The 57,671-nt window shown below is 33.1% G+C and carries 57 protein-coding genes and 1 other annotated feature (2 of these 58 running past the window's edge); of the genes, 35 read left to right on the top strand and 22 right to left on the bottom strand.

Annotation, left to right across the window (positions count from 1 at the left end; genetic code table 11):
* Nucleotides 1-733 carry the beginning of a coiled-coil domain-containing protein gene (locus CS873_RS01165; protein ID WP_099974065.1) on the bottom strand. Its footprint begins 1,172 nt before the window's first position, so the window shows 733 of its 1,905 coding nt (coding positions 1-733); its start codon is at nt 731-733; the stop codon falls past the left edge of the window.
* 132 nt (nt 734-865) lie between these two features.
* Between CS873_RS01165 and CS873_RS01160 the strand changes: the two genes are divergently transcribed.
* A complete protein-coding gene (locus tag CS873_RS01160) occupies nt 866-2,050 on the top strand; it encodes an acetate/propionate family kinase (protein ID WP_099974064.1) in 1,185 nt (394 codons plus the stop codon).
* Here the strand turns inward: CS873_RS01160 and CS873_RS01155 are convergent.
* Nucleotides 2,047-2,961 (bottom strand): 1,4-dihydroxy-2-naphthoate polyprenyltransferase, encoded by a 915-nt coding sequence (locus tag CS873_RS01155; RefSeq protein ID WP_099974063.1) that lies wholly within the window; start codon nt 2,959-2,961, stop codon nt 2,047-2,049. The genes CS873_RS01160 and CS873_RS01155 overlap by 4 nt on opposite strands.
* 82 nt (nt 2,962-3,043) lie before the next feature.
* Between CS873_RS01155 and CS873_RS01150 the strand changes: the two genes are divergently transcribed.
* Nucleotides 3,044-4,015 (top strand): polyprenyl synthetase family protein, encoded by a 972-nt coding sequence (locus CS873_RS01150; RefSeq protein WP_099974062.1) that lies wholly within the window; start codon nt 3,044-3,046, stop codon nt 4,013-4,015.
* A gap of 27 nt (nt 4,016-4,042) precedes the next feature.
* Here the strand turns inward: CS873_RS01150 and cydC are convergent, their stop codons facing one another.
* The 6 genes from cydC to thiD form a co-directional block, all read right to left on the bottom strand.
* Nucleotides 4,043-5,782 (bottom strand): thiol reductant ABC exporter subunit CydC, encoded by a 1,740-nt coding sequence (gene cydC, locus CS873_RS01145; RefSeq protein ID WP_099974061.1) that lies wholly within the window; start codon nt 5,780-5,782, stop codon nt 4,043-4,045.
* Complete coding sequence (cydD, locus tag CS873_RS01140; RefSeq protein ID WP_099974060.1) at nt 5,779-7,512, bottom strand: thiol reductant ABC exporter subunit CydD; 1,734 nt, start codon at nt 7,510-7,512, stop codon at nt 5,779-5,781. The genes cydC and cydD overlap by 4 nt, the downstream gene beginning before the upstream one ends.
* 1 nt (nt 7,513) lies before the next feature.
* Entirely contained in the window at nt 7,514-8,527 is a 1,014-nt protein-coding gene (gene cydB, locus CS873_RS01135; RefSeq protein WP_099974059.1) for a cytochrome d ubiquinol oxidase subunit II, read from the bottom strand.
* Nucleotides 8,524-9,966: a cytochrome ubiquinol oxidase subunit I gene (locus tag CS873_RS01130; RefSeq protein ID WP_099974058.1), complete on the bottom strand. Its 1,443-nt coding sequence runs from the start codon at nt 9,964-9,966 to the stop codon at nt 8,524-8,526. Before CS873_RS01130 ends, cydB begins: the two co-directional genes overlap by 4 nt.
* 138 nt (nt 9,967-10,104) lie before the next feature.
* The gene (locus CS873_RS01125) at nt 10,105-10,848 is read right to left on the bottom strand and encodes a hypothetical protein (protein ID WP_099974057.1); all 744 of its coding nucleotides are present in this window, start codon (nt 10,846-10,848) and stop codon (nt 10,105-10,107) included.
* Nucleotides 10,849-10,877: 29 nt separating this feature from the next.
* Nucleotides 10,878-11,690 carry a bifunctional hydroxymethylpyrimidine kinase/phosphomethylpyrimidine kinase gene (gene thiD / locus CS873_RS01120; RefSeq protein ID WP_169922474.1) on the bottom strand — a complete coding sequence of 271 codons (813 nt, stop codon included), beginning with the start codon at nt 11,688-11,690 and terminating at the stop codon, nt 10,878-10,880.
* A 135-nt stretch (nt 11,691-11,825) separates the two neighbouring features.
* Here thiD and CS873_RS01115 point away from each other — a divergent pair, with 135 nt between their 5' ends.
* From CS873_RS01115 to CS873_RS01100, 4 genes are all read left to right on the top strand, one after another.
* Nucleotides 11,826-12,548, top strand: a complete 723-nt coding sequence (locus CS873_RS01115; protein WP_099974055.1) for a MerR family transcriptional regulator — start codon at nt 11,826-11,828, stop codon at nt 12,546-12,548.
* 124 nt (nt 12,549-12,672) lie between these two features.
* Nucleotides 12,673-16,092, top strand: coding sequence for a hypothetical protein (locus tag CS873_RS01110; protein ID WP_099974054.1), 3,420 nt, complete (start codon nt 12,673-12,675; stop codon nt 16,090-16,092).
* A 175-nt stretch (nt 16,093-16,267) separates the two neighbouring features.
* A complete protein-coding gene (gene proC, locus CS873_RS01105; protein WP_099974053.1) occupies nt 16,268-17,035 on the top strand; it encodes a pyrroline-5-carboxylate reductase in 768 nt (255 codons plus the stop codon).
* 2 nt (nt 17,036-17,037) lie between these two features.
* A complete protein-coding gene (locus CS873_RS01100; protein WP_099974052.1) occupies nt 17,038-17,631 on the top strand; it encodes an ECF transporter S component in 594 nt (197 codons plus the stop codon).
* A gap of 10 nt (nt 17,632-17,641) precedes the next feature.
* Here the strand turns inward: CS873_RS01100 and CS873_RS01095 are convergent, their stop codons facing one another.
* A complete protein-coding gene (locus tag CS873_RS01095; protein WP_099974051.1) occupies nt 17,642-18,181 on the bottom strand; it encodes a hypothetical protein in 540 nt (179 codons plus the stop codon).
* Nucleotides 18,181-18,849 (bottom strand): type 1 glutamine amidotransferase, encoded by a 669-nt coding sequence (locus CS873_RS01090; RefSeq protein ID WP_099974050.1) that lies wholly within the window; start codon nt 18,847-18,849, stop codon nt 18,181-18,183. Before CS873_RS01090 ends, CS873_RS01095 begins: the two co-directional genes overlap by 1 nt.
* A gap of 162 nt (nt 18,850-19,011) precedes the next feature.
* Here CS873_RS01090 and rsmG point away from each other — a divergent pair, with 162 nt between their 5' ends.
* The 6 genes from rsmG to CS873_RS01060 are packed head-to-tail and all read left to right on the top strand — an operon-like array spanning nt 19,012 to nt 23,514.
* Complete coding sequence (gene rsmG / locus CS873_RS01085; protein WP_099974049.1) at nt 19,012-19,737, top strand: 16S rRNA (guanine(527)-N(7))-methyltransferase RsmG; 726 nt, start codon at nt 19,012-19,014, stop codon at nt 19,735-19,737.
* A 23-nt stretch (nt 19,738-19,760) separates the two neighbouring features.
* Nucleotides 19,761-20,537, top strand: a complete 777-nt coding sequence (locus CS873_RS01080) for a ParA family protein (protein ID WP_099974048.1) — start codon at nt 19,761-19,763, stop codon at nt 20,535-20,537.
* Entirely contained in the window at nt 20,518-21,390 is an 873-nt protein-coding gene (locus tag CS873_RS01075) for a ParB/RepB/Spo0J family partition protein (protein ID WP_099974047.1), read from the top strand. The genes CS873_RS01080 and CS873_RS01075 overlap by 20 nt, the downstream gene beginning before the upstream one ends.
* Nucleotides 21,391-21,399: 9 nt before the next feature.
* The gene (locus CS873_RS01070; protein WP_099974046.1) at nt 21,400-21,627 is read left to right on the top strand and encodes a DUF951 domain-containing protein; all 228 of its coding nucleotides are present in this window, start codon (nt 21,400-21,402) and stop codon (nt 21,625-21,627) included.
* A gap of 16 nt (nt 21,628-21,643) precedes the next feature.
* Nucleotides 21,644-22,744 (top strand): redox-regulated ATPase YchF, encoded by a 1,101-nt coding sequence (gene ychF / locus CS873_RS01065; RefSeq protein WP_099974045.1) that lies wholly within the window; start codon nt 21,644-21,646, stop codon nt 22,742-22,744.
* A gap of 20 nt (nt 22,745-22,764) precedes the next feature.
* Nucleotides 22,765-23,514, top strand: coding sequence for a DUF1129 domain-containing protein (locus CS873_RS01060; protein ID WP_099974044.1), 750 nt, complete (start codon nt 22,765-22,767; stop codon nt 23,512-23,514).
* 35 nt (nt 23,515-23,549) lie between these two features.
* On the opposite strand, the gene CS873_RS01055 is transcribed toward CS873_RS01060, so the two are convergent.
* Nucleotides 23,550-23,750 carry a hypothetical protein gene (locus CS873_RS01055; RefSeq protein ID WP_099974043.1) on the bottom strand — a complete coding sequence of 67 codons (201 nt, stop codon included), beginning with the start codon at nt 23,748-23,750 and terminating at the stop codon, nt 23,550-23,552.
* Nucleotides 23,751-23,840: 90 nt separating this feature from the next.
* On the opposite strand from CS873_RS01055, the gene CS873_RS01050 reads away from it, so the two are divergent.
* From CS873_RS01050 to CS873_RS00995, 12 genes are all read left to right on the top strand, one after another.
* Nucleotides 23,841-24,527 (top strand): response regulator transcription factor, encoded by a 687-nt coding sequence (locus CS873_RS01050; protein ID WP_099974042.1) that lies wholly within the window; start codon nt 23,841-23,843, stop codon nt 24,525-24,527.
* Nucleotides 24,528-24,529: 2 nt separating this feature from the next.
* Nucleotides 24,530-25,648 carry a sensor histidine kinase gene (locus tag CS873_RS01045; protein ID WP_099974041.1) on the top strand — a complete coding sequence of 373 codons (1,119 nt, stop codon included), beginning with the start codon at nt 24,530-24,532 and terminating at the stop codon, nt 25,646-25,648.
* A 27-nt stretch (nt 25,649-25,675) separates the two neighbouring features.
* Complete coding sequence (locus CS873_RS01040) at nt 25,676-26,890, top strand: D-alanyl-D-alanine carboxypeptidase family protein (RefSeq protein WP_245823065.1); 1,215 nt, start codon at nt 25,676-25,678, stop codon at nt 26,888-26,890.
* A gap of 9 nt (nt 26,891-26,899) precedes the next feature.
* Entirely contained in the window at nt 26,900-28,429 is a 1,530-nt protein-coding gene (locus CS873_RS01035) for a UDP-N-acetylmuramoyl-L-alanyl-D-glutamate--2,6-diaminopimelate ligase (protein WP_099974039.1), read from the top strand.
* A 1-nt stretch (nt 28,430) separates the two neighbouring features.
* Nucleotides 28,431-29,168, top strand: coding sequence for an amino acid racemase (locus CS873_RS01030; protein WP_099974038.1), 738 nt, complete (start codon nt 28,431-28,433; stop codon nt 29,166-29,168).
* Nucleotides 29,169-29,238: 70 nt separating this feature from the next.
* Entirely contained in the window at nt 29,239-29,733 is a 495-nt protein-coding gene (locus CS873_RS01025; RefSeq protein WP_099974037.1) for a hypothetical protein, read from the top strand.
* A 125-nt stretch (nt 29,734-29,858) separates the two neighbouring features.
* Nucleotides 29,859-30,731: a metal ABC transporter solute-binding protein, Zn/Mn family gene (locus CS873_RS01020; RefSeq protein WP_099974036.1), complete on the top strand. Its 873-nt coding sequence runs from the start codon at nt 29,859-29,861 to the stop codon at nt 30,729-30,731.
* Between the two features lie 3 nt (nt 30,732-30,734).
* Nucleotides 30,735-31,394 carry a metal ABC transporter ATP-binding protein gene (locus tag CS873_RS01015; RefSeq protein WP_099974035.1) on the top strand — a complete coding sequence of 220 codons (660 nt, stop codon included), beginning with the start codon at nt 30,735-30,737 and terminating at the stop codon, nt 31,392-31,394.
* An 11-nt stretch (nt 31,395-31,405) separates the two neighbouring features.
* Entirely contained in the window at nt 31,406-32,203 is a 798-nt protein-coding gene (locus CS873_RS01010) for a metal ABC transporter permease (RefSeq protein WP_099974034.1), read from the top strand.
* A 12-nt stretch (nt 32,204-32,215) separates the two neighbouring features.
* A complete protein-coding gene (locus tag CS873_RS01005; protein WP_099974033.1) occupies nt 32,216-32,644 on the top strand; it encodes a GtrA family protein in 429 nt (142 codons plus the stop codon).
* A 108-nt stretch (nt 32,645-32,752) separates the two neighbouring features.
* The gene (locus CS873_RS01000; protein WP_099974032.1) at nt 32,753-33,607 is read left to right on the top strand and encodes an SDR family oxidoreductase; all 855 of its coding nucleotides are present in this window, start codon (nt 32,753-32,755) and stop codon (nt 33,605-33,607) included.
* A gap of 12 nt (nt 33,608-33,619) precedes the next feature.
* Nucleotides 33,620-34,048, top strand: coding sequence for an Rrf2 family transcriptional regulator (locus tag CS873_RS00995; protein WP_099974031.1), 429 nt, complete (start codon nt 33,620-33,622; stop codon nt 34,046-34,048).
* 40 nt (nt 34,049-34,088) lie between these two features.
* Here CS873_RS00995 and scrK read toward each other — a convergent pair whose 3' ends face one another.
* From scrK to CS873_RS00980, 3 genes are all read right to left on the bottom strand, one after another.
* Entirely contained in the window at nt 34,089-34,961 is an 873-nt protein-coding gene (gene scrK / locus CS873_RS00990) for a fructokinase ScrK (protein ID WP_099974030.1), read from the bottom strand.
* 79 nt (nt 34,962-35,040) lie between these two features.
* Entirely contained in the window at nt 35,041-36,642 is a 1,602-nt protein-coding gene (locus tag CS873_RS00985) for a putative polysaccharide biosynthesis protein (protein ID WP_099974029.1), read from the bottom strand.
* A 14-nt stretch (nt 36,643-36,656) separates the two neighbouring features.
* Nucleotides 36,657-37,031 (bottom strand): DUF1304 domain-containing protein, encoded by a 375-nt coding sequence (locus tag CS873_RS00980; RefSeq protein ID WP_099974028.1) that lies wholly within the window; start codon nt 37,029-37,031, stop codon nt 36,657-36,659.
* A 153-nt stretch (nt 37,032-37,184) separates the two neighbouring features.
* On the opposite strand from CS873_RS00980, the gene guaB reads away from it, so the two are divergent.
* Nucleotides 37,185-38,663 carry an IMP dehydrogenase gene (gene guaB / locus CS873_RS00975; protein ID WP_099974027.1) on the top strand — a complete coding sequence of 493 codons (1,479 nt, stop codon included), beginning with the start codon at nt 37,185-37,187 and terminating at the stop codon, nt 38,661-38,663.
* Nucleotides 38,664-38,702: 39 nt separating this feature from the next.
* Here the strand turns inward: guaB and CS873_RS00970 are convergent, their stop codons facing one another.
* Nucleotides 38,703-39,365 (bottom strand): YoaK family protein, encoded by a 663-nt coding sequence (locus CS873_RS00970; protein ID WP_099974026.1) that lies wholly within the window; start codon nt 39,363-39,365, stop codon nt 38,703-38,705.
* 116 nt (nt 39,366-39,481) lie between these two features.
* Here CS873_RS00970 and CS873_RS00965 point away from each other — a divergent pair, with 116 nt between their 5' ends.
* Together CS873_RS00965 and CS873_RS00960 are read left to right on the top strand one after the other, a co-directional pair.
* Nucleotides 39,482-40,192, top strand: coding sequence for a demethylmenaquinone methyltransferase (locus tag CS873_RS00965; protein ID WP_099974025.1), 711 nt, complete (start codon nt 39,482-39,484; stop codon nt 40,190-40,192).
* 54 nt (nt 40,193-40,246) lie between these two features.
* Complete coding sequence (locus CS873_RS00960; RefSeq protein WP_099974024.1) at nt 40,247-41,098, top strand: aldo/keto reductase; 852 nt, start codon at nt 40,247-40,249, stop codon at nt 41,096-41,098.
* Between the two features lie 28 nt (nt 41,099-41,126).
* Here the strand turns inward: CS873_RS00960 and CS873_RS00955 are convergent, their stop codons facing one another.
* A complete protein-coding gene (locus CS873_RS00955) occupies nt 41,127-42,494 on the bottom strand; it encodes an amino acid permease (RefSeq protein WP_099974023.1) in 1,368 nt (455 codons plus the stop codon).
* Nucleotides 42,495-42,656: 162 nt separating this feature from the next.
* Here CS873_RS00955 and CS873_RS00950 point away from each other — a divergent pair, with 162 nt between their 5' ends.
* On the top strand, nt 42,657-43,292 hold the full coding sequence (locus CS873_RS00950; RefSeq protein ID WP_099974022.1) for an HD domain-containing protein: 636 nt from the start codon (nt 42,657-42,659) through the stop codon (nt 43,290-43,292).
* Between the two features lie 4 nt (nt 43,293-43,296).
* Here the strand turns inward: CS873_RS00950 and CS873_RS00945 are convergent, their stop codons facing one another.
* Complete coding sequence (locus CS873_RS00945) at nt 43,297-44,088, bottom strand: hypothetical protein (RefSeq protein ID WP_099974021.1); 792 nt, start codon at nt 44,086-44,088, stop codon at nt 43,297-43,299.
* Between the two features lie 99 nt (nt 44,089-44,187).
* Here CS873_RS00945 and CS873_RS00940 point away from each other — a divergent pair, with 99 nt between their 5' ends.
* The 5 genes from CS873_RS00940 (at nt 44,188) to CS873_RS08170 (ending at nt 51,935) form a co-directional block, all read left to right on the top strand.
* Nucleotides 44,188-46,302, top strand: coding sequence for a M13 family metallopeptidase (locus CS873_RS00940; protein WP_169922430.1), 2,115 nt, complete (start codon nt 44,188-44,190; stop codon nt 46,300-46,302).
* A 105-nt stretch (nt 46,303-46,407) separates the two neighbouring features.
* The gene (locus CS873_RS00935) at nt 46,408-48,552 is read left to right on the top strand and encodes a M13-type metalloendopeptidase (RefSeq protein ID WP_169922429.1); all 2,145 of its coding nucleotides are present in this window, start codon (nt 46,408-46,410) and stop codon (nt 48,550-48,552) included.
* Between the two features lie 95 nt (nt 48,553-48,647).
* Nucleotides 48,648-50,198 carry a glutamine-hydrolyzing GMP synthase gene (guaA, locus tag CS873_RS00930; protein WP_099974018.1) on the top strand — a complete coding sequence of 517 codons (1,551 nt, stop codon included), beginning with the start codon at nt 48,648-48,650 and terminating at the stop codon, nt 50,196-50,198.
* Nucleotides 50,199-50,297: 99 nt separating this feature from the next.
* A complete protein-coding gene (locus CS873_RS00925; RefSeq protein WP_099974017.1) occupies nt 50,298-50,885 on the top strand; it encodes a TMEM175 family protein in 588 nt (195 codons plus the stop codon).
* A 759-nt stretch (nt 50,886-51,644) separates the two neighbouring features.
* The gene (locus CS873_RS08170; protein WP_179946634.1) at nt 51,645-51,935 is read left to right on the top strand and encodes a hypothetical protein; all 291 of its coding nucleotides are present in this window, start codon (nt 51,645-51,647) and stop codon (nt 51,933-51,935) included.
* Nucleotides 51,936-52,020: 85 nt separating this feature from the next.
* Here CS873_RS08170 and CS873_RS00910 read toward each other — a convergent pair whose 3' ends face one another.
* Together CS873_RS00910 and CS873_RS00905 are read right to left on the bottom strand one after the other, a co-directional pair.
* Complete coding sequence (locus CS873_RS00910) at nt 52,021-52,431, bottom strand: peptide deformylase (RefSeq protein WP_099975318.1); 411 nt, start codon at nt 52,429-52,431, stop codon at nt 52,021-52,023.
* Nucleotides 52,431-52,703 carry a zinc ribbon domain-containing protein gene (locus CS873_RS00905; RefSeq protein WP_099974015.1) on the bottom strand — a complete coding sequence of 91 codons (273 nt, stop codon included), beginning with the start codon at nt 52,701-52,703 and terminating at the stop codon, nt 52,431-52,433. Before CS873_RS00905 ends, CS873_RS00910 begins: the two co-directional genes overlap by 1 nt.
* A 174-nt stretch (nt 52,704-52,877) precedes the next feature.
* Here CS873_RS00905 and CS873_RS00900 point away from each other — a divergent pair, with 174 nt between their 5' ends.
* Together CS873_RS00900 and CS873_RS00895 are read left to right on the top strand one after the other, a co-directional pair.
* Nucleotides 52,878-53,600 carry a DUF975 family protein gene (locus CS873_RS00900; protein ID WP_169922428.1) on the top strand — a complete coding sequence of 241 codons (723 nt, stop codon included), beginning with the start codon at nt 52,878-52,880 and terminating at the stop codon, nt 53,598-53,600.
* 58 nt (nt 53,601-53,658) lie between these two features.
* Nucleotides 53,659-54,360: a DUF975 family protein gene (locus CS873_RS00895; protein ID WP_099974013.1), complete on the top strand. Its 702-nt coding sequence runs from the start codon at nt 53,659-53,661 to the stop codon at nt 54,358-54,360.
* Nucleotides 54,361-54,593: 233 nt separating this feature from the next.
* Here CS873_RS00895 and asnA read toward each other — a convergent pair whose 3' ends face one another.
* The 3 genes from asnA to CS873_RS00880 form a co-directional block, all read right to left on the bottom strand.
* On the bottom strand, nt 54,594-55,601 hold the full coding sequence (gene asnA / locus CS873_RS00890; RefSeq protein WP_099974012.1) for an aspartate--ammonia ligase: 1,008 nt from the start codon (nt 55,599-55,601) through the stop codon (nt 54,594-54,596).
* Nucleotides 55,602-55,655: 54 nt separating this feature from the next.
* Nucleotides 55,656-55,904, bottom strand: a binding site (T-box leader).
* Nucleotides 55,905-55,984: 80 nt separating this feature from the next.
* A complete protein-coding gene (locus CS873_RS00885) occupies nt 55,985-56,710 on the bottom strand; it encodes a matrixin family metalloprotease (RefSeq protein WP_099974011.1) in 726 nt (241 codons plus the stop codon).
* Nucleotides 56,711-56,795: 85 nt separating this feature from the next.
* Nucleotides 56,796-57,671, bottom strand: partial view of a C69 family dipeptidase gene (locus CS873_RS00880; RefSeq protein ID WP_099974010.1) — the 3' portion only. Its footprint extends 531 nt past the window's final position; only the last 876 of its 1,407 coding nucleotides appear in the window; its start codon lies beyond the right edge, outside the window; its stop codon occupies nt 56,796-56,798.

Raw genomic sequence — 57,671 nt, 5'->3', positions numbered from 1 at the left:
GTTCTTTAGAAACTTCTTCCAAATTTTGATTAAGTTGTGTTAGATTTTTTGATTTTTCATCAATCGATTTTTGTATATCTTTTCTAGCTTTATAAATAGTATCGATAGAATTTTTCTGTTCTTCCATTAGTTCCATCAATTTTTGTAAGTTTGCTTCTTCTTTAATTGAAGAAGAGAGATTCAATTCGTCTTGCTGATTTTGAGCTAAATTTTGATGTAGTTCAGAAAGTTCTACTTCAGCTTTCGAGATTGCAATTGATGCTTCATGTTGTTGGTCTTTTAGTTCAAATAGCCTTGCAGCAGTGTCTTCTTGATTTTTCTTTTCAAGATCAATTTTTTCTTGATGTTCTTCTTCACTGTAATTTTCTAATTCATTTAGATATTCTTGATCTTTTTTGGTATCTTTTTTTAAACGTTTTAGGTAACTTTCAAAAGTTTCTTTTTGTTCTACAAGTTTATCGTACTCACTAAATAAATTACTCTTTAAATCTTTCTTTAGGGAACTGTATTCTTGAGCAAGAGATCCCATTTTTTGAGTAATATTCATACGTTGTTCTTCAAGTGTAGAACCAGCAATTTTTTCTGGCTCAGCTTCTTGAGTTGTGTCATTTTTAACTTCGTTATCAGTTGTTTTGGCAGTAACATCTGAGTTAGTTGCTGTCTCTTTTTCTTTTGTAGGAGAAGTTTCCTCATCCTCTAAATCATAATTTAGAAAGCGATTAAATAATTTCACTAATAATTCCTCCAACAAACGTTTATAATAGTTACTAAAGAGTAGCATTTTTTTAAAATAGTGTCAAAATTATGTTGACATATCAATGTTTTAATGAATTGCTATAGATTAAGTAAAGGGAGAAGTTCAGATATGAAAGTAATGGTTATTAATGCAGGTAGCTCAACATTAAAATGGAAATTGTTTGCTATGCCTGAAAAGGAAGTTCAAGCATCGGGTATGATTGATCGTATGGGCTTTGAAACTTCAACTTTTAGTTTCAAATATAATGGCAAAAAAGTTACCCATGAAGAAAAAATTGAATCAAATAAAGCTGCTATCCAATCAATTCTTGATGATTTGATTGAAGTTGGTTTAATTAAAAAATATGATGATATTTCTGCCTTTGGTCACCGCGTTGTTGCTGGTGGTGAAGACTTTAAAAAATCTACAGTTATTACTAAAGATAACATTGATCGAGTTTTTGAACTCGCTGAATATGCACCTTTGCATAACAAAGTTGAAGCAACATTTATTCAATTGTTTGAAGAACTTGTACCAAGTGCTACACAAGTGGCAGTCTTTGACACATCATACTTCACTGATATTCCAGAAGTTAACTACTTGTACAGTTTAAAATATGAATACTATGAAAAATATAAGATTCGTAGATATGGCGCACACGGAACTAGCCACCGTTATATAACAAGAAGATTGAATGAAATCCTGGGTGGACTAGAAGACAAGAATGTCATCATCTTACATTTAGGAAGTGGTGCTTCTATAAGTGCAATACAAAATGGCAAACCAGTTGATATTTCAATGGGATTCACCCCATTAGCAGGAATTACTATGAGTAGTAGAACTGGTGATATCGATGCGTCAATTATTCCTTACCTAATGGAAAAACTGAATATAACTGATGTAAATGAGATAATCACTAAGTTCAATAAAGAGTCTGGTTTATTAGGAATTTCAGGTATATCACCAGATATGCGTGATATACGTGCACAAGAAGACACTAACCCTCGAGCTAAATTAGCAATAGATGTTTATGTAAATAGAATTGTTAAATATATTGGTTCATACGCTGCAGAAATGGGCGGATTAGACGCAATTGCATTTACCGCAGGTGTTGGAGAAAATTCACCAGAAACCCGTGGAAAGATTTTAGATAATCTACAACTTTTTGGAATTAAAGAAGATCATGATCGTAATTATGGTGAAGGAGACAACCGATTAATTACAACCGATAATTCTAAAGTTGCTGCATACGTAATTCCAACAGATGAGGAATTAATGATTGCTCATGATACATATACAATCGTTAATGGTTAAAAATTAAATATAACGCCTAAAAAGAAGGTCAAAACTTGTACGAGAGTTATTAAAAATAAACTCTTAATTGCAAGTGGAAAGGTCTTCTTTTTTATTGGATTTTTATTAAATTGCAGAGTGTTTTTAAAAACTATTGGTGTGATTAATAATGTTAGAAGCATCATTTTTGGAAGTAGTCCTATTATCACAGAACAAATCAACGCAATAAATCCTATTACGTAAAATGAGCTAAACATAAATTTGGCATTGTTTACACCTAAATAGTAAACAATCGTTTTTCTACCTAATTCAACATCTTCTTCTGCATCAGCGATATTGTTTGCCAAAAGAAGGTTGGAAATGGCAAAAACGGTCAATAGTGATGAAAGTAGAACATCTCCATAAAATTTACTGTTGAAGGTGATTGTACCAACATTATAAACGTTGATATATATGGCAATTAGGTAGATAACAAATCCCATTGTTATACCTGAGAAAAATTCTCCAAAAGGTCCACGATTGATTGGGAAAGGTCCACCTGCATAGAAAAATCCGACGGCAAACGAAAATAAGCCTAGATAAAGTATAATTAATCCAACTTTATATACGATAAAAAGACCCAGGATTGCTGCTGTTGCAGTAAAAATGAAGTCGATCCATCCTACTAGGTGAATATTTAAATTGTTTTTTCCAATGACGTTAGTATTCTTTTGAAAATCTTTTGCATGGCTTGCATTCTTGTAATCAAAATAATTATCATTAATATCTACCGCCATGTTGAATAATAGCATGGCAATAAAGAAAATAAATAAGTATAATAGATTTAATGAATGCCAATGGTAATAGGAATATAATGTTCCCATTATAAATGGAAAAATACTGGCTGTTTTTGCTTTAATTTCGACAAGTTCGAAAAATACAGATGGTTTCAATTAACTCAGTCCTTTTTGTTTGATAAACTATATTATATTATTTTAAAACTGTATATGTACAGTCGTTTAGTGGGGAATTTAGATGGCAAATGAAATTTGGAAAGATTATCCAAAAATTGCGGAAAAATTAGATAACACAACTTCATATATTCATAATCAAATAAGAATTTCTAATCCTGAAATTACAAAGATGATTATAGATTTAACTTCTGGTGGAAAGATGCTCCGTCCAGCATTCTTTATGCTGTTCACAAATTTTGGACCTGAAAAAGTATCTAACGAGCAGTTAGTACCTTTGTCGGCATCATTTGAGCTATTGCATGTTGCCACATTAATTCATGATGATGTCATTGATGATTCGCCAGTTCGTCGTAGTCGACCAACTATTCACACTAGATATGGTAAGCGTAACGCTATATATGCAGGTGACTATTTATTTACCTTGTACTTTGAGAGTATTTCTAAATACTTACCTTCAAAGCTAGATATTCTTAGTAATTCTCTTAGTATGAAGAAAATTCTAATTGGTGAACTAGACCAACTACTAATTAATAATAACATTAATGCAACACCTAAAATGTATTTCAAAGAAGTTGCCGGAAAAACTGCCGAATTATTTAGTTTGAGTACCAAGATGGGTGCGGTTGTATCTGGCGGTGATGATAAATTGGTTAATTTATCTAAAAATATTGGACATGATATAGGAATGGCATTTCAAGTTATAGATGATGTTTTAGATTTTGGAGATGAAAGTAGCACAGGAAAGCCAAACCACGAAGATCTGCGTAATGGTGTTTATTCTTTGCCTTATATAATTGGATTTAATGAAAAGAATCAGGAATTAATTGAACTATTATCTAATGAAAGTCTGACGGAAGAGCAAATTAATCAGGCAGCCAAGATAGTAGTTGAAAGTGGATATTTGGATAAAGCTAAGGATATTGCTAAGACCTTCACTTCACATGCCGAAAGACGTATCAAAAAATTACCGAGATCTAGTTATCGAAAACAATTAGAAAAAATAGTAAAAAAATTATTAGATCGAATAGATTAAAAAAACCTACCCAAAGGGTAGGTTTTTTTATATTCCAATATCCATATTGTATAAATCTTTGAAATGTTCATTTGAATTGTAGAGTTCTTTTGGTGAACCCTGCATTTCAATTTTTCTATCATCCATGAATATGACATGATCTGCGTAGTTTACACCTTGAAGATGGTGAGTTACCCAGATTATGGTTTTGTCTTTTAGAACTGTAAATATGGTATCTAGTAATTTATTTTCAGTAATTGGATCTAAACCTATGGAAGGTTCATCTAGGAGAACTATTGGTGCATCTTGCAAAAGAATACGGGCAAGTGCAATACGTTCTTGTTCACCACCAGAGAATCTTTCACCGTTTTCACCAACAATTGTGTCGTACTTGTCAGGTAATGATTCTATCAAATCTTTTAGACCAACTCTATCTAGAGCTTCTATTACATCAGAGTTTGATTTATTTTCATTTCCTAGACGAACGTTATTCAAAATTGTTGTGTTAAATAGAAACGGATTTTGATTTAGAACTGAGAAGATTTCAGTACGGTGATTTTGTAGTTTAGAAACATCAATTCCATTGACTTTAACGGAACCATCGTTGGCTACTAGATCACCTAAAATTAGCTGCAGGATAGTAGTTTTACCAATACCACTTGGTCCAAGTAAAGCTACCTTTTGACCTCGATTAATTTTTTGGGAGAAGTTCTCGATGATTACAGATGAAGTACCGTTATAAGTGAAGTTAACATTCTTTAATTCAATGTCTTTGAATTCCTTAGTATCAAAGTCTACTTGTTCAGGAAGCTCAACTTTTTCAGTTTTTAAACTATTCAAACGATTAATAGAACTCTTATATTCTGGCCACTCTTCAAATCCTTGACTAACGGGGATAATTGCATCTGAAAGAGGGAAAATAGCCAGAACAATTGCCGCTACAAAATTGGCTTGTGCTTGATAATTAGTAAATTTTATATTAGTAAAAATCAAAAAACAAACAGCGATAACTGCAAAGACAATTTGTAAAACAAAGTCACGATTACGACGGAACTTGCTAGACTTGCTTTGAAGTGATTCAAGTTCTTTTAGATTTTTTTGAGATAGATTTTTGAAGTCGTCATAACGGCCAGAAATAACCCAATCATCTACACCTAAGATATTGTCAGTTAATTCTGAGTATAGATTTGCTTTTATGGATTTTTGTTTTTCACGACGAGCACTTTCAATTAAAACAGAAAATACAGGTACTACAAAAATTTCAACAAGAATTAGTAAGAAGATAATCAATCCAAATATAGGAGAGAATACACCAATAGCAATTGATCCAAATAATGATAGCAGATATGCGACTACGGTTGGGAAAACTGTTACTAGGTATAAATCCTGTAAATGATTTATGTCTTCAGACAGTAACCCCATGATGTCTCCAGAACGGTGTTTTTCATTGAAGAATGATGCATCATTTTCCAAGGTTCTATATAGACGAGTTCTTAATTCTGAAGTTATCTTCAATACCCAGTTGTGACTTCTTAGTCTCTCAGCGTATTTAAAAACTGGACGTCCAATACCAAAAGCTCTAGTCAATAAAATAGGCACATATATAAGAAAAATATTTACAGGTTGTGTAGCTGCCTTGTCAATTGAGTAACCAGAAGTAAACATCAATGCTGCTGCACAAAATGAAGTACAAAATCCTAGGAAAATAGCTAATGAAAGTAATCCCTTATATTGTTTAATATATGGTTTTACCCAGGTGTCATTTTTGAATGTTTTAAAGAAACTCATAATTGATCACCTCGCATATTTTCTATCAGATTCATGTAAGGACCTTGTGATTTTTGAAGATCATCAGGGGTACCTTGCTCAACAATTTTACCGTTATCCATAACGATGACGTAATCCATATTTTTTAACCAGTGTAATCTGTGTGTAGCAAAAATTACTAAGTGATCTTTGAATAGTTCTTCCATTGGTGCTTTCAAATTGTATTCTGTTTCGATGTCCAAATGAGCAGTAGGTTCATCAAAAATCAATACATGGCGATCTTTAGCTAGAAAGGCTCTGGCTAGCATTATTCTTTGTTGTTGACCGCCAGATATACCTCGACCACCTTCTCCAATTATAGTTTCATATCCTTCTGATAAACTATCAATAAAAATATCGAGACCCGCTTGTTTAGCAGCAAGATTGACTTGATCATCGGAAGCTAATGGATTGTAGAATTTAATGTTGTCCTTAATACTTCCACTAAATAAATATGGTGATTGGGGTAGAAATGCTAACTGATCACGCCAAGATTGAACGTTTAAATTATCTAACTGTTGATCATTAATTGTCACGTTGGCATTTGTATTTGATCCCAAGAAACCACCCAAGTATCTAATTAGGGTAGTTTTACCTGATCCGGATTTACCAATTACAGCAATTTTTTTGTATCCTGATAGTTTTAGCTCTTTGATATCTAGACTGGAAGAAATTGCATCTTCTTCATACTTAAACTCGACATTTTTAATTTCTAAATTAGAATTTTCATCCCATGAAAAATTAGACAAAGTGTCTTTTGTTTTGTTATCAGGTATTGCTAGAGTTTCAAAAATAGAACCAAGTGCATTTTTACCATCTAGAGTAGCATGATAGTCACTAGAAAAATCACGTAGAGGCAAGAAATATTCAGGTGCAAGAATAAGTGTAACTAGAGCTGGAAAGAGTGGCATTGTGCCATTTATTAGAGCAAGACCTAGGAATACAGCCAAGATAGCAATACCTAGCGTTGTAAGCCAATCTAAAGCGAATGTAGATAAGATAGCAATACGAAGAGTATTGATCGTTCTACGACGATATTCATCACTTACAACGTGGATATTGTTTTCATATTTTTTACTCAAGCCTAGCATTTTTAATGTAGGTAAACCTCTTAAAGAATCTAAGAAGTGATTTGAGATTATTGTATATTGCTCATATTGTTCATCTGCCTTAGATTGAGCAGCTAACCCTAGAATAATCATAAATAGTATAACTAGAGGAACAATAATTGTTAGAGTAATTCCTGAAGAAATGCTCTGCATATATATATAGATTAAAAGTATGGGAGGAATGATAGACATGTTCAAGACCTTAGTAAAAATCAATTTGAAATAATTTTCAATTAGGTCAATTCCATCAAGAGAAGAGGTAACTAAATTACCGCTACCATTTCGTAGAATAATTTCTGAACCAGTATCGTAGATCTTATCCAGCAATTCTGAACGAATTTCTTCAGATGTATTGGCGGCATAATTATCGACGATACGACTGTTTAACAAGTTAAATAAATGTCTTGCTACAAAGGCAAGAAAAAATAAAGCCATTGGCATATAGATTGTGTCTAATGGCTTCATCTTCCATGAATTAACTAGTGCTTCTGCTAAATACTTACCTTGGAATAAAATAACAAATGCTTGCAGGAAAGTTAATCCTGCAAGCATTAGTAGAAGTTTTTTAGTTCCTGGTAAGCGTAATAAACGCTTATCAATCATATTAATATTTTACCTTATCTTCTTTTGGATTAATTCTCTTTGTAAATAAAGAATATGACCAAATGAAGTAAATTGCAACAATAGGTACAAGAATACATGCAACAATTGTCATAATTGTTAATGTATAGTGTGAGTTTGCTGCGTCTTTGATCAAGATGCTGTGTGCTGGGTTAGTAGCAATCATAACACGTGGGAATAGTCCGTTGAATAGAAGAACTATAACCATTGATAGTGATAAACCACTTCCAACAAAACTCCAACCTTCGTGATCCTTAAGAACACCCCAGTATCCAATTAATGAGAACACAACGATAAGAAGTGTAATGATTAATGATGAAATTGGTCTTTTATCAAAGAAGTCTGTTTGGAAGAATACTAAGATAGCAAAGACTACTTCACCAGCAAATAGAATTGGGTAAAGGACTTTGTTAAGACTTCTAGCGCGTTCGCGTAGAGGTCCTTCCATTCTTAGACGGATAAAGTTTAGACCATGTACAAGTGAAAGAAGAACACCTGCAACACCACCAACAACTGATAGCCAGTTAACAATATCAAAGAATTTAGGGAAAGCATCTCCGTTAGCATTCATAGGAATACCTTGAACCATACTTAGAAGCATCAAGCATAGCAAGAATGGTGCCATGAAACTTCCAATGAAGAAAGTCCACATCCAAATATTCTTACCAGCATTTGTTTCAGCATGCTTAACGAATTCAAATGAAACACCACGTAAGATCAAACCTACAAGAACTAGAAGTAAAACAATGTAGTAACCTGAGAACAATGAAGCATACCAAAGTGGTAGTGAAGCAAACATTGCACCACCGGCAGTAACTAACCAAGTTTCGTTACCATCCCAGTGTGGTCCTATAGTTGACATGATAGCAACTCTTTCGTCCATATCTTTACCGATTAGACGAGTTGCCATACCAACACCAAAGTCAAATCCCTCAAGGAATAAGAATATGGCGAATAGCAAACCTATGACGATAAACCAAAATGTACTTAATGTCATTTGTCAAACGCCTCCTTTGAGAATGGATCAACATTTTCAATTGAATCCTCAATTTCGTAGTATGGACCTTGGTTTAGAGTTCTCTTTGAGTACCAAACCATTGTTCCACCAAGAATTGTAAACAATAAGAAGTAAACAATATTACTGAATAATAGTGATCCTACAGTTGAAGTAGGAGAAACAGCTTGAGCAATAGTCATTAGACCGTAAACGATCCAAGGATAACGTCCAAATTCTGTTACGAACCAACCAGCTGTTATACCAATAAATGGAACCCAGATGCAGATTCCCATGATGATAAGGAACCATCTCTTGTTTTCGATTGTGTCTTTTTTCTTTCTTGACCAGATAAGACCAAGTAGTGAAACAAGACCGATGATACCATCAACAGCTGACATTATTCTGAAACTCCAGAACAATGTCTTAGCAGGTGCATAGTAATCCATATCTTTTCCAAACTTCTTGTCGTACTTAGCGTGGAATTCTTTATTAAGAGAATTCATACCTTGTACTGAACCAGATGTCTTGTGATATGTAAGAACACTCAACATAACAGGAATATCAACTTGGTTTGAAGCCTTGTGATCTTTTGCATCGATTGATTCGATGATTGTCCAAGGAGCTGGATCATCAGTATCATTGTAGATACCTTCAGTTGCAGCAAACTTCATTGGTTGATCTTTCAACATTTGTTGAGTTTGGAAATCACCAGCGATAAGAGTAAGGATTGAGAAAATAAGTCCAACCCATAGTCCAAAGCGAAGTGATGTTTTGAAGAAGTGGTTTTCACCTTTCTTCTTCTTTAATAGTCCCCAAGCACTCATACCAGCGATTACAACACCGGCTGCCATGATAGCAGAAATGATAACGTGAGGAAATACTCTCCACAATTGTGGATTTGTAACCACGTCACCAAAGTTAGTCAATTGGATACGACCAGTTGAACCGTTGATCTTGAATCCAGTTGGATGTTGCATAAAACTATTGGCAGCAAGAATCCAAATAGCAGATAGCATTGTACCGATAGAAGTCATCCAAATCATCACTGCATGCCAACCTGGTGTAAATTTATCCCAAGTAAACATCCAAATTCCGATAAAGACTGATTCGATGAAGAAAGCAAGAAGAGCTTCAATAGCAAGTGGTGCTCCAAATACATCCCCCATGAATCTTGAATATTCAGACCAATTCATACCGAATTGGAATTCTTGAATAATACCAGTAACGATACCAACAGCAAAACTAAGTAGGAAAATTTTTCCCCAGAATTTTGTCATGTCTAGATATACTTTGTCTTTTTTGACAACGTACATAGTTTCCATTACTGCTACAAGAAATCCCATTCCGATAGAAAAAGGAACGAAGAAAAAGTGGAAAACGGTTGTCATAGCAAATTGAAATCTTGCTAATGAAACAACGCTTAATCCAAGATTTAGCATAATAAATTCCTCCCATAACATAAAATAATACTTTCACATCATTTATCATATGATTAATTAATATATTTGGCAATAGAATTGTGATATTTCGTAATAAATAATTAAAAAAAGCTAAGCGTTTTCAGCTTAGCTATAATGCTATTTCTTCTTATTCATGCGTGAACGTCTACTTTGTCTTGATTCCATTGGGTTTGAATTACTCATATTATTTGATCTGTTTGGTGCATTAAAGTTACCTTGAGGTTCGTTTGGTCTAAACCTTTGATTGTTTTGTTGGTAATTCTGAGGTTGATTATATTGATCAAAGTTATTATTTTGATATTGATTGTAATCATTATTGTTATAAGGTTGGTTTTGATAACCATTGAAGTTCTGTTGTTGACCATATTGATTTTGAGGTTGTTGAAAATTTTGTGAGTTTTGATCAAAATTAGAATACTGCATATTAGGATTTTGATTGTTATTAAATGATTGTTGACGATTACTCTGTTGAGATTCAGGTTCATCAGTAGGTACAGGATTGTTAATCAAGTCGACAATACTAATTATCAGAACAATTGCTCCTATTGCGATAGAAAGCCATGACCAAATCAATAAGTATCTAGTGTCAGGAACTCCGCCGTTGAAAAATCCAATCAAGGCTCCCAAAATTAAAATAATGAAGCAGATAACATCTGGAACAATACTATAACTACGATTTGTGATTAAGTAGATAGCACCAGAAATTATATATGTAAAAGCGATTAGAATACCTGCTGCACTACCAATAGCACCGGCGCCAATAAGAGCAGCAATAAAGCCTTCAAATCCAGTTTTTAACATCAAAACAATTGCAAGGATTAGCAAAATAATACTTGCAGAAATTTTTGTGATTCTTACCATTTTGTACCTCCAAGATGTTGTAATAATTACTATATTATATCATTTTTTATAAAATGATTGATAGGACCGTATTTGTGACCTACATCAATTACGTTTTTAATAGCTTGATATGTAAATTTTTTAGCATATTCAATTGATTCTTTCAGATTTTTACCAAGAGCTACCTGAGCGACTATAGTTGATGAAAGTGTATCACCAGTACCATTGATATGTTCCGTATCGACAAATGGTTGTGAAAACCAGAAAGATGTCCCATCTTCTAGTAGAACATAATCTTCCACGTCAGTGGTTTCATTTTTCGAATGTTTTCCTTTTATTAAAACGTTTTTTGGTCCCAACTCTTGTAAAATCTTTGCTGCATTTATAATTTCGTCCTGACTATTTAACTCTAGGCCAGATAATTTTTGGGCTTCATAGTAGTTAGGTGTTATTAAATCTGCTAGTGGGAAAAGATCTTCTATTAAGGTTTTATAAGCTTCTTGTTCTAGTAGCATATCTCCGTGTTTTGTAATAATGACTGGATCTAAAACAAAGAATCCGAATTGCTGGTCTTCAATTTGGTTTGCTACTGTTTTAATTGTATTAGAGTCAGAAAGCATACCAGTTTTAAAAGCAGAAACTTTAAAATCATCTTTTATATCTTTAATCTGGCTTTCTATAAAACTTTTAGGCATCAACATTTGATCGTGAATACCATATGAATTTCCTGCAACAGCTGCAGTTAAAACAGACATGCCGTAAACATTATTTGCTTGAAAAGTTTTTAAATCAGCCTGTATACCGGCACTACCATCAGAATCTGATCCTCCGATGGTCAACACTTGAGTAAACTCATTCATAATTAAAACCTCGATTCCATTTGTATTATATTGCTCTTACATTTGATTTTATCAGTCTAGATAAAAAAGTAACAATTTTTTATATAAAATACTTGAAATTGACGTAGCGTAAAGAATTACAATCAATTTATTGAGGAGGTGAAAGATATCAAATATTCAATTAATGAACTAGCAAAATTAGCAGGTATAAGTACACGCACTCTAAGGTATTACGATCAAATAGACCTTTTGAAACCATCTGAAAAATCAGCAGCTGGTTACAGATACTACGACGAAAATCAGGTTGATAAACTACAAGAAATATTATTTTATAGAGAATTAAATTTTAAATTATCAGAAATAATAAAAATTCAATCAGATGGCCACTTGAATAGGTCGGAAATTTTAAATGAACAAAAAGATTTATTAATAGAAGAAAGAAACAAATATGATCAATTAATTCAGTTGATTGATCAAACTATTAACAGTGAAGAAGGAGGAACTAAAATGACTGATCAACAAAAATTTGAAGCATTTAAAAAAGGTGCTATAAAAGAGAACACTGAAAAATACGGATCGGAATTAACTGAGAAGTATTCTTCTGAAGAAATCGATGAATCCAATCGTAAATTTATGAATCTTTCAGAGGAAGATTATCGAAAGATGTCTGAAGTAGAAGAAGAAATGATAAAATATCTTATCGAATATGATAAAACAAAAACACCAGAACTTGCTGAGCAGATATATTTGAAACATCAGCAATGGTTAAAATTCACAATGCCAAATTACACTCCAGCTATCTACAGAGCTATTGTTGAGATGTATATCAATGATTCTAGATTTTCAGACTACTATATCAATAAAGTTCTAAAATTTTCTTAAATATATAATTCTATTTGTGAAAAAACTATTGTATTTTCCCATTTTTCCTATATTATTTTAGTTGATGTAAAAGATGTCCTTTTATATCTTGTATATTGAAAATTAAATAGAAAGGGGAAACGGTATGTCGTTATTGAAGAAAGCTGTCGTATTTCTATCAGCTCTATCACTAGTGTTACCATTCGGTTCTTACACTACTGCTAATTTAGTAGAAGCTGCTTCACAAACTAATGAAGTTGCAAATAGTGATACTCAGCCAACAACTGATACAAGCGTTCCGTTCAGAGATGCAAATGGCATCTTTAATTCTAAAGTAGAAAAAGAGGACGGAGGCCAAGCATTTGTTACGACTATTGCACCTTCAGAAGGGAATGTGATTCAAAAAGGTGATAAATTTACTGTAAAATTTGATCCAACTAACGTTGATATTCAAAACAGTAAGGCTATCTCAGAATCAGCAGACGTTCCTTTCACCGTTACAAAAGATGTTGAAAACAATTCATTTGTTTATACATTTACAAAAGATGTAACGGGCGATAGTTATACAACAGGAATTAATATTGCTACAAAAAATGTAGCTGTTAAATCAACTGTTGTGGCTGACTTCAATGGCTCTGATGTTACTGTTTCTGATAACGAGATTCAATCTTACGAACAAGCTGTTCCAGTAAGTAATCAATCTCAAGAAACAACATCAAGTCAATCTGCTAACCAGACATCAACATCAACTAGTCAATCTGTAACTTCTTATTCAGAAGCAACTACAGAAAGTTCTACAAGCACTCAAGCAAGTTCAGATTATGCTCCAACATACTCTGAAGCTGCTCAAGCTGTTTTAGACAACACTACTATTGAAGTATCTGGTCAAGCTACTACAAATACTGATGTAACAACAGATTCTGCTGCAACTGCCTCAAGCGTTGCTACAACAGATAACTCTGCTGCTACAACAGACAGTAGTGTAACGACTGAAGCTGCTACCGATTCAAATGCTGAAACAACACCTGTTGCTACAACACAAGAATCTGCTACAGCAACTTCAGACAGTGCAGCTGCTACAGTGGCTAATAATGCTACTACAGCAACTACACAAGCTGACGCCAATAGCGAGTATATTGACACACCAAACGGTAAGCCTACTGATGTAGAAGCTACACTTACTAATGCTGTCAAAGACCAAACTACTGATGATCCTAAGGGTGAAGAAACATCTTACCAAGATTCATCAGTATATGAGGAAACTCGTGATGCAGTTTATGCAAAACTTGACGACTCAGTGACCGAAAATGAAAGGTCAGAAATCCTTAAGACTATGCCTTGGATATGGTCAAACATGTCATCTGCCGAAAGTCAAAATTCTGTATTCAAATACAGAACACTACTTTCAACAGGTAGATACGCATATGTGACAGTTGATGCAACTGCCAAACCAGATAGCGAAAGCATCTTGGAAAAGAATATGCCAGCACTTGTTAAAGTATTCGGTGAAAACATCGAATCAGATGCTTTTGACAGCGCTGTAGACATGGACGTTATGCTTAACTCAAAACTATATCAAGATTACCTTAATGGTACTTATATAGTTCCGGGTCAAGAAGTCGATCCTACTAGTGTATGGAATATCATTAAAGATCACCTTCAAATCGTTCAAGTTGATTCACAAGAAGCTGCTGGTGAGGACTCAATCGTACTTAACGGAGTTACTTATAACTCAACAGCAACATTGAACGACTACATCTCTCAACAGATGGTACAACAAGCAGCCGAACAAGCTGGTGTAGCTGACTCTAAGGATTCTACACAAACTTCAAACGGTGCAACATTGTTCTACAACATCGAAAGAGATGTATACAATTTGATGGGTAAAGCATCAAGTAATGATAAGGCTGAAATCTTATCAAGCATTCCTGAAATTTTGAACAACGTATCTAAAAATACTGCATCTGATGATACAGTAGGTTCAGTACATTCATTTGTTCAAAAAACATCTGACGGAAATGTTTATAAGATTACTCTAGATACAACAGCTAATCCATTAAGTGATAATCCTTATGAGGTTAAATTACCTCAACTTGTTAAATCATTCGGTGATAAGTTCCGTGCTGGTGATTTTTCACAAATTATTGCTTTCCAACAAATGCAGGATTCACAAGTATATGCTGATTACCTAGCTGGTAAATATACTCCATCAGGTTTAGTAAATGCTTCAACAACTACTTCAACAGGTAAAACTTCTAAGAATATGCCTGGCTTGATTTTCATTACTTTACTAGCTATTCCATTGCTTGCAATCGGAATGGGTATTCTTTACGTACTTACAGCTCCAATTTGGATTTTAGGAACAGCGCTAGTACTAGCTGCTGCACTTGTTCTAAATATTATTCCAATTATCCTGAATGCCGTTATTACAATCTTCTCACCTATCCTATTACCAATCTTGTTCTTAGGAACAATTGCTATTGCAGGACTTGGTGGATTGATTAGTTTAATTCCAATTATTAATATCATCACATTACCATTAACAATTATTGGAACTATTCTTGGTATTGGCGCTACATTATTTGTATTAGTTGACTTACTACTATGGATCCCTCGCATTATTCTTGCAGGTCTATTCATTGGTATTCAAGCAATTAAGGCAGTTGTAGCTCTTGGAATTGCAGTTGCTATTGCAGTTGCATTAGTTGGTGTTGTCTTGACATTAGGTCTATTACCAGTGCTTCTTCCAATATTTGCACTTCTATTCCTAATCGTTGCAGCACTATTTGCAATAGGAATGATTCTTTTCCTAGGTATTGCTCTACCTCTACTACTATTGGTTCTTCCTGCAGCACTTCTAATTACAGGTACATCATTCGCAGTATTCTTCTTAGCAGCTATTCCATGGCTACTAGGTGGTAGTTTAGCAACACTTATCGGATTAGCAATTATTGTATTCCTATTCATTCCAGCATTAATCGTATTCCAAATTGTTGGTCTATACTTACTAATGCTTGGACTATTTGTCTTCGGACTACCAATACTATTAGTATTCGGTACATTAGCATTTATTCTTGGATTCGCAAACATGGCACTATTCTTCCCTAACTTGGTAGCAATTGTTCTTGAAATAATTGCATTCCTAAGTTCATTACTATTACTTCTATTTATCCCAGGACTATTTGTATTTATGTCATGGCCTATCTGGGTAGCTCTTGTTATCCTTGTCGGTGGACCAATTATGATTGTACTAAGTATTCTAGGATTAATTCCAGTTGTAGGTTGGGTATTCTCAATAGTTGCTGGTATCGGATTCATTATCTTCTTCGCAGCCATTATCATTGCTATGGTAACTCCAATTATCTTAGGTACATTGATGATGACTACAGCCGTTGCTGGTCTAGCTATCCTGCTAGCTGCAATGATTGTTCTAAGTCTATTAGAAGATAAAGAAACTGTAGTTGTACCAAGTCCACAAGAACTAACTCTAAGTTGGGTACGAAAATTACACAACATCGGATTCTGGTTACACTCAGACAGAGTTTATTACGAACAATACGTTTAATATAAATTCAAAAAAACCTTTAAATCTTCAGGCTCTTTAGTTTTGCAGATTAAAGTCTTAAAAGCATTCAACATTTATGTTGAGTGCTTTTTTTGTTGCCTAAAATTATAGAATGTTTTATTAATTTAATGCTTTAAGATAAAATGTATTATAAAGATATTCAGGAGGTCATCACATGATAGGATTAATTGGCGCAGGTAGTATAGGTGGAGCTGTTATCACTGGTATAGTAGGTAGCGGATATTCAGCTAAAGATATATATGTAAAAGGTGGTAAATCATCAAGAACCAAGGCTCTCCAAGAAAAATTAGGTTTTAACATAGTCGAGGATATAAAATCACTAGAAAATTGTGAAATTATTTTGATAGGTGTTGGAGAATCAGCCTTGGGTTCTGTTTTAAAAGAATTGGAATCAATATCAGAAAACAAAATTGTTATTGCATTTACAGGATCAACTTCTGTTTCTGAAATGAAAAAAGTAATAACAAAGGCAAAAGTTGCCCATGCAATTCCTAATACACCTGTTAAAATTGGTGCAGGGTTTACGGGAATAACTTTCTCTGATGATTTTACTGAAGACGAGAAAAAACAAGCATTTGAAGTACTAGGATATACCGGACAAGTGGTCGAAGTTCCAGAAGAACAAATTGGTATATTAGGTACTGTGGCTGGTTGTTCTCCAGCATTCTTAGATATATTTATAGAGGCATTGAGTGATGCTGGTGTTAAGCACGGTCTAAATAGAAAACTAGCATACGAGGCAGCCATAGGAATGGCAATTGGCGCAGGTAAACTAGCAATGCAATCAGACTCAAATGTATCTGCTTTGAAAGATGAAGTCACTTCTCCAGGTGGTTCAACAATTCGTGGAGTTGCTGCTCTTGAAGAATATGGTTTTCGTAACGCTATAATAAAAGCAGTCGATGCAGCAGAAGGTGAATAATTATGAATAGAAACAATGCTTACAGAATTTCTATATTAGGAATATTAAGTGCAATAATTTTTATACAGACTATGGTTCCATTTCTGGGATTTCTACCAACAGGTTTTGTTAATATAACGATAATTCATATAACGGTTATTGTTGCGGCTATTGTTTTAGGCCCAATTGATGGTGGTATAGTAGGACTGGTTTGGGGTATTGGAACAATTATCAGAGCCTGGACTAGTCCAACAAGTATTATAGATACGACAGTATTTACTAATCCCTTTGTAGCGATTATTCCTAGAATTTTAGTTGGTTTAATTGCAGGATATATATACTTAATTTTCAAAAATAATGGCAAGCATAAAATTTTTGGAATGGGCTTAGCTTCTGCAGTTGGATCTTTAACTAATACAGTTTTGGTTCTAGTTTTGATGAGATTAATGTATGAAAGTACTTTAGCTAGTGCATATGGAACACGGGTTTCGTCTCTTAATGCTGTATTGCTAGGTATAGTAGGTGTTAATGGAGTTCCTGAACTTATTGCCGCGGTGATAATAGCTCCCGCGATATCAGTTGCAATTTTGAAGAGTAATAAATTTTTAGACAAATAAAAAAACCAATCTATTTAATAGATTGGTTTTTTCTTCTATTCAATGATTTCTTAATATCAGGGTTAAAGAGTCTCAACCATAGAGAGTAAAAATAAGATGAGAATCCTGATAGAGCTAATATAAACCAAGATGAATCATTTCCAAAATGTTTAAATTTGAATAGGTCTAAAGTTATTTCTTCACTCAATGTTTCCAATATATTTAATCTGCCTACTTTAAACCAAATTAATATGAGTTCAGCGATGAAAATGACAATCCATCCTAAAAGATAAACATAACCACCTTTGATCTCTGTAGCTGGACGATTATATTTATCTTTATCAGGAAGAGTTATTGTTTCGGTATGTTTTGCTTGAATATAACTTACAATTGCTGAGATTACTAAGATGACAAGTAAATATAAATTATTGCTGACGCTGGGTTTGAAACTAAAGATAAACATGATTATTGAATAAACGGGAATAATAAGTAAGTATATTCTTTTAGTTTTTTCAAATTCAAACTGTTTCTTAATGAAGTAAACAATTAAAAGAAGTAATACGATATTCATTATTCAGAGACTCTTGTTTTGTGATTTTCAATAATTTTTTCTACAAACATATTGGCAATATTTTCATTTTTAAGAAGTGGACCATGTGAGTAACTACCAAAAGTATTTTTGTAGCGTAATCCTTCATTACCATCCTCAGGATTATTTCCATAACCTTGAACCATTTTTCCAAATGCTTCTACTGTTTCATTATCATCAAAGTAAGTTCTACCTGAATGATTTTCAAAAGCTCTGGCAATTCCCCATGGAGTTTCAAATTCGGTATCACCAATCATTCTACTGTCAGCTTTGAAAACTGTGTGTATAGGTAAAATGTTTAGACATTGGATAGTATCACCACCAATGGTTTCATAATAGGTACCTAAGAATTGGTATCCACCACAGATGCCAAGCATTGGACGTTCATCCTCTATGTAGTCTTTTATTGTTTCGCGATGACGCATGATATCTTTGGCAACAACAGTTTGTTCAAAATCTTGCCCACCTCCGAAGAATAAGAAGTCATAGTCAAAGGCATCGAAAACGTCAGTATCTATACTGATATTGTCAACTTGAGTATCGTAACCTTTTTCTTTTAGAAGATATGACAGAATTTTAACATCACCACTATCACCATATGTATTCATTAGATCTTCATATAAATAAGCAATTTTAATTGTTTCTGCCATGAGTATTCTCCGTTTTTTTAAATTAATAAATCAATTCTATCAGACTTTTAAAGTTAATGGTATTTAATAGGAATAACTTGTCTCATCTATTGAAAAAAAGGCATTTTTAATATACGATTGTATGGTGTGAAACATATATTGTTACACGACTGGAGGATGATTATGACACCTGAAGAATTTCGAAAAAAATTGTTAGAAGATGGTATCGAAATCAGCGACCACCAGCTAGAGCAATTCGAGATATATTTTAAAGAATTAGTAGAAACAAATAAGGTTATGAATCTTACTTCGATAACTGAAAAAGATCAGGTTTACTTAAAGCATTTTTATGATTCCATAATTTTAGGAATTGTAAGCCCTGATATATTGTCGGGTAGTATGACATTATGTGATGTTGGATCTGGTGCAGGTTTCCCATCAATTCCTTTAAAAATAATCAATCCACAGTTAAAGATTACGATTATCGATTCATTGAACAAGCGTATCAAATTTCTTGATAATTTAGTTAATAAGTTAGGTCTAGAAGATGTTAGTCTAGTCCATGCTAGAGCCGAAGAATTTGGTAAGAGTGATGCTAGAGAGTCATTTGATATTGTAACGGCGAGAGCTGTTGCAGCTTTGAATATTTTGGCAGAATTTTGTTTACCTTTGACAAAAGTAGGCGGTAAGTTTGTTGCGCTGAAAGCTGAAAAAGCCTCTCAAGAAATTGAGGAAGGAAAATATGCTGTCGATCAATTAGGTGGAGAAATATCCAACCAGATAGAAATAGCATTACCAAACAATGAAGGTATTCGAAACATTTTATTCATAGATAAAATTAAAGAAACACCGGCAAAGTATCCTAGAAAACCAGGAACACCTGTCAAGAAACCATTAACAGCAAATTAAGATCTGATTTAAGGGGAAAAAATATGGTATTAACAATTGCAATCGCCAATCAAAAAGGTGGCGTTGGAAAAACAACTACAACAATAAATTTAGGTGCATGTCTGGCAGATTTCGGTCAAAGAGTATTGATTATTGATGTCGATCCCCAAGGTAACGCAACTAGTGGTTTAGGCGTAAAAAAGGCAGAAGTTGAGAAGGATATCTACGATGTTTTAGTTAACGAATATCCACTTGAAGATGTCATCATCAAAACAAAGCACAAAAATTTAGATATTGTTCCTGCAACTATTCAATTAGCTGGTGCTGAGATGGAATTAACATCTATGATGGCACGAGAAACTCGTTTGAAGAGTGGATTAGAAAGAGTTGAAAATGATTATGATATTGTTTTAATTGATTGCCCACCATCATTAGGACAGTTATCTACCAATGCTTTCACTGCAAGTGACTCAATAATTATCCCAGTTCAAAGTGAATATTATGCATTGGAAGGTTTAAGCCAACTATTAAATACTATTCGTTTAGTTCAAAAACACTTCAATAAAGATTTAGCAATTGAAGGTGTCTTGATGACAATGTTGGATGCACGTACAAACTTGGGTGCCCAAGTTGTCGAGGAAGTTCAATCTTACTTCGAAGATAAAGTTTATAAAGTAATCGTACCTAGAAATACAAGATTAGCAGAGGCACCAAGTTATGGAATGCCTATTGTTGATTTTGACGATAAGTCAACAGGCGCCGAAGCATACAAAAAATTGGCTGAGGAGGTTATGAAAAATAATGGTATCAAGCAAAAATAATAAAGGTCTTGGAAAAGGTATTGATGCAATTTTTTCTGATTTTGAAGCAATTGATGAATCATCAGAAACTGTTCAAAATATAAAAATTGATCAAATTCGCCCTAATCCATATCAACCTCGTAAAACATTTGATGAAGACGCATTAAATGATCTTTCAAATTCAATTAAAGAAAATGGAATATTTCAACCAATTATTGTTCGTGAAAGTGTCAATGGTTATGAAATCATTGCTGGTGAAAGAAGATATCGTGCTAGTAAGATAGCAGGTCTAAAAGAAATACCTGCGATTGTTCGAGTATTATCTGAAACAGCAATGATGGAAATTGCTGTTTTGGAAAATCTTCAAAGAGAAGATCTAACTGCACTTGAAGAAGCTGAAGCATACCAAACACTGATGGATAAATTGAATTTAACACAAGACCAAGTTGCCACAAGACTAGGTAAGAGTAGACCATACATTGCTAATTATTTGCGTCTGTTAAATTTACCAGATAAAACACAAAAACTTGTTCAAAATGGTGTACTTTCAATGGGTCAAGCAAGAACATTATTGAGTTTAAAAGATCCTGAACAAATCGATGCTCTAGCTCAAAAAGCCGTAAAAGAAGATCTTACAGTTCGCCAGCTGGAACAATTAGCAAGTGATGCAAAAAGTAATAGCGTAAAAGTTCGTAAGAGAAGCATTACTAAATCACCATTTGTTCGCGAAACAGAATCAAAACTTGTTGAAAAATTTGATACATCTGTTGCAGTTAAGGAATCACGTAACGGTCGAGGAAAATTAGAAATTGATTTCAATAATATCGATGATTTAAACAGAATTTTAGATATTCTTGGTATTAAATTAGATTAGGAGAGTAGTATGTATGAATTAGGTGACTTAGTTCAGATGAAGAAACCTCATGCATGTCAAACTAATCGTTTTGAAATTATCCGCTTAGGTGCAGATATAAAGATAAAATGCATGGGTTGTGGACATATAGTTATGATTCCACGAAATGATTTTTCTAAAAAATCAAAAAAAGTTTTAGTAACTTCAAAAGAAGTTGATACATCAAAAGAAGAACATTATTTAATTATTAATAAATGAGAAATGAGGAATTACTATGGCTCTTACAGCTGGAATCGTTGGATTACCAAATGTTGGTAAATCAACACTTTTCAATGCTATTACAAAAGCAGGTGCGGAAATGGCAAATTATCCTTTTGCCACTATTGATCCAAATGTTGGAATGGTTGAAGTTCCAGATAAAAGATTAGCAAGGATTGATGAAATAATTCCTGCCAAAAAAATTATCCATACAACCTTTGAATTTACTGATATCGCCGGTATTGTTAAAGGTGCTTCAAAGGGTGAAGGTTTAGGAAACAAATTCCTAGAAAATATTCGCCAAGTAGACGCTATAGTACACGTTGTACGTGCTTTTGATGATGACAATATTACCAGTGTAACTGGTGTTGTTGATCCATTAGATGATATTGAAACAATCAATAATGAGCTTGTTCTGGCTGATTTGGAAAGCGTAACGAAGCGTTATGATCGTGTTGAAAAAGCAGCTCGTAGTAAAGATAAAACGGCTGTTGAAGAATTTGAAGTACTAAAGAAAATTAAACCTGTTCTTGAAGAAGGAAAACCAGCACGTAGTATTGATTTTTCAAAAGAAGAGATGCCTATCGTTAGGGGATTATTCTTATTAACAGCTAAGCCTATTCTTTATGTTGCTAATATTGCAGAAGAAGATATGGCAAATCCTGAATCATCAAAATATTTCAAAATTGTCGAAGATTATGCAAAATCTGAAAATGCACAAGCTATTGGAATTTCAGCTCGTACTGAAGAAGAAATTGCATCACTTGATGATGATGAACGTGAAGAATTTCTTGAAGCAGAAGGAGTTTCTGAATCTGGATTAGACAAGTTGATTCGTGCATCATACAAATTACTAGGTCTAAGAACATTCTTCACAGCTGGTGGTAAAGAAACACGTGCTTGGACATTCCACGAAGGTATGAAAGCTCCACAAGTTGCCGGAGTTATTCACTCTGATTTTGAGAGAGGATTCATCCGCGCTGAAGTAACTTCTTTTGATGATTTAGATAGTTATGGAAGTGAACAAGCTGTCAAAGAAGCTGGAAGACTTCGTGTTGAAGGAAAAGAATACGTTGTTGAAGATGGCGATATTATTGAGTTTAGATTTAACGTCTAGAATACTGAGAGGGAACTTTAATGTCTGATGATTTAAGAGAAAAGAACAAAAAAGCTACAAATAAACAAAAAGAAAAAGTCGAAAAACGTGAAAAAAGTGTAGAAACTGAGGAACAAATCTTAACTACTGACGTTTCAGATTTACGCAGTAAATTGACTAACAAAAACGAAGAGTATGTTTTCAAATTAAATAAAACTCTCGTTAATGATGGCTTTACTGAAGATGAAGCACAACAAGTTATCAATGAATTGATTCCAGAGATAGTTTCTAATCAAATTAAAGGTATCCCTGCTAATCAATTGTATGGTCCTGTATCGCAAAAAGTTAATGACATTGTTCATCCAACAAAACCAGTTAAGAAATCACCATTCTGGGCATTGGGTTTGGATACATCATTATTATTCTTAGCATTGTTTGCTATTATGTACGGAATAATGGGATTAATGACTAAACAAAGTGCAAAGCAAGGACAACAAATGGGTGTTGTTACATTGTTAATTCTTTCAGGTATGTGGGGTTACCTATTAACATGGGTTAACCAACAAATGAAGAAACCTAAGTCAGAGCGACCACGACTAATGGTTACAATAGGATATATGTTAGTTGGATTAGTAGTAATGTTTGGTGTATTGGCACTAACAAGTGTTGTTCCATCAATGTTTAATCCTGCGCTTAACGGAACATTCTATATAGTAATCGCTGTTGTTGCTTATGGAGGACGTTTCCTATTTAGAAGACAATTCGGAATTACAGAACGAGGATTCATCTAAAATAAAAAAGATTCTACCTTTAGGTAGAATCTTTTTTATTTAACTCTGAAAAATTGCACCACAGAATATAATGCAAAACCACCACAGAAGATGTTTAGTAGATTTGTAGTCCAAATCATACGAGTGCTGTTTGCAAATTCAGGTTTTTTTGCCATTTCGTAATGAACAAAAAATAGTACAATTATCGAAAAGATAAAAATTAATATGAATCTGATTCTCTTTTTTAGATATTCCATTACTTTCTCTTTCATGACTATTTTTAATCGGGATTAGTTTATTGTATAATATTAACATATTGTGAAATTAGTGACTATTGAGGATATAATATGAAAATTTTAGTAGTAGACGATGACAAAGAAATTGTAGAACTTCTAAGTATCTACATTAAGAATGAAGGATACGAACCAGTATCTGCAAATTCTGGACAAGAAGCATTGGAAAAACTTGCAGAATATAGTGATATTTCTTTGATGATCCTAGATATTATGATGCCTGAACTAGATGGTATTAGTGTTGTTAAAGAAGTAAGAAAAAATTCACAAATTCCAATCATTATTGTTTCAGCTAAGACAACTGATATGGATAAAATCCAAGGTTTGATTACTGGTGCCGATGACTATGTCACTAAACCGTTCAATCCTTTGGAAATCATGGCTCGTGTGCGTTCATTGTTAAGACGTAGTGAACAACAATCGTCTAAGAATGTTCCTGACAAGTTAGAGGTAGGACCCATTACTATATTCAAGGATTCTCATGAAGTAGTTACATCTTCGGGTGTTAAAGTCCAACTTACAGCACTTGAATTTGGAGTATTGTATTTATTGGCAAGTCACCCAAATCGAGTATATTCAGCAGATGAGATTTTTGAACGTGTTTGGAAACAAGAGTCAGTTGTTTCAGCCAAAACGGTTATGGTTCACGTATCACATTTGAGAGATAAAATAGAAGAGGCAACAGACGGCGAGAAAGTTATTGAAACTGTCTGGGGCGTTGGCTATAAAGTGGAGGTTTGATTTTGAAAGAACGAATCAAACTAACTTCAAGAGAAAAAGGTGTCTTGCTATTCCAAGGAATAGGCACCTTTCTTTTGTTTCAAATAATTAATTTACTACTTATAGGAATTTCATATTCATTTTTAATGCACAATGGTTTTAGTGGTGTAATAGATGCTATTGGCTATATATTTGGTCGCATCTTCAATTCGGTTGACACTATATTATGGTTTTATTTGATAGAGATTATCGAAATACTATTATCACTACACGTTGCTAAAAAAGCTTATAATCAATTCGAATTAAGTCGTGTGGCAGATACAGTACTTGAGATAACTTCAGGTAATACATCAAAGAGACTTGATTTTAAAGTGAACAGAAGCTTACAACCTGTTGTAGAAAATATCAATGAGTTAGTTTCTAGTTTAAATGAAAATATTCGTGAGCAAAAAGAATCTGAGAATAGCAAAGATGAATTGATTGCCAATATTAGTCATGATTTGCGTACACCTTTGACATCGATCATTGGATACTTAGGTCTAATTGAATCAGGAAATATTGCTGATCAAGAACAATTTTTCAAATATACACATGTTGCTTACAAAAAATCATTGGAAATGCAAAACTTAGTTAGTGCTCTTTTTGAATTTGGTAACTTGCAAAGTAAGATGAGCCAGTTAAATGAATCAGAATTTGATATGACACAAATGTTAGATCAATTATCGGCTGATTTTGAATTAGAGGCTAATAAGCGTGGCATTGAAATTGATGTATCAACTGAACCAGAAAGTATTATTATGCAAGGTGATACAAATAAGTTAGGCCGTGTATTTAACAATTTAATAACTAATGCTTTAAAATATGGCGAAGGTGCTACTCATTTATGGCTAAGCGCCAAACAGTTAGATGATGAAATCGTAGTTTCAATTTCCAACAATGGAACTCCAATTCCTGATGAATCTTTACCACAACTATTTAATCGATTTTATCGTGTTGAAGATTCTCGATCAAAAGAAACTGGTGGATCTGGTCTAGGATTAGCAATTTCTAAAAGTTTGGTAAAAATGCATGATGGTAACATTGAAGTGAAATCTGATGAACATATGACATCATTTATTATTCATTTTCCAATTACAAAATAAATTTTAGTGGGAGTTAAAATGTCAAAGATGATGAAAAAAATCGCAATTATTTTTACCCTCATGGTAATGATCTTTCCGATTATTAATGTAAAACCAGCTAAAGCAGCAGAAGAAATCTCTGAAGCGTCTGCTGCTATGGTTTTTGATCAAAAATCTGGGCAAATTTTATATTCTGAAAATCCCGATAAACAAGTAGCAATTGGCTCAATTACTAAGATACTTACACTATATTTGGTCACAAAAGCTATTGATGAAGGAAAAATAAAATATACTGATAAATTAACACCAACAAAGCAACAAGCTGATATGACTCAAAAAGATGAATTATCAAATGTTTCACTTAAAACTGATCAATCATATACAGTTAAAGATCTTTATGATGCTGCTTGGATTGTTTCATCTAACTCGGCAGCGATGATGTTAGCTCAAAAAGTTTCAGGTAATCAGGCTGATTTTGTAAAAGAAATGCGCAAAACTCTTAATGATTGGGGAATTAAAGATGCAGAAATCAATAATGTTTCTGGATTGAACAATTCTGCATTGAAAAATGGGATGTATCTTGGAAACAAAGATGGCGAGAATAAGATGACTACCAACGATCTAGCCATCATGACAAAACATGTTTTGTCAGAGTACCCTGAAATAACTAAGACTACATCTAAACAAAAATTCGCATTCTCAAATGGTAAAGATACTCATACCTATACTTCACTTAATCTATTGCTAAAAGGAAATCGTGACTATCAAGAAGGTTATGAATTTGACGGATTGAAAACAGGAACAACTACCCAAGCAGGTGATTCTTTTGTAGGTACACTTCCATTCAAAGGTCGTCGATTGGTAACAATTGTTATGGACGCTAAAGGAAATAGTGATAATCTAGACAAAAGATATCGTAGCACTCAAACATTGATGAGATACGTAAATGAAAACTATGTTTATAAAGATGTTCTGAATAAAGATCAAGAAGTAAAAGTATCTGCAAGTCAAAGCTATAAATTAAATCAGAATATTGGTTTATGGATTAAAAATGATGTTAATACTGCAGCACTAGAATATGGTGTTTCTAAAACGGCATTAGGTTTTAGAACAAATACCGACAAAAAGATATTACCTACAAATTTAGAATATGGTTTCTTGCCTGAAAAAAATGTTGCCAAAAAAGTAACAACTAAAAAAACTTCTACACCACATAAATCTTGGTGGGACAGTTTTCTAGACTTTTTTAAAAACCTATTTTAGGAGATAAAGATGAATTTAAATATTGAAGAAGCTCTTAATTTATTAAGTGAACATGATTTGATTGTTGAACAAAATATCTCTGATAAAAATCAAAATTTAAGCAACGTTAGTTACAATTCTTTGGAAGATCAAACTAACGGTGCTTTTTTTTGCAAGGGAACAACTTTTAAAAAAGAATATTTAGAGGGTGCTATCTCTAATGGTGCCAAACTTTATGTTGCTGAACAAAAATATAGTGACAAAATCGATTATATTATCGTTAAAGATGCTCAAAAATCTTTAGCTTTATTGAGTGCACTATTCTATGGCAATCCAGAGCGTAGCTTATCTATCACAGCTTTCACTGGGACCAAGGGTAAGACTACTACTTCATATTTTATCTACAATATTTTAAATCGTACTTATCCTAATAAAGTTGCACTATTTTCTACTGTTGATAGAATTGTGGGACCAAAACCAGAGGATAAATTTAAGTCTGATCTTACAACTCCAGAATCTCTCGAATTATTTAGAGATATGCGAACAGCCGTTGATAAGGGAATGACCCATCTCGTTATGGAAGTATCTTCTCAAGCATACAAACGTTACCGAGTTTATGGCTTGCAATTTGATATTGGGGGATTTTTGAATATTTCACCAGACCATATTGGTGAAAATGAACACCCTACTTTTGAAGATTATTTGAACTGCAAGAAGCAGCTTCTAATTAATTCAAAGGTAAATATTATCAATTCTGAAACTAACGAATTAGAAACAGTCAAAGAAGCAGCACTACAAACTAGTTCTGATGATAATGTTTATTTATATGGACGTAATGCTGATGAATCTGATGTTATTTTTGAAAGTAAGGAAGCCACATTAAGTGATTCAATTTTTGATGTAAAATCAGTTACAGAAAAGGCAAGTAAACTAGACTTAAATGGTGAATATAAATTAAGTTTAGTTGGTGACTTCAATGAATCTAACGCTACTGCTGCAATAATTGCAGCTAAAATTGAAGGTGCAAGAAACGAAGATATTTTTAAAGGGTTAGTAGAGACGCAGATCCCTGGCCGCATGGAACATATCAGTACAAAAGATCATGGGGATATTTTTGTTGATTACGCACACAATTATGCATCAATGAAAGCTTTGATGGATTTTTTGAAGACAGAGTATCCTGATTCAAAAATAACTGTAGTAGTTGGTTCACCTGGTAATAAGGGAATTTCAAGAAGGAGTGGTTTTGCTAAAGTTTTGACGGAACTGGCTGATCAAGCAATTTTGACAACAGATGATCCGGGATTCGAAGATCCTGCTGATATTTGTCGAGAAATTGATTCTCAGATTGATCATTCGCAAGTATCAGTTAAAACAATTCTTGATCGTAAAACTGCCATCAAGGAAGCAATTTCAAACAATAAGCCATCCAATATAGTTATTTTAGCCGCTAAAGGTAGCGATCCTTATCAAAAAATAAATGGTGTGGATACTCCTTATGAAGGTGATACGCAAATAGCCAAAGATTTTGTGGCTGAATTGGAGAACAGAGGTATTTAATATGGAACAATTCTTTACAATTATTGGTGGTATGGGAACTTTAGCCACAGAAAGTTTTATCAATCTTTTGAATGAACGGACTCCCATTAAAAAAGATCAAGATTACTTGAACTATATATTAGTAAATCATGCTACAGTCCCTGATAGAACAGAGCATATTATGGATCATAGTAAACCAAGTTTCTTACCTCCATTACTGGAAGACATCAAACAACAAAGTTTACTTAAACCTGAATTTTTTGTCATGGTATGTAATACTGCTCATTATTATTACAAGGAATTGCAAGAAGTTACAGATATTCCATTGATTCATATGCCTAATTTAGCTGTTTCTTCTATAAAGAAGAATTATCCATCAGCCAAAAAAATAGGTCTTATCGCAACTAAAGGAACTATTGCGGATCATATATATGAAGATGAACTTAAGCAAGCTGGCTATGATTATTCATTGGGTGATCAAGAAGTTCAAGATCAAGTTGAAAGTTTAATTTATGATGACATAAAAGAAAATGGACAGGTTGATTCTGAAAAATATTACGGAATTTTAAGAGTGATGAAAGAAAAATTTGATTGCGATGCTATTATTTTGGGATGTACAGAATTATCATTTGCCCAAGCAAAGGCACCAGATCACGAATACGCTGTTATCGATGCACAGAGTATAATTGCAGATAAAACAATAGAATTAGCCTTAAAGATTAGAAATAAAGAAGTTATAGATTTCGAAAGTATTTATTAAGGTTTCTTGTAAATTAGTTCATCTGTTTATAGATTATATATAATGGTTTTACAGAGAGGGGGTAGTGACTATGTTTAAGAAGCTATCATACATTGCAATTATTTTGTTGGGAGTAACAGTAGCTGGTTGTTCAACACAAAAAGATACAGAGTCTAATAACCACGCGACAGATGTTGCCACAGCAAAGAAATCAAATGATAACAAACCTAGTTCATCATCTGATAATTCAAAGAACAATAATGAGAGCAATGATACTGCAAAATCTGACGATGATTCTAAATCAACAGATTCTGCAAAAAACACTAACTCATCAACTACAACTAGTGCAAAGACACAATCTACTAGTTCAAACCAATCAATAACCACTTCTGATCAAGCTATTACCTACTTAGCAGATCAATTACAAAACACATATGATAGATCTACTTCTCAATATCTAGCAAACGGACAAACTACATTCAATGGTTTATCAGGTTACCAAATCAATATTTATTCAAAAAATTCAGATTCTCCATTAGGAAGTTATGTTGTTTCTTCTGACGGTAGATATATGCAAATCTGGTAGTAAACTTGCATTTTTAAATTGAGTCTGATAACATTTTTTAAGACTTATATATTAACTACCAACAAAGAGACTAGCATTTTTGCCTAGTCTCTTTATTTTTTTATATTAGTATTTGGAGGAATGGGATGAAAAAGTTAAGCTTAATTTTAGTTTTAACATTTATCATAATAATTAGTGGTTGTTCTGCAAAGAAAACGTCAAATCAAAAAATCATTACAACCACTGTTAATACTTATGTTGAACCAGTCAAAAGTATTGCTGGCGATAAGTATAAGGTAGAATCAATTATTAAATCAGTTAATGTTGACCCACATAGTTTTACAACTACAATCAATGATGCTAAGAATGTTTCAGATTCAACTTTAATTGTTGCAAATGGACTAGGTTATGATGATTGGATCAATAAGCTAATTGATTCTAATAATAAATCAGGCAACGAAATCAACTTGGCAAGTGGTGTTCTTAAGAAAAAGAATGGTCAAAATGAACACGTTTGGTTTGGTGTTAACAATGTTTTAAAATTAAGCGAAGCTGTTAAAAATCAACTTTCAAAACGTGATCCTAAAAATAAAGATTATTATCAGTCTAACTATGATAAATATTCAAAAAAATTAGGAAAATTAACAACTAGAGAAGCTGATTTAAAGGAAATCACAAAAGGTAAGAAAGCATATATTACAGAACCTCTTCCATATTATTTGTTGAGAGATTTAGGAATTTCAGTTGAGAATGAGCATTTTGCCAAAGCAATTGAAGATGATACTGATCCATCTGTAGAAGATATTCAAAATATGGAAGATGGACTTAGGAATGGCAAGGTTGATTTTTTAATTGTAAACAAGCAAGTAAGTAGTGGCATAGTTACAAAGATGACCAAAATTGCCAAGGAAAATAATATCCCTGTAATCTCATTTACCGAGACACTACCAAGTGATATAGGGTATTATGAATGGATGAACGGAAACTTAAATCAAATAGAAAAGGCAGTGCAAAAATAAGTCGTGATTGAAGTAAAGAATTTATCAAAAAAATTCGGTCAACAACTGGTCTTTGAAAATGTTAATTTTTCAATTAATGAAGGTGAATTTGTTAGTTTAGTTGGTCCTAATGGATCAGGTAAAACTACTTTAATTAAAATGTTGATGGGTTTAGAAAAGAAAACTAGTGGTGAAATCAAAATAAACAAATCTAGCGAGATTGGATATGTTCCGCAATTTCGTAATATTGATTTGGATTATCCTTTGGATATTAAAAATTTTGTTACATTAAACCAAAAATTTTCCTTTTTAAAATCTCAAAGAGACCAAAATAAAGCTAAGCTTAACAATATTCTCAATAAAACTCATCTAACTGATTTGCAGTCTCGTCCCTTGGGATTAGCTTCAGGTGGTGAGAAGCAAAAAGCTTATTTGGCACAAGCACTAATTAATGATCCTAAAATTTTGATATTAGATGAATCCACAGCCAGCATGGATGTGGATGTAAAGTATCAATTGATGGATCTTGTTAGTGAATTAAATAAAAAGGAAAATATCACAGTTCTTTTTATTACTCATGACTATGATTTAACAAAGAAGTACACAAATCGTGCGTTACTTTTTGAAAATCATCAGATAAATAGTGTTGATGTGAAATCTATATCAGAAGATATGTTTGAGTGAGGGTCGGATAAATGTTTGCTTACGAATTTATGAGAGATGCTTTTATTGCTAGTACTTTTATCGCAATAACTGCTGGTATAGTTGGAGTTTTTGTTGTCTCACGGAATATGTCATTTTTGACACATACGTTATCTGAGATTGGGTTTGCAGGTGCTAGTTTTGCTATCCTGATAGGAATTTCACCATTGATAGGGATGATTTTATTCACTTTAGTCAGCTCCATTGCAGTTGGAGGATTAAGTAGTGAGTCTTCTAGAAGAGAAGCTTCAATTAGTTCGATATCATCACTATTCATTGGATTAGGAATATTGTTCTTGTCTTTGTCTTCAGAATCTAGTTCTTATGCTACTAATATTCTATTTGGAAGTATTGTAGGTATTGATAACAGTGAAGTTACTCAGTTGATCTTATTAGCTGTATTTGTAATTTTAATTTTTATTATCTTTTATAGAAAATTATCATTCGATTCGTTTGATCATGTTGGTGCTAAGGCAAGTGGATTAAAAACCAAATCTCTCTCAGTCATTTTCTTAGTAACACTGGCTTTGAGTGTAAGTATAGGTGCCCAAGTTGTTGGTTCTTTATTGGTATTTGTCTTGTTAACTTTACCAGGAGCAACAGCAAAATACCTGGTACATTCAGTACCTAAATTAATAATGGTTTCAGTTGGATTATCTTTAGCAGGAGTGTGGTTGGGATTGTATCTAGCCTTTGTTACAAATTGGCCAGTAACATTCTTTATCAGTACTTTTGAAGTAATTGCCTATTTCCTTGGATTAGGATACAAAAACTGGAAATTAAGTCATTAGGAGATTTTATCTATGATAGAAAAATATTGGGAAAAATATAAAGATGCCATACCATATGTAGTATTTGGTGTATTAACAACACTTTTAAATATTGTATTATTCGGTTTTCTAGATAAATCCTTAGGTTGGAATTACCAGATAGCTAACGTTGTTGCATACTTTGCCTCGGTATTGTTTGCCTATATAACTAACAAACTATGGGTATTTAAGTCTCACGCGCCGTCTTTTACAGAGTTGCTTCGTGAAATCTTTTTATTTTTCTTGTTTAGAGCAGGTTCATGGGTCTTTGATCAAGGAACAATGACAATCGGTATTTCATTGTTACATGCTAACGCAATGATCACTAAGGTATTTGCTAACGTAATAGTAATTGCGTTGAATTATATCTTCAGTAAGTTCTTTATTTTTAGAACTAAAAAGAAATACGACAAGGAAGTATAATAGATACTTTCTTTTTTTTTGCCCAAAATACTTGCATAAAAAAATTAACGTGTTACTATAAATAGTACAAGTTACATTAAAAGTAACAAGTTGGAGGAAAATATAATTATGAAATATGCAATTACAACAGCAACAGGTAAATTTGGAAAGAATGCAGTTAAAGAATTATCTCAATTAGTAGATTTAGAAAATATTGTAGCAATCGTTAGAAATCCTGAAAAAGCTCAAAAGCTTTTGCCAGAAGGAATAGAAATACGCCAAGCAGATTATTCAAGCGAATCAGAGTTGAGTAAGGCTTTGTCTGGAGTAGATAGATTACTATTTATTTCATCACAACCTGGTGGAGAAGTTGCACGTATTGATCAACACAGAAATGTTGTGAATGCTGCAAAATCTGCGGGAGTTAAGTTTGTTGCTTACACTAGTTTCCCTAAGGCTGATGTAGCGAAGAATCCTTTAGCTTCAGATCACCGTGAGACAGAAAAACTTATTAAAGATGCAGGTTTCTCATATTCATTCTTAAGAAACAATTGGTACCTAGAAAACGAAATAGGAACTATCAACAAGGCTTTAAATGGTAATCCGTTTGTATATTCTGCCGGAGATGGTAAAGCTGGATGGACACTAGAAAGAAATTATTCAGAAGCTGCTGCAAAAGTCTTAGCATCAGATAATACTAAAGATATTTATGAATTTGCAGGAACTGCAATTACATATGGTGAAATGGCTAAAGCATTACAAGAAGTTTCTGGAGTCAATTTTGATATTGAACAAGTATCAGACGAACAGTATATTAATGGTCTGAAAGAAAGTGGTTTGGATGAAGGAACTGCTCTTCTTGTGACATCATTCCAAACAATGATTCGTGAAGGCGGACTAGATGGTAATGATGCTGACATCACAGAAGTTCTAGGTAGATCAATCGAACCGTTGTCAGAACAACTAAAAGAATTAATTAAATAAAGAGGAACTTAAATGAAATATCCACATAGATTAAGTGATGCGGTGCATATTCTTTCATATATAGAAATATTCAAGGATGAAAATCCTTCAAGTGCTATTATGGCAGCTAGTATGGAGTCAAATCCCAGTTTAGTTAGAAGGATCATGTCACAGCTTTCAAACGCCGATCTTCTAATTACTAGCCCAGGAAAAGTATCACCAAAATTGTCACGTCAACCTAGTGATATTTCTTTATTGGATATTTATCGCGCTGTTGATGAATCCGGAAGTTTGTTACATGTCGATGAAGATACAAATCCCAACTGTTTAGTTGGAGCAAATATCCAAGATGTTTTGGAATCAAAGTATGCTCAAGTTCAGGCAGCTTCTGAGCGAGAGATGAGTTTGATTAGTTTGGATGATATTATTTCAGGTATTCGTGTCAATAAAAGTAATGTATAAAAAAAGAATCTTACCTTTGGGTAAGATTCTTTTTTTATGTTTAACTTTCTAATTCTCTGATAGCTAGAGCAAAATCACCAACCGTAGCAGAACCATTATTTTGTACTGAAGGCATCACGATATATTTATCTAAATCGGGAACTTCAACGTATTCATGAAGTAATGTTTTAAATTGATCACGAACTTTTTCTAAAAATCCTTCGCTAACTACACCACCACCAAAGATGATTTTGTCAGGACGTAAAATCAAAGTAACTTGAATGGCAGCCTGTGCAACGTAGTATGCCATGATATCCCATGTTTTATCTGTTAGAGGGACATCTTTACCTTTTTTACCTAAACGTGCGTCAAAGGTAGGACCAGCTACTAATCCTTCTAAACAGTCGTCATGGAACGGACAAATTCCTTTGAAATTCAAATCTTCAGGATGACGTTTCAAGAAAGTGTGTCCCATTTCGGGATGTCCAACGTTACCGATGAATTCTCCATTTGAAATAGCTCCACCACCTACACCAGTACCAATAGTGTAGTAAACAAGAGAGTCTATTTTTTCATTTGTAAGAGTAGACATAACATATTCACCATATGCTGAACCATTAACATCAGTAGTCCAGAATATAGGTATATCCAATTGTTCCTTGATCATTCCCACAAAATTAGTGTCTGACCAGTGTGGTTTAGGTGTTGATGTAACATAACCATATTTAGATGAATTCTTTCTTAGCTCAATAGGTCCAAAAGATGCAATTGCTAGTGCTTCAATATCATATTGTTTGAAGAAATCAATTGCTTGTTGAATTGTTTCCTTGGGTGTTGTTGTGGGGAAGTTGACACTATCCTTGATGCGATAGTCTTCATCACCAACAGCACATACGAATTTTGTACCACCTGCTTCAATACTACCCACTAACATAAAAAAACCTCCAATAATTTGATGTTTTAAGAGTAACACTAGAAAATTGGAGGTACAAACCATTATTTAATTATTTTTATTAATATATTTCAATATTTCTAATATCTCTAAGAATTTTTAGTGAACCATCTCTTTTTACTAGTAGTCCATAGACTATAACACCAATAATTGCAGAAATAGCCAGCACAAATGTTGCAGGTATTCTGGTAGTATCATTGATGATCAGAGTTAGACCATAATCACATAGAAGCACTATCAAAAGCATTATAGTTCCATCAAAAATTATTAAACCAACCTTTTTTAATAGGTATGGGTCTATCAATTTAAATTGCTTGTTAATTATTCTAAATGAAAGAATAGTACCTACTACGAATGCAATTGTTGATGCTAGTACAGGTCCAAAGGCACCTAAGTAAATAGTTAGTGGTAATTGTAATAATATTTTAATTGCATAAGCTATAACTAGGTAAACCATTGATTGACGAACATGATCTGTTACTTGAAGCACATTCTCTAAAATCATAAATAAACAATAGAAGATGGCTTGAACAGATGACGCTGCAAGAATTTGAGCGGCAAAATTATTATGATAATTGAATACAGTCCATAATTGACTAGAAACAGCAATCATACCAACTGCTGCAGGGAAAATAATGAAAAAAGTGAAGATAATAATTTTTTGAATAAACTCTTTGGAAATTTCTTTATCTACTTTTTTAGCAACCATTGCTGATAAAGCAGGTATTACAGATGATGAAACTGATATAGCAAGTGAAACCAAAATCATAGTGATTTTATTTGCCTGAAATCCGAATATTGAATATAAGTAATCAATTTTATCTTGAGAAGCATGTAGTATGTGTTCATAAATTAGAGAAAAAGTAGTCTGATCGAATAGTTGAAGAACGACCATAATTGTATCAATTAGCAAGAAAGGCGCTGATGATTTTAACATCGAAGAAAACTTAATGTCGTCTATGCCGTCATCTTCTACTTTTCTCTCACGTTCTTCTTTAGTCATACTATGTCTAATTCGATATCTTATCCAAATCAGGAATACATAAGCAACTGTAGCTCCGATAAATGATGCTAGAGTTGACTGATTAACCGCTGATTTATAGTTACCGTGTTGAAGAACCATGATTGTGTAAGTTGCATATAACATATAGGCTATTCGAACAATCTGCTCAATGACTTGAGAAAAGGCTGACCAAGAGATAAAAGCATATCCTTGAATATATCCACGCATAATACCTAGTGCCGGAATTATTAATATTGCGATACTTAGATATTTAATTGGTGTAACAACACGCATATCACCCGCTGCAAGTATAATTGCAACGTATTTTGCGCCAAAAAACATTATTGCAGCAAGAACGATACCAATCGCTGTCATGTAGGCAGTGTATTTTTTTAAGAGTTTCTCACTCTTGTAAAAATTACCCACTGCATTATGTGCAGCAACTTCTTTTGATATTGCAGCAGGAATTCCTGCGGTAGCAATTATCAAAAATAAATTGTAAATATTATAGACTTTTCCATACATAGTGTTGGCTGCTGCAATCGCAACAGGTCCAATCCAAATGTTCCAAGGAATGATGTACACAACTGCTAAAATTCTTGAAAAAATTCCACTAATGGAAATCCACAGGGAACTTTTGAGTAATGAATCTTTTTTCATTTTAATAACCTATCCTAAAATTTAAGAAGAAAAATAACCATTATTAGAACAATGAATGCAGGTAATGCTTGAACTAAGAAAATTTTACGTGTAGCTGTAAATCCTCCAAAAATTCCAACGATGAATACAAAACACAATAGCATTGCTGCAATAACTTTAAATGTAAGTCCTGTAAAAATGAAAATAGTAGCAATTATCATTGCTCCAAGGGCAAAGTTATAAATTCCTTGGTTAGAAAGTGCCACACGAGCTGCATCTTGATTCAAAAATTCTTCGTCCATATCAAAAGCGCTGGCTTGTCTCTTTGGACTTGCAAAAATTTCCAAACCTGCAAAAAGTATGTGCTCTATACCAATAAGTGCGATTAAGATAAAAATTGTTAAATTCATAATGCCCTCCTAGAAATTATTAGTTTATATTATACCTTTTTAAAATCAATAATTGGAAAAAGAACGTAATTATTTAAAGATAGGTTATAAATTGACCTAGTCCAAAAAAACCTATATCATAAGGTAAATTTTAATTAAGATGGGAGATAGGGTATGTCAGCGTGGGAAACAAAATTTGATCGTAAAGGTTTTACTTTTGATGATGTCTTATTAGTTCCGGCGGAAAGTCATGTTCTGCCAAATGATGTGGATCTTTCAGTGCAGTTAGCTAAGAATATTCTTTTGAAAACTCCAATTATTAGTGCAGGTATGGATACAGTTACTGAAGCTAATATGGCTATAGCTATGGCTCGACAAGGTGGACTAGGTGTTATTCATAAGAATATGTCTATTGAAAAACAAGCTGAAGAAGTTCAGAAAGTTAAGCGTTCTGAAAATGGTGTTATAGTAGATCCTGTATTTTTGGCAGCAGATTCTATTGTTGCAGAAGCAGATGAGCTTATGCACAAATATCATATTAGTGGTGTTCCGATTGTTTCAAATATCGAAGATCAAAAACTAGTAGGAATTATAACAAATCGCGATTTGAGATTTGTAGATGATTACTCAGTATCTATCGATTCAGTTATGACACACGAAACACTAGTTACAGCACCAGTTGGTACAAGTATTGAGGAAGCAAATGCTATTCTTCAACAGAATCGTATTGAAAAATTACCATTAATTTCTGAAGATGGAAAACTTGGTGGTTTGATAACTATTAAGGATATTGAAAAAGTTCAAGAATTTCCTAATGCTGCAAAAGATACATATGGTAGATTGCTAGTAGCTGCGGCGGTTGGTGTAACAAGTGACACATTTGACCGAGCTAAGGCATTGTTAGATGCAGGAGCAGATGCAATTGTTATTGATACGGCTCATGGACATTCAGCAGGTGTTCTTAGGAAGATAGCTGAAATTCGTGATACATTTCCTGACGCTACTCTAATTGCTGGTAACGTAGCAACTTCTGAGGGTACTCGTGCATTGTATGATGCTGGTGTTGATGTTGTAAAAGTAGGTATAGGACCAGGATCTATTTGCACAACCAGAATTGTTGCCGGTGTTGGTGTACCTCAACTTACAGCAATTTATGATGCAGCAAGTGTTGCAAGAGAGTATGGCAAAACAATCATTGCTGATGGTGGTATCAAGTTTTCAGGAGATATTGTCAAAGCAATGGCAGCCGGTGGAAATGCTGTAATGTTAGGATCAATGCTAGCTGGAACTGACGAATCACCCGGAGAATTTGAAGTATTCCAAGGAAGAAGATTCAAATCTTACCGTGGAATGGGTAGTTTAGCCGCTATGTCTGAAGGTTCATCGGATAGATACTTCCAAAGCGGTGTCAACGAAGCTAAAAAGCTTGTTCCTGAAGGAATTGAAGGTCGAGTTGCAGCAAAAGGTGCTGTTGGCGATGTAATTTATCAATTACTTGGTGGTGTTAGATCAGGAATGGGATATGTTGGAGCCGGTGATTTAATTTCACTACAAGATGCACAATTTATCCAAATTTCAAATGCAGGTTTAACTGAGTCACATCCCCATGATGTAACTATAACTAAAGAAGCTCCGAACTATTCTAGAGAATAATAAAAAGACTATCTATACCTAGTAGATAGTCTTTTTTGTTTATACAGATGCTCTTTCTTTCAACAGCATGAAGAGGGCAGAACACAAGATAACAACATCAAAGAAAATAGCATAATTACCAACATAATGAACCAATACAGCATTGATGATTATTCCTATAAAAAAGGAACTAATTACCCTAAGTGTTCGCCAACTTCGACGAATAAACTTGGGATCTTTTTCGACAAAACCCTTAACGAAGAATTGACCAACGTTTTTAATATTTCCGGTCATCATTAGAGTATTTAGTGGCATATCATGCAGTTTATTAAAAGTAACAAATTGTACTGCTGCTGTGAAAGATACGATTAAACTAGTAACAATAATGGGTACAAAATTAGTTATAATACCGACAATTAGCAAAGCTACTATTTCAAATATCATTACATTTGATTGATGACGAACTTTTTTATTGTGAATTTTTAACTGAAGAAGTGTAGTAATAGCTGCACCTAAACAGAAAATTAAAATCGGCCACAAATGGTTAAAAGCATCCCCAAATTTGAGCTGTGCTAGATTGATACCTAGTAAAATTAGGTTACCTGTTTGCATAGTGGCAAAGACACCGTTATGAGTTAAGTAAGTGTATGTATCAATTCCCCCTGCAGTAATCGCTAATATCTGGGCAAATAGAGTTCTTTCGTAAATTGGAAATTTAGACATTATAAATACCTCGTAAATAATATTACGCCAAATAAACAAATTTTCCAAAATAACTTAGACGTTTAACTAAGAACAGACTATAATTTGTATAAGTAAAATTATAGGTGGTTATAAAAATGGCTATTACTAATAAAACACCAACTTCAGATGTACGAGATATCTTTAATGAAGTAGCGAAAAATTACGATCGTATGAACAATGTTATAACATTAGGAATGCAGAAAAAATGGCGCAAAAAATCCATGCTTCCAATAGATTTAACAGAAGGTCAAATTGCACTCGATGTTTGTTGTGGTACTGGTGACTGGACAATTGAATTGGCAAAATTAGTAGGTCCATCAGGTCATGTCTATGGTGTGGATATTAGTTCTGAAATGATTGAAATTGCACGTAGGAAAATCATCAAGCAGGGATTGGAAGACAGAATAACTCTAATTGAGGGTGATGCAATGAATTTGCCTGTAGAAGAAAATTATTTTGATGTTGCCACGATAGGATTTGGTTTGAGAAATGTTCCAGATGCTCAAGCTGTGCTCCAAGAAATGAAAAAAGCTGTTCATGAAAATGGAAAAGTTGTCTGTTTGGAGACTTCTAAGCCAGACAACTTAATAGTAAAACCTCTTTGGAAAATGTATTTTGCTATGGTACCAATTTTCTCTAAGTTACTAGTTAATAACTATGATAATTATGCCTATTTAAAGAATACAGCTGAAGAATTTTTATCAGCTGATCAGTTAAGTAATTTATTTTCTGAGATTAATTTTAAAAATGTAGAATATCAAAAACTATTTTTTGGTGCTGCGGCTGTTCATACTGGGACGAAATAATTGACTATAATAAATTTAGTGCTAGTATTTCCAATTATCTTGGAGGATTAATCTATGAAAAATGTAAAGTTAAACAATGGTGTTGAAATTCCAATTCTAGGTTTTGGAACATATCAAATAACTGATCCTAAAGAAGCAGAGGAGTCAGTTGCCAGTGCTCTAAAAGTGGGTTACAGACATATTGATACTGCTCAAGGATACCAAAATGAAGAAGCAGTTGGAAAAGCTATAAATAATTCCGGAATTGACCGTTCTGAAATTTTTGTAACTACAAAAGTTTGGGTTCAAAACAGTAGTTATCAAGGTGTAAAAGATTCAATGGAATTGTCTTTTAAAAAGTTGAATTTAGATTATATTGATATGGTTTTATTACACCAACCATATAACGATTCTTACGGTGCATGGCGTGCTTTAGAAGAATTGCAAGAAGAAGGAAAAATTCGTGCAATTGGAGTATCCAACTTTTCAATTGATAAAACAGTTGATCTAGCAGAATTCAATAAAGTTACTCCACAAATGAATCAAATCCAAATCAATCCTTTTTATCAAAGAAAGGAAGCAATTGAAGCTTTTAAGGCAGAAGGAATCATGTTAGAAGCATGGGCACCATTTGCAGAAGGAAAGAATAATATCTTTAGTAATGAAGTATTGCAGTCTATTGGCGACAAGTACAATAAGTCAATTGCGCAAGTCATTGAACGTTGGTTAGTTGAGCAAGATATTGTTGTTTTAGCTAAATCAACACATGAAGATAGAATGAAAGAGAACTTTGATATATTTGATTTTGAATTAGATGATGATGATAAACAAAAAATATCTAGCATCAAACAAGAAAGTTTATTCTTCTCACATAATAATACTGATATTATCAAGCGTATGGCAAGTTATCATATAGATAATATATAAAAAAACCTACCCATAAGGGTAGGCTTTTTTAATTTGCACGTCTTTCTTTTACAAAGAAAATGATTGTCATAACAATTAAGAAGACAACACCAACTAGTAATGAGACGATTGTTTCAGGATTTAGGAACATGAAAATTAGAATGATTGCCAATGCAACAATTGCTAAGTAGTTTGCAACTGGGAAGAATGGCATTTTAAAGGGATGTCCCTTTAATTGATCAGGGTGCAATTTTCTGAATTTTAAATCAGAAACTAAAATAACAAACCATGGAACCATACCAGGTAAGACACTGGAACTGTAGACAATAACAAAGACGTTACCTGATGTGTGAGAAATAAGTGGTAATAAATAATTCAAAATTAAACCGATTAAAATACCAACTGAAATAGCTATAACTGATACATATGGAACTTTATTTTTTGAAAGATTTGTAAATACTTTTGGCAAACGATGTTCTTCACCAAGAGTGAACAGCATTCTACTTGAACTAAAGATACCAGAGTTACAGCCAGACATAGCAGCTGTTAACATAACAAAGTTAATAATTTCAGCGGCAAATGTGATACCAACTTTTGCGAATGTTTCGACAAAAGGTGATCCCATTGTATCTAATTGATCCCATGGATAAATAGATACGATAACAAAAATAGCACCTATATAGAATATTAAAATTCTACCAACAATTGATTTGATAGCTTTGATAATGTTTGCTTGTGGATTTTCGGCCTCACCGGCTGTAATACCGATAACTTCGATACCTTGATATGAAGCAACAACGATAGATAAAGCAAAGATAAATCCTTTGACACCACCAGTGAAGAAACCACCATGTGTCCATAGGTTACTGATACCGACAGGATGTCCACCGTTACCAAAACCAAATACAATAACTAGTAAACCTAGAACAATCATTAGAATAATTGTTACAACTTTTATTAAAGCAAACCAAAATTCTAGTTCCCCATAGGCTTTAACTGTAACTAAGTTAGCGATACAAAGTGTTACAACAACAACTACACCAGCAATCCAGTGCGGAAGATTTGGCCACCAAAAGGCTAGATACGTACCAACTGCGATAACCTCACTGATACCAACAACTAAGTATTGAAAAACATTACTCCATGCAGTCAAATAACCTGCAAGAGGGTGAATATATTCTGTGGCAAACTTAGCAAATGAACCAGTTGATGGATCAACGTATAGCATTTCCCCTAATGCTCTCATAACTAAGTATAGTATTGCTCCTGCTAAGGCGTAAGCAAGCAATACTGATGGACCAGTCCATTTAATAGTTGAAGCTGATCCCATGAATAGTCCAACACCAATTGTTCCGCCAAGTGCAATCATCTGCATTTGACGGGATGTCAGGCTTCTATTTAATTCTTTTTCGTCCATTTTGAAGCCCCCCTAATACTATGTTCACAAAAAGTGAACACCTGTATTTCTTATTTACTACATAATACCGTATTTATATAAAATGTATAGTAGTAATTACTATTGTATAAATAAATTGATTAAATATTAAATGATAGAATATACCTAATGAGGTAATAACTGATGGATATCGAAAACAAGTTAGTTCAATTTATAAAAAGATATATGAGTGAAGATCCAACTGGTCATGATGTTTATCATTCTAAAAGAGTCGCAAAAATGGCTAAAGAATTAGTAAATTCCGATAAATTAACATTGTCTGAAGAAGAAGCGAAAATACTTCTTTCAGCTAGTTATTTGCATGATGTGATCGATGATAAATTAACTGAAAGCAAAGATATTCGTCTTAAAGAAGTTGAAAAATTCTTAGTCGATAATCATGTGGACATAGATGCGGTTATGGATATTATATTAAACATGTCTTATTCTGATAATCTCAAAAATAAGAAGAAATTATCTACAATTGGTCAATACGTTCAAGACGCTGATCGCTTAGATGCGCTGGGTGCTATTGGAATTGCTAGAGCATTTGCTTATGGTGGACACAAAGGAAATTTGATTTATAATCCAGAAATTAATATAAAAAAAGACTTCGATAAAGAAACTTATCGAAGTCAGAAAAGTACTAGCGTTAATCATTTTTATGAAAAACTATTCAAACTAAAAGATTTGATGAACACAAATAGTGGTAAAAAAATTGCTGCTAAACGTACAGCATTCATGGAAGATTTTATAGCTGAGTTTAAAGAAGAGTGGTAAGAAGTTATTTGCGGGCAAACTTGTCATAGGGCTTTTTGTCATAGTAAGCCATGCTACGAGCTGCCAAGTACTTTGTATATTTTGTTTCATTAATACGTTTATTATCGTATTTTTGACGTTCCCAACCATAATAGACTCTTTTTAGTTTGAATTTATTTACATATTTCTTGGGAATCTTAATTTCTTGTAGTTGATAGTCCACTAGTTTTAAATCTTGTTGTTCTCTTTGAGATTTTTCAAATTGTTTTTGCTGCTTTTTGCTGGTTGAATCAATATTTGGGCGTCTATTCTGATAAGCTTTGATGTTTTGTTTTTGAATTTTTTGCATTTCATCAAAGCTGTAATTTCCCTTTGTATATTCTTGGTAGACATAATCGTTAGTATCTTTTATAGTCTGCCATTCATCTTCCCAATCTAGATATTTCTCACGGTATTGCTTAAAGGCAATATCGTTTTTTTGTTTCATTTCCTGATAAAGGTTGTCACGCTTTTGCAGAACGTCGTCACGAACAATATTGTACGTAGAAACCTTGGCAGAAAAAACAATCAAATCGCCATTAAATAATTCCTTATCAATATACTGGAACATTCCTTTTGTGACATTGATCCACACATGGTTAGCTACTAAATCCCTGTTTGAAAAATCATCGTTCAAGATGTGAATATCAGTGAGCAAGATAACAGGACTAGTATTACCGGTATTTTTATTATGTTTGTGTGTTAGTTTATTAAAAATTCCACTACAGAGAATTTTTTGACCAACAAATTTTGAAAGTTTTCTTCTAGAATCAGACATTAATAATCTCCTGATTTTTATTTAAAAATTTAATTGTTTTAGAGCTATGTGTAGCATAGAATAAAGTTATTCATGGGATTAATGCAAAGGGGAATAATTATGAAACATAAAAATTCTATTTTAATTTGTGGAGGGGTTCTTGCGGCAATTTTGGGGTTATCTGTGACCTTGAATACTGCCTACGCTGATGAAACAACTGATAATTCAACGATTTCAACGGAGAATGTTCAAAACAACACTCTAGTAGACAATGATACTATTGAAACTAGAAGTTTCAATCAGGTAACTTATCCAGGTGGAGATTGGAATGTTGATCCTACTGATGCAATACCTAACAGTAATTACTATTATTATGTTAATGCTCAGTGGCAAGAAGATAATCAGGCGTCTGATGATAAACCGGTAACTGGAATTAATCAAGATACTCAGATGGATGTGAGCGACCAACTTGATGCAGACATTCAGGAAATTCAAAGTGGCCAAATTACCGATGTATCAGACGGAATGAAACATGCAGTGGAATTTTATACTTATCTTCAAAATACATATGGTGTTGATGATCCTAATGCATATAAGGCAATGATGTCGCAGCTTAATCAAATTAACGACTTAAAGGACATAGATGATTTTAACAATAATTTGAGTGAACTTTATAAATCTGGGCTTAATTTACCATTTAGTTTAAGATCTGATGTTGGTGTTGAGGACAGTTCACAATACATTTTACACTTTGCAGCAGGATATCCGGTTTTCCCTCAACAAATACGTAACTGGGGTAATAAATCCAATATAGGGATGTCTATATATGCTCAAATGTCTAATAAGCTTTTAGGTTTAATTGGCTATGATTCAATCACTGCAAATAACATAGTGGCTAAAGCCATGAAGTATGATGAGCTACTAGCAAAGAATACCAATCAGGATATTTTTCAAAATGATTTAGCTGCTCAACCCGTACCAGATTATACAGTTAATTCAGATGATTTTATCAATAACTTTGATAGTTTAGATATAAACAAATTAATAACAGAAACATATGGTTCTACTGGTTCAAGAGTTTCTATCGATGATTTGGAAGGTTACAGACATATAAATGATTTAATAAATCCAAATACATTTGATGAAATGAAATCATGGATGGTTGTTAATAATCTAGTTCAAAATGCTGAGTTATTAGGATCAAAGGCACAACAAATTTATCATAATAACAATTTATATTCTGAATTTGATGCGCAAGATCCAGAAGATTTCGCAAATGAAAATTTGTATAACTACTATGGATCTATTTTAAGTAATTATTATGGATCTAAATACACATCAGATCAAACTATTGCTGGTGCTACTAAAATGGTTACCGATATTAACCAGGCATTTGCTCATAGGTTAGAAAGTAATACTTGGCTTAGTCAATCAACCAAAAACAATGCAATTGCTAAACTTAATAAAATGGCAATCAAGATTGGATATCCAACTCAAGTGACTGATAGTTACTCAGATGTTAATTTTGATCAATATATTCCACTTATAACGATTATTGATAATTTAAATCAAATCGATATTGAAAACAGTATCGAAAGTTTTAGTAAACCAGTTGATAGATCTATTTGGACAATGGGGGGCTATGAAGTAAACGCCCAGTACGATCCATCAAGAAATGAGATAACAATACCTTCAGCACAAATTTCTAAAGCATTTTACGATGTTGATGGAAACTCTAGTGAAAATTACGGTTCACTGGGAGCAACTATTGGTCATGAAATTTCTCATGCATTTGATAATATCGGGGCATTATATGATGCAGATGGAAACTTAAACAATTGGTGGACAGATAATGATTTCGCTAATTTCCAAGATATTGTCCAAAAAATGTCTATTGAATACAATAATATCCCTTATAATTCTACTGTATTAGATGGATATAAATCAGTTGGTGAAAACATGGCAGATAATAGCGGATTAGTGATTGCTTTAGATGTCGCAAAAAAACAACCTGATTTTAATATCAATAAATTCTTCGAGTCATGGGCAAAATCATGGCAGTACAGTGCACTTCCTATAATTGATCAAATGTATGCAATTATGGATGAACATATCCCAGGACCTGTTCGTGTTAATGTAACTTTACAGAATATGGATGATTTCTATAAAACATATGATATTAAAAAAGGTGACGCTATGTGGCTTGATCCTGAAAAAAGAATTACTATTTGGTAAAAGGTTGCTCATTGAGCAGCCTTTTTTATTAATATATTTGTTTTTACGTATAGCGAGGAATAAAATATAAATTATAACTTTAATAAATTAATGGGGGTATTAATTATGAAGCACAAGGGGAGTATATTCATTTGTGGTACAGCATTAGCAATTATATTGGGGCTGTCTGTAGAGATACAAACAGTAAATGCTGATACTGTTATACAAGATCCAAAGGTAGAAGTTGTAAGTAATGACAACAATGTAGCTGTCTCAGATGATCAAACAACAACTGATCAAGACACAACTAGTCAAGTTACATCAGATGATCAATATGCCGGTGGTGACTGGAGTGTTGATTCATCAACCGCAACACCACAAGAAAATTTTTATTACAACGTCAACGGTCAATGGTTAAGTTCTGCTCAAATACCTGAAGGCCAAGCATCTACTGGTGCCATGGATGAAATTCAAGATAACATTGATAAAGAGATGATGTCATCTTTGGAAAATATGGCCAATGGTAACCAAAAAGTTACAAGTTCACAAATCCAACAAGCTGTCGATTTTTACAAATTGGCAACAACTGGAAATAAGGACACAGATAAAAATTATAGTGACATTAATGCTGACTTACAAAAAGTTGCTGCTTTGAATAATTATGACGATTTAAATAATGCATTACTTGAATTAAGCAACGACAATATTAGTTTGCCTTTCAATTATAGTCTTGAGGCAAATTATAATAATTCCAACCAAGTTGTTCTAAACTTTTCTCCAGCAGCAAATATTTTGCCGGATTCTTCATATTATGATCCAGACAATGACGATGGAATTATCATGCTTTCTAGATATTCTGAATCAGCAACTAATCTACTTAAATTATTAGGATATAGCAGCGATGAAGCTGCTACTATGGTTGATCAAGCAATGGATTTTGATCGCCAAATTTATAGTAATTTAATTATAAATAACATGGAAAATGTAGATGATACAACTGATGTAAAACCCTATAATTATGTTTCAAATAGTGATTTTGTAGATAATTTTACTAATTTAAAAGTTGGAGATTTTTTAAATTCATTATTCACAAATAAAAGTAATGTTATAGATGTTTCTGATACTAGTTACTACAATAAATTCAACAATCTTGTTAGTCTTAAGAATTTTGACAATTTAAAATCTTGGATGATAGTTACAACAGCTATGAGTGAAGGTTCATATCTAGGAGAAGATGCACTTCAAGCAGTAGCTCCTTTTGAAGAAAAAGTTAGTGGTCTTGATGAACTTCCTAGTATGCAAAAATTAGCATATGATTGGACTGGTGATCAGTTTAAACAAGTTTTAACTCAGTATTATGGAAAAAATTATTTTGGTGAAGCAGCTAGAACAGACGCCACAAAATTAATAGATAATATCTTGTATGTCTATAAAGACCGTTTACAAAACAATACTTGGTTAAGTGATGCAACTAAGAAAAATGCTATTACAAAATTGAATAACATTAAACTTAAAGTTGCTTATCCTGATGATGTTGATGACATCTATAGTAAGGTTGAAATTTCTCAAGATGAATCTTTATACAATGTTATCAAGGATTTAAATAAAGCAAGTCAGGAAAGTATGATTTCCGACTACAATAGAGCATTCGACAAGTCAAAATGGACCATGCCTAGTTTTCAAGTAAATGCACAGTATGATCCACAAAATAACGATGTAACTATTCCAGCAGCTATATTACAGAGTCCATTTTACTCATCATCTCAATCAAGCAGTTCTAATTATGGTGCCATTGGTGCCGTTATCGGACATGAAATAACACATGCTTTTGATAATAGTGGGGCAATGTTCGATGCTAATGGAAACTATAATAATTGGTGGACAGAAGAAGATCAGTCTAAGTTCCAAGACCTAGTTGATGATATGGCAAATGAATATGATGGTATTCCTTATGCAGATGGAACAGTTGATGGATATCAAACTGTTGGCGAAAACATTGCAGACAATGGTGGTCTTAATGTCGCATTTGCAGCAGCTCAAAAGGAAAGTGATTTTAGTGCTAAAGAGTTCTTTGAATCATGGGAGAAGGCTTGGAGATATAAGACAACTAATGATCATGCAAATATACTATTAACTGTTGATCCTCATGCACCTGCACCAATTAGAGGAAATGTTGCTGTACAAAATTTTGATGATTTCTACAAAACATTTGATATCAAACCAGGAGATGCAATGTGGCTTGATGAAGCAGATCGCGTCAATATTTGGTAAAAAGACCCTTTGAGGTCTTTTTTTGTATAAATGATGACAAAAAGTCTTATTTCATATACAATTATTAGAACAATTCTTTCAAGGGGGACAATGATTTGAGCAAAAACTGGCCAGAAGCAGATAGCATTATTGTTTTGGATTATGGTAGTCAATATAATCAACTGATTACTCGCCGTATTCGTGATATTGGGGTATATTCTGAGTTATTACCAAACACTATTACAGCAGCAGAAATTAAAGAAATTAATCCTAAAGGTATTATCCTTTCAGGTGGTCCAATGAGTGTCTATGACAAAGATGCATTCACACTAGATCAAGAGATCTATGATTTGGGTATACCTATGCTAGGTATTTGTTATGGAATGCAACTTATGTCATATAACCTTGGTGGTAAGGTAGAATCAGCTGATAATCGTGAATACGGAAAAGCTGATATTGAGGTTCTAAAACAAGATTCACCACTTTTCAAAGACTTACCAAAAGATCAAGTTGTTTGGATGTCACATGGTGATTTAGTTCGTGAAGCACCTGAGGGATTCGATGTTATAGCTACTAGCAAGAATGCTCCTATCAGTGCCATTGGAAACAATGAACGTAAAATGTACGGTGTGCAATTCCATACAGAAGTTCGCAATACAGAATACGGAATGGATATTCTAAAGCACTTTGCATTTGATATCTGTGAAGCAGAATCAAATTGGACTATGGAAGATTTTATCAACCAACAAATTGAAGAAATTCGTTCAACTGTTGGTGATAAAAAAGTTCTTCTGGGATTATCTGGTGGAGTAGACTCATCTGTTGTGGGTGTACTGTTAAATAAAGCCATCGGTGATCAATTGACATGTATCTTTGTTGATCATGGTCTTTTAAGAAAGAACGAAGCAGATGAAGTAATGGCTAGTCTAGAAGGTAAATTTGGACTAAACATTATTAAAGTAGACGCTCAAAAACGCTTCTTAGATAAATTAGCAGGCGTTACAGACCCTGAAAAGAAACGTAAAATTATTGGTAATGAATTCATTCAAGTGTTTGATGATGAAGCATCAAAACTAAATGGAATGGAATTCCTAGCTCAAGGAACTTTATATACAGATATTATCGAATCTGGAACAAGCACAGCTCAAACAATTAAGTCTCATCATAATGTAGGTGGACTTCCTGAAGATATGCAATTCAAACTAATCGAACCTCTAAACACATTGTTTAAAGATGAAGTTCGTGCGCTTGGCGAAGAAATGGGGATGCCTCATAATCTAGTATGGAGACAACCATTCCCAGGACCTGGATTAGGAATTCGTGTTATCGGTGAAGTTACCGAAGAAAAACTTAAAGTAGTACGTGATAGTGACTTAGTTCTACGTGAGGAAATCAAAAAAGCTGGACTAGATCAAGAAATCTGGCAATATTTCACAGTTCTACCTGGAATTCGCTCAGTAGGTGTTATGGGTGACGGAAGAACATACGATTATACAATCGGTATTCGTGCAGTTAATTCAATTGATGGAATGACTGCTGACTTTGCTCAAATACCGTGGGATGTTTTACAAGCTATCTCAGTAAGAATGGTCAATGAAGTCGATCATATCAACCGTGTAGTGTATGACATTACAAGTAAGCCACCTTCAACAATTGAGTGGGAATAGACATAAAAATAAGCTATCTTATATTAAAATAAGATAGCTTATTTATTTTATTTTTGAGAAAGTACATAATTAGGCTAATATAATTATGGAGTTAAAATTATGAATAAAAGTAGAGTTGAAGCATTTGTTGATGCCATAATTGCGATAGTATTAACCGTACTTATCTTGGAGATAAAAGTACCTGAAGAACCAAGTTTAAAACTTTTATTTGGGGAATGGCAGATGGCGTTCTCATACTTAATGACATTTATTTTAGTTATGTTCAGTTGGTATGTTCAACATGAGATGTTTATTGCAATAAAATGGATAAACGTTGGCGGTTTTATCGGAGTATGTACCTGGTTATTTTGTTTATCATTTTTACCAATTGCCACATCATTTGTGGGTCACTTTCCAGAATACTGGGGGGCAGAATTAGTATATGTTGTAACATGTTTAATTTGGTTATTTTCAGCAAGATTTATGTCATATATGCTGCGACGGGATAATAAAGATGTTAAAGAATTAGATGATTTTTCAGAACGTCAGGCTGGAAAATTTATGCTAATAAGTAATCTTGTATGGACATTATTTGCAATTGTAGGTTTATTCTTTATTCCATACGTAGGATTATTAACACCTCTAATGACTGTATTGATTCAAGTGTTATCTAATATTATTGTCAAAAGAAGAAGAGCAACTAAATAGTTGAAAATATCGTACGTTATTTAGCTTTGTGTTGTATTACAATACAGGTAAGAAGTCTTCAACAATTGAGTTGAAATAATAAAAGTGACGCTATTTGAATTATGGAATAAAATTAATTATTGAAGGAAGTCATCCACATAAATGTGTGATGACTTTTTATTTATTAATCACAATGAAAAATCGGGGCTTTCGTCTTGAAGTGATATAGCTGGCAAATTGATATAAGTGTTTTGAATTATTTTTTAGTTAGTGTTTTCGAAAAGAATGTTAATAAAGTTGCAGACATTTCATATCTGACTCAACCAAATTTTTTACCTCAAATAAATGTTCTTGAGGATGCACTTAATGCAACTTTTTATCAACGATTATTAACATTTTTACTAAAAAGTCTAGATAATAATGACATCGACAATTGGTTTAGTCAGGGCCCAATGGCTTGTAAAATAATCTGGTTCATTTGATAATCCAGACTATGGTGTACACTTAAGGAGTAGCAATACTGGAATTTAAGTACCAACTTATACATTAAAAAGCTAACTATTTAAAAAATTGCTAGTGAACTCGTACAGTTAGTTCAGTATTGTTCTGTTGCTGTAAAAATTCATTCTGAAAGGGATTCGAATAGATGTAAAGTTAAGCACTAATGTTTTATTGGTAGCAACTTTTTGATTTTAGTCTAACTGGTTTTCTCTTTAGAGATGGACATTCTCTTCCATGGTGAGGAGAAGAAAATTATTAATTACTTATGGAGGTTAGCTTATGAAAGCTGTTGTTATATCTGAACCTGGTGATTCTAATGTGTTAAAAATTGTAGATCGTCCAATACCCACTGCTGATAATGAAAATTCAGTAATAAAAATACATGCATTTGGAATTCATGGGTATGAAGCTCTGACACGTGAAGGGTTATCACCGGATGTTGTATTTCCTAGAGTGATTGTAGTTGAGATTACTGCTGTGCTAGCAATAGATATTGCAACAGTGGCAGCAGTAATAATTGTAATTATTTTGTTATTTTTAATCATGTGGTTCCCCCTTAGTTATATATAATTATATTTGAATAATAATTAATTTCAATAAAATTTTTTATTGAAAAGATAATAAAAAAGAGGAATAACCAAATATTCCTCTCAAGCTAGATAATAATCCCATTGCAGTGGTCAATTTCATGCTGAATAATTTGAGCAATCCAATCAGAAAAATCTTGGGTATGTTCTATGAAATTGATGTCTAAGTATTTGACTTTGATATTTTGGTATCTCTGTGTGGGACGTTCGCCAGTTAGTGATAAGCAACCCTCACTAGTTTCGTAAATATTCTTTTTAGATATGATAACAGGATTAATCATAGGTACAGAAGTATTTCCTAACCTAAAAACACTAATATTTTTGCTGATACCAATCATATTAGCAGCCATTCCGACACAATTATCAGAATGATATTCAAGTGTATCCATTAAATCATTAACAACATTTAGATCATCTTTAGTTGCGGGTATTGATTTTTTAGATAGAAAATTTTCGTCAGCCATAATTGATTTAATCATTATTTGTTTTTTGCTGCTTTCCAACGATCTAATCCCTTAATCTGCATAGGATAGAACATTTTTAACATTGCTTTTTTGATAAAGTTATCGCTAGATTCATCAATTCCTTTTTTACCTCTAGAGATCATTTCTTCTATAGTAATGTTGGGTTCGATGAATTTTCCGTTTTCGTAGCAATAGTTACAATATTTAGATGATTTACTACCATCAGATTCTGTACCAAGATTTTCTGAATTTAGTGGCATTCCACAACTTTGACAAAATTTTTCCATATTTGATTCTCCTAGTTGAATTTAAATATATTTTATCTGAAATTAGAAGTAAAGACTAATTATATTTGATAATTTAATAAAAATTGGAATGACATATAAATTCATTTATTAATATTTTAAACGCGTATGATATATTTAATAGTGATGTATATCAGTATTTATAAGGGGGATTTTATGGAACAACATTACAAGAGTCGTGCAGAACTAAAACAAGATGTTAAAAATATGTATAAAGGTAACTGGTTATATGCAATTCTGTTAAATATAATACCTGCCATGATAGTTTTAGGAGCTATAAGAATTATAGAGGTGATATTTTTGCCAATAAGCGTCTTAATATCAGAACCGGTAAATAACGGTCAACCATTAGCATTAATTATCTTTATTCTTATAGGTTTAGTGAGTTTCATTATTTTAACAATAGGAATGATGCTAGTTTCTTACGGAGTAATGTTCACTCTTTTAGGGTGGTTGAGAGGTGAAAAAATCAACATGGATTCAGTATTTAATTCTGGATTTTCAGGCTTCTCACCCAAATATGTAAAAGGGAATATTATAATTGGAATTGAATCTTCCCTTTATTTTTATCTTTGGTCACTATTATTGGTTGTACCTGGAATAATTAAAATGATCTCGTACTCGCAAGCGATTTATTTGTATAAGGATTATATTGACGAAGGTAATAAAAAAGAATATAACTTTGGTGATTTTATAAATGAGAGCAGAAAACTTATGAATGGTCATAAATGGGAGTATTTTGTTTTGCAGCTTTCATTTTTAGGATGGTTCTTGCTTTCGATTCTTACATTGGGCATAGGTTTTATATGGTTAACACCGTATATAAATGCAACAAATGCTAATTTTTATGATAATCTAAAATCTAAAAAAATTAATTAAATTTATAATATGTGTGATATATTTTATAAGTAATGTTTATTAAACAAGGGGGGTTACAATGAATTCTAATTTTAAAACTAGCGCATCACTAAAAAGTAGCGCTAAAGAAATTTTGCATGGTAACTGGAGTAAGGGAATCATACTTAATATTATTCCTACACTTTATTATATTTTTGTAGGAATTGGGACAGTAGCCTATACTTCTACATATAATTATTATGATCCCCAATCAGCTACTAATAGTACTAATTCTGCATTTGGAATAATAGTTTCTATTTTATTGGGAATTCTTACATCAGGAATAGTGTTTGTATTCATAGATTGGCTTAAGACAAAGAATGCTCCAGAAACACCATTTAAGAGCGCGTTTGTTGCATTTACAAAGGATTATTTTACAGGTTCATTCTTTATTCAATTATTAAACTATATATGGGTATTACTTTGGTCTATTCTTCTTATAGTGCCCGGAGTTATCAAGGCAATTGCCTACTCACAAGCAATGTTTATTTACAAAGACGCGGTTGAATCTGGAAATACATCTGATCATTATACAGATTACATAACAAAGAGTCGTCAAATGATGGATGGAAACAAATGGAGATATTTTGTATTACAACTTAGTTTCCTTGGCTGGGATATCCTAGCATGGTTAACTTTAGGTATAGGATATATCTGGTTAGCACCGTATAAATCAGCTACTTTTGCTGCATTCTACCTTGATCTAAAAGAAAATCAAAATACTGCAGAAATCATAGATTAATTTCTATGATTTTTTTTATTTTCAAAAAATATTCATAGTTTTACAGAAAATAATTCTCATATCTGTATCTATATATTCATAATTTCAAGTTATTATATACCCATAGTCAGATAAGAGAGATGGCTAATAGATTTTTTCATTAATATTTCCCCCTTAAATATTAATTCCCCTCATAAATAACTTTCTCCCAAAAAGTTAAATAAAAAAGATGCCAAAAGGCATCTTTTTTTGTTTTATAGAATATTAATTCCGTTCTTTTTACATTCCTCAATCATATCCGCTGGCCAAATACTTGCTTGAACTTCCCCAACATGTGCTTTTCCTAGTAATAACATACATAGACGTGATTGGCCAATTCCACCACCAATTGTGTAAGGTAGTTCTTCATTGATAATCATTTTATGGAATGGTAATTCCAGACGAGCTTCTTCATCAAGCTCTTTTAGTTGAGATAACATGGCATCTTTATCAACTCGAATTCCCATACTTGATACTTCGATAGCTTGGTTTAGGGGCTCATACCAGAATATGATATCTCCGTTTAGTTTCCAATCATCATAGTCGGGTGCTCGTCCATCGTGACGTTCACCACTCTTTAACTTTCCACCAATTTGTTCTATAAATACTGCACCATACTCTTTACAGATGGCATTTTCACGTTCTTTAGGAGTTAAATCAGGATATTTATCTTCTAATTCTTGTGTTGTAATAAAGTGAATTTCATCAGGCAACTTGTGAACTGCTTCTGGGAATTTGTACCAAACTTCATGTTCCATATGTTTGATAACTTTGAAAACTTCTCTAACTGTTTCTTCCAAAGTTTCTTTGGTACGCTCATCTTTAGAAATCACTTTTTCCCAATCCCATTGGTCAACATAAATTGAGTGATAGTTATCCAAGTCTTCATCTTTACGAATAGCATTCATGTTTGTATACAATCCCTCATGTAGGTCAAATCCATATTCACCCAGAGCAAATCTTTTCCATTTTGCTAGTGAGTGGACGATTTCTATGGTATCGTCACCCATGTCTTTCATAGTGAAAGATACAGCCTGTTCAATCCCGTTCAAGTTATCATTTAAACCAGTAGATTTTTCTAAAAACATAGGTGCAGATAATCTAGACAGATTTAATTCTTTTCCAAATTCGTCTTGAAATGTTTCACGAATGTATCTTATAGCTTTTTGTGTATCCTTGATTGATAGTTTTGGATCATATGATTCTGGAATAATTAAGTTCATAATTTCAACCCCGCATTTAATTTTTCAAAATAAAAAAAGCCTTCCATCCCTTTGTATAGGGACGAAAGACTTTTCGCGGTACCACCCAAGTTGTCTATACTTAAATAGACCACCTCAATAAGAGTACTAACATACTCCTCCGAATGATAACGTACCGGTAACGTCTAAACCTACTAAGAAAACTTTTCAGCTAGAAACATTAGAAAGTGTTTTTCAAAATATTAAGTATCTGAATGAGTTCTCACTAATTCTCATTTCACTGTCAGTCTTAACATATCTACTTGTCTTTCTTGTTGTTATTTTATTTTGTGAACATATCATAGCATTTAATTTTTAATTTGCAAATAGTTTTTTAATATAAATCCATAAAAATTAGAAAAAAGTTAATTTTTATAGTAAATAGATCTCAAAGCATTCAGATCACTTTCAGATAATTTGCTAACGCCTTGATTGCTAGGGTACATCACAGAACTTGGGTCTTTGCTATGTTCTAGTCCTAAAGCATGACCTAGCTCGTGAACAGTAACTGAATCGGCTATAGATTCAGAATAAGACATATTGATACTTGCCGTTGCATGGTTAATTGCTTTTTTAGAGGCATCACTAGGACTATATGTAAGTTGTGGACCACCTTTACCTAATTCGATAGTCTGTCCATCAGTATAACCTTGATTATCGTGATAGATAGAAAATGTAATGGTATTTACATCATCACTGCCATCTCCTTCGACTAGTTTTACTAGTCCGGTATTATTATATGTGGAAATTGCATCGTTGAATGCTTGTCTGGCAACAGTTGGAGTTTTACTAGTAAAGTGATAATAATAAGTATTTTCCGGAGTGTATTCTTTAAATATCGAAAAAATCGGTGTTTGATTTGGGTACACTTTTTTTGCGGCAGCTTTTTCACTCTGTGCTGTTTCACCAGTTTCTATAGCAAATAATCTAGATGATAATGAACCGAATAAATTGGATATATCATTTTTGGACTGATTTAAAGTACTAACTAATGCTGATCTGTCAGCTTCTGTAGTTAGGTTGCTGTCATTGATGGCAAAAAAACCACCAACTGCTATTAGTACTACTATAAGTAAAATGTTTCTTTTCATTTCGTACTTCCTTTAATAAAGTTAATCCATTTTACTCCGAATTACTAAATGTGTCTATTAAAAAAAGCATCCGCAAGGGATGCTTTTAGTCGTTAAGATTATATCTTAATTTCATATGTTCTGAACCTAGAATAACCATGTCACCAAGTAATTTTGTTTGTCTAGTAAATGATTCATTAGCTAATTTTTCATTGGCATTTTGTAGATATTTTTTAACATCTGAACTCGAAGAAAATTCTGCATCGGTATCATTTTGAATTTTACGATAAGCACCCATTGCTTCTAGTTCGATGGTATCACGTAAATCAACATACAAATCGTAATCTGTATCTCCAAGGAGTGCAGTAGTACAACTCAACCAATACATGTTATTCATGTTGAAAGTTCCATTGGCATCTTTGTAACTTTCTGGAGTGTCATTAACGTTGCTGTAGAAAGGAACAACAGTGTTGAAAGTGTTAGCACCATAAGCTAACCAGTGAATTCCAGAAATATCTGCAGGAACATTATTTCTGATTTGAAGAATGTGGACGTTGTGGTTACGGTTTATTCCGATTGGACGAAGTAGTTGTTTTTCATCTTCAGTACCATTTCCATAAGGATCATATTCTGTATTTTCAAAATGAGAGCTTAGCACGTATTTTACATCTTCAATAGAGATCTTACGATTTGCAAAGCAGATAAATGGAAGATCTTGGTCATCGATATCTTGAATCAAATCAGGGTTGAAGTAACTCTGACCATACCAGGCACGAGGATTGTTATAGACAGTATCTTTTATAGTTGCACTACCAAAGATATGACGTAAATTGTATCCTTCAAAATCAGGATTTAAATTATATTTTGCGATAACATCTTTCAAATCACTTGAGCAAAGTGTATCCGCTGAATCAAAATCAAAGTCATCAATATTCATACGATTTGGTGCAACAACATAGGCATCATCAGGAATACGAACCGC

The sequence above is a fragment of the Companilactobacillus metriopterae genome, from assembly GCF_002762335.1.
Classification (GTDB): Bacteria; Bacillota; Bacilli; order Lactobacillales; family Lactobacillaceae; genus Companilactobacillus; species Companilactobacillus metriopterae.
Note: the sequence above shows the minus strand (reverse complement) of the source record. Positions and strands in the feature narration are given on the sequence as shown.

Bases quoted from the DNA above. Each gene is read 5' to 3' on its own strand.
- guaB (WP_099974027.1), top strand. From the start codon at position 37,185: ATGTCAGCGTGGGAAACAAAATTTGATCGTAAAGGTTTTACTTTTGAT.
- CS873_RS08170 (WP_179946634.1), top strand. From the start codon at position 51,645: ATGAAAGCTGTTGTTATATCTGAACCTGGTGATTCTAATGTGTTAAAA.
- CS873_RS00885 (WP_099974011.1), bottom strand. From the start codon at position 56,710: ATGAAAAGAAACATTTTACTTATAGTAGTACTAATAGCAGTTGGTGGT.
- CS873_RS01125 (WP_099974057.1), bottom strand. From the start codon at position 10,848: ATGGTAAGAATCACAAAAATTTCTGCAAGTATTATTTTGCTAATCCTT.
- CS873_RS00935 (WP_169922429.1), top strand. From the start codon at position 46,408: ATGAAGCACAAGGGGAGTATATTCATTTGTGGTACAGCATTAGCAATT.
- CS873_RS00910 (WP_099975318.1), bottom strand. From the start codon at position 52,431: ATGATTAAATCAATTATGGCTGACGAAAATTTTCTATCTAAAAAATCA.
- CS873_RS01110 (WP_099974054.1), top strand. From the start codon at position 12,673: ATGTCGTTATTGAAGAAAGCTGTCGTATTTCTATCAGCTCTATCACTA.
- CS873_RS01060 (WP_099974044.1), top strand. From the start codon at position 22,765: ATGTCTGATGATTTAAGAGAAAAGAACAAAAAAGCTACAAATAAACAA.
- CS873_RS01080 (WP_099974048.1), top strand. From the start codon at position 19,761: ATGGTATTAACAATTGCAATCGCCAATCAAAAAGGTGGCGTTGGAAAA.
- cydC (WP_099974061.1), bottom strand. From the start codon at position 5,782: ATGAGTTTCTTTAAAACATTCAAAAATGACACCTGGGTAAAACCATAT.
- CS873_RS01050 (WP_099974042.1), top strand. From the start codon at position 23,841: ATGAAAATTTTAGTAGTAGACGATGACAAAGAAATTGTAGAACTTCTA.
- proC (WP_099974053.1), top strand. From the start codon at position 16,268: ATGATAGGATTAATTGGCGCAGGTAGTATAGGTGGAGCTGTTATCACT.
- CS873_RS00965 (WP_099974025.1), top strand. From the start codon at position 39,482: ATGGCTATTACTAATAAAACACCAACTTCAGATGTACGAGATATCTTT.
- cydD (WP_099974060.1), bottom strand. From the start codon at position 7,512: ATGATTGATAAGCGTTTATTACGCTTACCAGGAACTAAAAAACTTCTA.
- CS873_RS01030 (WP_099974038.1), top strand. From the start codon at position 28,431: ATGGAACAATTCTTTACAATTATTGGTGGTATGGGAACTTTAGCCACA.
- CS873_RS00945 (WP_099974021.1), bottom strand. From the start codon at position 44,088: ATGTCTGATTCTAGAAGAAAACTTTCAAAATTTGTTGGTCAAAAAATT.
- CS873_RS01055 (WP_099974043.1), bottom strand. From the start codon at position 23,750: ATGGAATATCTAAAAAAGAGAATCAGATTCATATTAATTTTTATCTTT.
- ychF (WP_099974045.1), top strand. From the start codon at position 21,644: ATGGCTCTTACAGCTGGAATCGTTGGATTACCAAATGTTGGTAAATCA.
- CS873_RS01100 (WP_099974052.1), top strand. From the start codon at position 17,038: ATGAATAGAAACAATGCTTACAGAATTTCTATATTAGGAATATTAAGT.
- CS873_RS01025 (WP_099974037.1), top strand. From the start codon at position 29,239: ATGTTTAAGAAGCTATCATACATTGCAATTATTTTGTTGGGAGTAACA.
- CS873_RS01090 (WP_099974050.1), bottom strand. From the start codon at position 18,849: ATGGCAGAAACAATTAAAATTGCTTATTTATATGAAGATCTAATGAAT.
- CS873_RS01160 (WP_099974064.1), top strand. From the start codon at position 866: ATGAAAGTAATGGTTATTAATGCAGGTAGCTCAACATTAAAATGGAAA.
- CS873_RS00940 (WP_169922430.1), top strand. From the start codon at position 44,188: ATGAAACATAAAAATTCTATTTTAATTTGTGGAGGGGTTCTTGCGGCA.
- CS873_RS01000 (WP_099974032.1), top strand. From the start codon at position 32,753: ATGAAATATGCAATTACAACAGCAACAGGTAAATTTGGAAAGAATGCA.
- CS873_RS01075 (WP_099974047.1), top strand. From the start codon at position 20,518: ATGGTATCAAGCAAAAATAATAAAGGTCTTGGAAAAGGTATTGATGCA.
- rsmG (WP_099974049.1), top strand. From the start codon at position 19,012: ATGACACCTGAAGAATTTCGAAAAAAATTGTTAGAAGATGGTATCGAA.
- asnA (WP_099974012.1), bottom strand. From the start codon at position 55,601: ATGAACTTAATTATTCCAGAATCATATGATCCAAAACTATCAATCAAG.
- CS873_RS01150 (WP_099974062.1), top strand. From the start codon at position 3,044: ATGGCAAATGAAATTTGGAAAGATTATCCAAAAATTGCGGAAAAATTA.
- CS873_RS00970 (WP_099974026.1), bottom strand. From the start codon at position 39,365: ATGTCTAAATTTCCAATTTACGAAAGAACTCTATTTGCCCAGATATTA.
- CS873_RS01070 (WP_099974046.1), top strand. From the start codon at position 21,400: ATGTATGAATTAGGTGACTTAGTTCAGATGAAGAAACCTCATGCATGT.
- CS873_RS00955 (WP_099974023.1), bottom strand. From the start codon at position 42,494: ATGGACGAAAAAGAATTAAATAGAAGCCTGACATCCCGTCAAATGCAG.
- scrK (WP_099974030.1), bottom strand. From the start codon at position 34,961: ATGTTAGTGGGTAGTATTGAAGCAGGTGGTACAAAATTCGTATGTGCT.
- CS873_RS01130 (WP_099974058.1), bottom strand. From the start codon at position 9,966: ATGCTAAATCTTGGATTAAGCGTTGTTTCATTAGCAAGATTTCAATTT.
- CS873_RS00950 (WP_099974022.1), top strand. From the start codon at position 42,657: ATGGATATCGAAAACAAGTTAGTTCAATTTATAAAAAGATATATGAGT.
- CS873_RS01040 (WP_245823065.1), top strand. From the start codon at position 25,676: ATGATGAAAAAAATCGCAATTATTTTTACCCTCATGGTAATGATCTTT.
- CS873_RS01020 (WP_099974036.1), top strand. From the start codon at position 29,859: ATGAAAAAGTTAAGCTTAATTTTAGTTTTAACATTTATCATAATAATT.
- CS873_RS00895 (WP_099974013.1), top strand. From the start codon at position 53,659: ATGAATTCTAATTTTAAAACTAGCGCATCACTAAAAAGTAGCGCTAAA.
- CS873_RS01095 (WP_099974051.1), bottom strand. From the start codon at position 18,181: ATGAATATCGTATTACTTCTTTTAATTGTTTACTTCATTAAGAAACAG.
- CS873_RS00985 (WP_099974029.1), bottom strand. From the start codon at position 36,642: ATGAAAAAAGATTCATTACTCAAAAGTTCCCTGTGGATTTCCATTAGT.
- CS873_RS00900 (WP_169922428.1), top strand. From the start codon at position 52,878: ATGGAACAACATTACAAGAGTCGTGCAGAACTAAAACAAGATGTTAAA.
- cydB (WP_099974059.1), bottom strand. From the start codon at position 8,527: ATGACATTAAGTACATTTTGGTTTATCGTCATAGGTTTGCTATTCGCC.
- CS873_RS01010 (WP_099974034.1), top strand. From the start codon at position 31,406: ATGTTTGCTTACGAATTTATGAGAGATGCTTTTATTGCTAGTACTTTT.
- CS873_RS00905 (WP_099974015.1), bottom strand. From the start codon at position 52,703: ATGGAAAAATTTTGTCAAAGTTGTGGAATGCCACTAAATTCAGAAAAT.
- CS873_RS01035 (WP_099974039.1), top strand. From the start codon at position 26,900: ATGAATTTAAATATTGAAGAAGCTCTTAATTTATTAAGTGAACATGAT.
- CS873_RS00995 (WP_099974031.1), top strand. From the start codon at position 33,620: ATGAAATATCCACATAGATTAAGTGATGCGGTGCATATTCTTTCATAT.
- CS873_RS01005 (WP_099974033.1), top strand. From the start codon at position 32,216: ATGATAGAAAAATATTGGGAAAAATATAAAGATGCCATACCATATGTA.
- CS873_RS00925 (WP_099974017.1), top strand. From the start codon at position 50,298: ATGAATAAAAGTAGAGTTGAAGCATTTGTTGATGCCATAATTGCGATA.
- CS873_RS00980 (WP_099974028.1), bottom strand. From the start codon at position 37,031: ATGAATTTAACAATTTTTATCTTAATCGCACTTATTGGTATAGAGCAC.
- CS873_RS00960 (WP_099974024.1), top strand. From the start codon at position 40,247: ATGAAAAATGTAAAGTTAAACAATGGTGTTGAAATTCCAATTCTAGGT.